Source organism: Bacillus cereus group sp. BfR-BA-01309 (genome assembly GCF_022664315.1).
GTDB lineage: Bacteria > Bacillota > Bacilli > Bacillales > Bacillaceae_G > Bacillus_A > Bacillus_A mobilis.
In genome coordinates, this window is record NZ_JAKUHE010000008.1 from 1 (window position 1) to 57,671 (window position 57,671).

A 57,671-nucleotide genomic window follows, 5' to 3' on the forward strand; every position below is an offset into this window, starting at 1 on the left:
TGTTTATATTTCGTTCTTTCATACCATTAGAAGCTACAAACAGCTCTTTTAAACCAACATCCACACCAATCGACTCATCGGTTAGTTCTTGGGATTCAAAGTCTTCTTGGAATCCTACACTCATCCACCAGTGACGACCGTCAAATGTAACTCTTGGATTGGATGGTTTTTTGTTTCTTGGTAGTTGTTGGCTTGTTTTCACTTCACCAATGGACTGAATATCAACTACTTTCTTTCCTATAATCAGTCTTTCATAATTGGCATAAAATCCTTGGATTACATCTTTTTTGGATTTATAAGAAGTGTGAGAACCATTTTTATACTTTTTGAACGAATATTTTCTCGCCGTATCAAAATCTTTTGAAGCCTGTTTGGGAACTTGTGCATTAATGTCTTTTAACCACTCATATCTCTTTCGCTTCTTGATCTTTGTAAATCGTTTCTGTAAAGCTAACTGTGAAACAGATTTTCCAAATAGCTTATAGTATCGATCACTCATTCTTTTACAATAGTTATAAGCAAATCTTGCAGCACCAGCATGGTTTCTAAGCACTTTTTCTTGTTCAGGCGTTGGAATTAGTCTGACTTTCTTCGCCAATATCATCAGAATGTAACTCCTTTAATGAAAGATTTGTTCTTCTGAATCGTAGCGTGTTCCACCGGCATTCTCCTTAGACTACTCGGATGCAAACCTGTTAATTCTGATACTTGACTAACTCGTGAAAATTTCATTATTATTCTCACCTCATCGAACCAAACGTAGCACGTACGTTCGATATTTTCAATGAAGTTTGATAGATTCAATAAAATTTATCTTGTTCAACTAAGGGCGCAATTCCTTAGCCAGTTCTCTTATGAACTTCTCATGTTTTCACATGAGCGCAGACTATATGTTTATCTACTTAAAGATAGAGGATTTTTCCACCACCATAGGCTTGTGGTGTACTCTCGTCAGTTATACGAGATAGTCGTTGAACGTTCATCTTATCCATTTTGATTTAGATGATTCGAGGCGGAAGACCCATTGTTCTAGTGTTTAGGATTTAACCTTGCACCATCTGATTGATTTTTTCTGCTTTCGCAACATTCACGCTCGCCATTTCTAGCCACGTTGTAGTTCAATCAGCTTTAGGGATTGCCCGCAGTTAACCCTCACTTACTAGCCAATCACTTGACTAGCAGGGCTTACTGATATATTTAATTAACTTTCGTTATAATTGGTTAAATACATCGTAACAGTTAGTTACCCTCCATAACTTTAATTGTACCATCAGTAAGGAAAATTTTGTGAAATGTTAGGTGGATATGATATTTGTATTCTTTAAAAGTGCACCGATATATGATGCAAATAAATCATGTGCAAGCATAAATATTAGGATACAGTAAAAATATTATGTCAACAATGTGAACTATCACAAATTTTTATATGTTATTGTGATTGATGTCACATCCTTTTTTCAAAATGGGTACTATGCTTGATTTGTAAGGAATGATTGGGAGAGGGTGGGATGATCATGTTTTGTTATCAATGTGAACAAACGCCAACAGGCGGATGTAAAGTAATAGGTGTTTGCGGTAAAAATGAAACAATTGCAAGTTTACAAGATACGATTGTGTTTGGATTAAAAGGAATTGCTGCTTATCGTACGCATGCTGCTCAGCTAGGATATACGGATGCATTTGTAGATGCTACGACGCAAGAAGCACTGTATATGACATTAACCAATTCTAACTTTAACGAACAAGAACATATTGATATGGCTATGAAAGTTGGGAAATCGGCTTTACGAGTAATGGAGTTGCTAGATGAGGCACATACGAATCACTTTGGTGTTCCAGAGCCTGTTCAAATTACACAAAACTATGTGGAAGGTAAGGCAATTGTAGTTACTGGTCATAATTTATTTGCATTAGAAGAGTTATTAAAACAAACAGAAGGAAAAGAAATTAATATTTACACGCATTCTGAAATGTTACCAGCACACGGTTATCCACAGCTGAAAAAATATAAGCATTTAAAAGGAAACATTGGTAAGGCATGGTATGATCAACGACGTCTTTTTGAAAAATTTACAGGTGCCATATTAGCGACAACGAATTGTGTTATGCCAATTAAAGGGTCATACTCTGATCGATTCTTTTCATATGATATTGCAGGCTTAGAAGGTGTACAAAAAATTGAAAATGATAATTTTGCACCGTTGATTCAAAAAGCGTTAGAACTTCCAGAAGTACATATGGAGTCGGATGAACAGTTAGTAACAGGGTTCCATCATAATACAGTATTATCATTAGCTCCAGAAATTATTGAGGCAGTAAAAGAAGGAAAGATTAAGCGTTTCTTTGTCATCGCAGGTTGTGACGCCCCGGGAAAAGGCGGAGAATATTATCGTGAATTAGCAACGTCACTTCCACCAGAAACAGTTATTTTAACGACTTCTTGCGGGAAATTCCGCTTTAATGATGTGGATTACGGTGTTGTACCTGGTACAGAGATTCCACGTTACATTGATTTAGGGCAATGCAATAATTCAATTTCTACAGTAAAAATAGCAGTAGCTTTAGCGGATGCTTTTCAATGCGAAGTGAACGAATTGCCAGTTAGTATTGTACTATCATGGTTTGAACAAAAAGCTGTTGCGATTTTACTTGGGCTATTTAGTCTTGGTATTCAAGATATTCGCATCGGTCCAAAGGCACCTGAATTTATTTCGGCTGGTGTGCTTGATGTATTACAAGAAACATTCGGTTTGAAATTGATTACAACTGCAGCAGAAGATATGGAAATGATGTTATCGTAACAGAAAAGATGTTTTTATTTAATTGTGGCTTTATAAATCATTTGTATGTGCGTGAATAAACGTACATACAAATGATTTATTTTATTAATAAAGAGAATCTGCTATATCTATAAATTTCATGATTTTATAAAATTTTTAAAGTATCCACCACATGCTCATCAACCTTTTAGTATGAAGTAGCCCTTGAATATATTGTTTTTTATTTACAGATATAAAAATGATTCATTTGTCTTGTTGATAATGCATAAACATTATTATAAAATGTTTAGGTATTATCAAACTTAACTCATTTTTGTTTGGTTTTTTAAGGTGGATAATGTTAAGGGAATGATGGATATATCATCTGCAAGAAGAATGAAACCAATACGGAGAAGATGATTTCGTTAAAAAGTTCAAAAAATATGTGTTATCAGCTCTTGAAGAAAAATGGTTAGAAAAGTTACAAGCATATGGAAAATAGGGGTATACAAAAAATCCTAAAGGGGGACGGGATTATGGAACAAAGAAAGTATTCAGTAACACCTCAAGATCGAATGAATTATGTATTAGGTCTTTATTCTGCAGATCAACAAATTAATGCAGTTCTTTATTTTCCTGTAGGTATATCAAAGGAAATCCTTGAAGAATCAGTAGGGATAACGTTACAATTGCAGCCAGTTTTGAATAGTCGGTTTGTAGAAAATGATATTCCTTACTGGGAGGAACATTCATCTGACACTAACTCATCTGTTTGCTTTTTTGCAGAAGGAAATAATCAAGAAATTGAAATAATGGCGATAGATTTTATTAAGGGACCTGGTGATCGTATTCATGGGCCTATGGTTCAAACAAAATTATTACGGGGCACTACAACAGAAATGTTAGTTGTGAAATTATCTCATCTATGTTCAGATGGTGCAGGAGTCAAGGAATATATTAAATTACTTGGAACAATATATACTCACCTTTCATTGGGACGATCTAAGAATCAAATTATAAAGGAATTCAGTGAGGGAAATGAGAGGTGTCGAGATCAATCACATGTATTCAAATATGCTGGAGTATCGGACATAAAAAGTGCGTATCGTCCTAACAAAGAACAACAGGCATCGTTATGGTCTTTTCCATCTCAACCTAACAAAAATAAATTCCCCCAGATATCCGTAAGGCGGTTGAGCCATGAGCAAACTTTACGTCTAACCCAATGGACAAAAGAACAACAGGCTACCTTGAATGATGTAATCATGACTGCATACTTCCGAGCTTTATCACATTTCACTGTGTATGCAGAACCTCGCACCGCAGAAAAAATGATTGGTTTGACAATTGATTTACGTAGATATCTGCCTAATTATACAACTGGTGCTATTTGCAACTTATCTGGTATGGAAATGCCAGTGATTAAAATGGAAGACGATGAAACATTTAATCAGACTCTTGTTCGAGTTAAACAATCAATGGATAAAATAAAGTCTCAAAATCCAGGTCTTTCTTCAGCAGCAGGAATGGAGCTACTGGCAGAAATGAAGCTATCTACAGTGAAGGAAATGTATAATCAGCAATACGAACAGGCTGTACAAATGGGGATGGCGTTGCCGTTACTGACAAATTTCGGGGTGATTGCTGATGAACCTATTCAGTTTGATGAAATTCAAGCTAAGGACGGGTATATGACATCACCTATTATGTATGCACCATTCTTTTCAATGGGAGCAAGCTCTTATAATGAAAGACTTACATTTACGATTGGTTATCACGCGCCGGATACATCAAAAGAAAAGGTAGAAGAATTTTTAGATAGTGTTGTGAATCAACTACCATAAATAAAAGAGGATACAGCGTAAAAATGTCTAATGTGGATGGTATTTTAGTGGCTCGTCTCATGTACGGCTAATCTTTGATCGCACCTATTTTTATGTTTTATATTTATAGAAAAGCGTAGTGAGAAACAAAATGTATCGGTATAAAAGCACTAAAAAAGAGCTGATTTAAACTACACTTTGAATCCGCTCTTTTTATTATTTTTTTGAAATGTTGCATACATATTACTCATAATAGGAGTAATATGTATGCTCATCAATCCAAGATTTTAATATATCCTCAAAACCAAAATTTTATATCTCTATAGTTGTGAAATGAGAGGGAATTCCCAAACGGTTATGTAATAGGTGCGGTTGTATTTGGTTAGGGGAAAGCGGATTTTTAATTTTTTCGAAAATCGAGTTGACATTTACAACTACTCAGTCATACAATGTAGTTGTAATAGGTAATACTGAGTAGTGTTGATTCTCAAAATATTTTCAGTAAACGATAGGGAATAGCGGATTTTAGAAAAAATTTGAAAATCAGTTGACATCTATCACTACTTAGTCATACAATGTAGTTGTAATAAGTAATACTGAATAGTGTGATTTCACTCAAAGACTGTTCAGTAAAAATTCGCCTTAGTACTCTGTGATACTGAATATAAGTCAGACAGAATAGGGGGTAAAGGAGGATCAGGACATGGAAAATTTAACTGAAATGCTGAAAGGTTCACTGGAAGGGTGTGTACTGGAAATCATTAGCCGTCGTGAAACGTATGGCTATGAGATTACCCGCCACCTGAATGATCTTGGGTTTACCGAAGTCGTGGAAGGGACAGTTTATACTATCCTCGTACGATTAGAAAAGAAAAAGCTTGTGAATATTGAAAAGAAACCATCAGATATGGGACCGCCACGTAAGTTTTATTCATTAAATGAGGATGGCCGTCAGGAGCTTGAATTGTTTTGGAAAAAATGGGATTTTGTATCTTCAAAAATTAACGTCTTGAAGTCAAACTAGCCTCATAATATAAAATGTTTCGGCACATAATTGGAGAGTTTCTTGTACTGCTTTATAAAAAAGGAGGAAAATAAGATGTTGGAAATGTTTAAAAAATTAATTGGTGATAAAAAAGAGTACAAAATGATGATGGCACGTGTTGGAGCACTGCCAGAGGACTATCAGTTTGTGTTTAAGAAAATTCAAAACTACATGTGGAATTTCTCAGCAGGTAATGGGATGGATATGCTGCATATACAGTATGAATTAATCGATTTGTTTGAAGCCGGTGCAGCGGAAGGCAGACAAGTGCTTGATATTACTGGAGAGGACGTAGCATCCTTTGCGGATGAACTTGTGGCAAACGCGAAAACGTATGTCTCCAAGTATCGTGAAGATTTGAATGAAAGCATTATGAAGAAATTGAGAAAAAAATAAGTGGAATAAGTCATACCGACTGATTAGCTGGTTACCAACGTGAACTGCCGCCATCGCTATTCAGTTCTATTTTTAAACCACTACTAAGTAATACAGATTATCAGTGATACTAAATAGAGGGTATAGGTAATTAATTTTATAAGGGGGAAAAAGTATGAGTAATGCAGCGATTTCTGTAAAAGGGATAAAAAAATCTTTTAAAGACAAAGAAGTCTTAAAGGGAGTGGATTTTGATGTGCAGCGTGGCGAAATTTTCGCGCTGCTAGGGTCAAATGGAGCGGGAAAGACGACAACGGTCAATATCCTTTCGACACTAATGAAACAAGATGATGGTGAAGCAAGTATTTGCGGGTTTGATATTCAGCACCAACCAGATCATGTTCGGAAAAGTATCAGTTTGACAGGGCAGTTCGCAGCTTTAGACGGCATGCTTACTGGGAGGGAAAACTTGATAATGATTGCCAAGTTACGTGGTGTTTCTAGTCCCACCCAAGTTGCTGACAATCTACTTGCAAGATTTAGCCTGACAGATGCGGCCAACCAAAGAGCAGATCAGTATTCAGGCGGGATGAAGCGCCGACTTGATATCGCGATGAGTTTGATTGGGGCGCCAGCAGTTATTTTTCTAGACGAACCAACGACTGGACTTGATCCGGAAGCGCGGATTGAAGTGTGGAATACAGTCAAGGAACTTGCCGGCAGCGGCACAACGATTTTGCTCACGACTCAGTACTTGGAAGAAGCAGAACAGCTAGCTGATCGTATCGCAATTTTGCATAGCGGAAAAATTATTACGACAGGTACTCTTACTGAACTGAAAGAGAGGTTCCCGCCAGCAAAAGTGGAGTATATCGAGAAGCAGCCGACATTGGAAGAAATTTTCCTTGCGATTATCGGTAAAAAGGGGGAGATGTAAATGAAAAACAAAACAGGGGTATTACTAGGGCGCTTAATGCGCAATATTATGCGTAGTCCAGATACAATTATTACTGTAGCGATTACACCGATTATGATGATGCTATTGTTTGTTTACGTATTTGGCGGGGCTATAAAGACAGGAACGGATAACTACGTCAATTATTTATTGCCGGGAATTTTGCTAATGGCCATCGCATCCGGTGTGGCTTACACTTCTGTACGATTATTTACAGATATAAAGAGTGGGCTAATGGCACGATTCATTACGATGCCTATTAAGCGCTCATCGATATTATGGGCTCACGTTTTAACATCTCTTGTTGCTAATATGCTTACTATCGTGGTGGTTATGCTTGTTGCGCTCTTAATGGGCTTTCGTTCTAGTGCTAATATGCTAGATTGGCTTGCAGTAGCTGGAATACTGGGGATGTTTACGTTAGCGCTAACATGGCTAGCTATCATTCCAGGGCTGACAGCGAAGTCTATGGAAGGGGCGACAGCATACTCGTACCCACTCGTTTTTCTTCCATTTATTAGTTCGGCCTTCGTCCCTACCGAAACGATGCCAAAAATTATTCGTGCGTTTGCAGAGAATCAGCCTGTAACTTTAATTGTGAATGCGATTCGTGCCCTTTTATATAACGGTACTGTTGGCAACGATATATGGATTGCACTCATTTGGTGCGTAGGCATCATGATCATCTCTTACTTTTTCGCTAGTAAAGCATTTAAACGTCAGTTAGGGTAAGTGAATGTAGTCATTCGAAATTATATATATTTTTGAAAAAGCACGGAAGATTTTCCGTGCTTTTATTAGTTGTTACGCACTCATGGTAGAAAATATGGACAACTGGTAACGAATTAAACTCAATATTTTTAGTTTAACGGATTATCGCTCAAGGGCAGTATAAGGATAGTCGCTCTTGTAAATCGTTTAATACTTCTTCAGGCATTTCCCTGATTGTAATATCCTTCCCTAGGAAAAGCAGCCAATTTGCTATCTCTGTCAGTTCATCGGAATTATTCACATCGATAAATGTTTTTAAAATGGCTGTAGATTGGTAAGGATTTGTGTAAGATATTGAAACTTTGAAAGGATGGTATTTTTTGTACTGGGCAATCGCCTTCGGTCCTAATTCAAGTACGAGATTGATTATTTCTTCCTTCCTACTTAGTTTTTCTAAAATCTTTTTCTTACTTAACCTTTTTTTCGTTGTGTACGGTTCAATATTGATGAGGTCATCGACAGGAAAAATCAGCTTCTTTTCTTCTTTTAAGTCAAACCCTTCAATAATCCAATGGCTTTTTTCTTGATAAAGGTGTAATAGATAAATTGGATAAGACTTGATTTCTACTTCTTTGACAGTAATCAATAAATGTCTATCGGAAAGAAGGATTTGGATGAGTTTTTCTAACATAGGGTGGGGTAGGTCAGAAAGCTCCAGTAAATCGGGATTATGAGGGTTAGTCCCTTCAAAAAGCAAAAGTTGATTTAAAAGAACGAGGTCATCTTGCTGGGTTTCTGAGATGAGTCCTAGTAGCTTTTCGGCTAAAGATTGACGACTTTTTAAATAGGGAAGTTGTTGGTTTCTCGTGGCCATAAAGGCAATAAAAAGAGCTTTGACTTCGTTATCAGTAAAGCGAACAACGGGCAGGATAGAATTATGCATGACAAAATATCCACCAGTTCTTCCAACTTCAGCGACAAGTGGCATGCCCATAGCTTCAATTTCTCTAATGTCTCGAATAGCTGTCGATCGTGATATGTTAAATTCTCGTATGATTTCAGTAATTGTAAAGTGAGAGCGATTGTTGATATACCGCATAATTGTATTAATCCGTTCAACTTTTTTCATTGGAGTCTCCTAAACAGTATCATTTTTTGACATGATTTAAAGTTATTATAAACTCATCAGATGAAAAGATAAATCGTTTGATTCATTTTAAAAAAAGGAAGGTATTAAATATGAAAAATTATACGATAGAAGAAAAAGATAGCTTTATTGTGTTAGGTATTGGAACTGAAATTAAGAGTGACTATACAGACTTTGCTGGAATCAATAAAGAAAAGGAAGACTTTTGGTCAGCTGTTAAAGAAGATGGAAGGTTGGATACTTTAAAATCTCTAGCTACAAACGAATACATTTTTTCTGTGAGCGAAGCAGTGAATAACAAGATGATGTATTATGCTGGTGTTATGACAGAGGCACAAATAGAAGAAGAATCTAGAGTGATCCAGTTTCCGAAGGGAGAATACTTAGTAGTAAAAGGGGAAGACAAAACGGCTGAAGAGCTAAGTAATAAGCTTACTGGCATGGCCTTCGGTCAAGCTTTACGAGAAGCAACAGATTTTGCTTATGTTGGTGGGCCAAATACAACAGTTGAGATGGGGCAAAGAGACGGCTTAGTATTTGGTGAAATGTGGATTCCGGTTGTTAGGAAGTAAAGTGATAAAAGGTACGAATATGGAAAGTAGTGGCTAACAATCTTGAATTGTTAGCCTTTTTGACATGAATATAATATTCATATACTGCTACACATTATGTTCTGATAAAATGGAATGAAAGGAAATTAATGTAAGGTGGTGGCAGGTTGAATAAAAGACGGATATTTGAGCTATTCATAGTAGTGTTTGTTTTTCTATTCCTTCATGTAAGCACGTATACCAATGAAAAATTCAACGATAAATTGGGGTCTTTTACTTTCGTTGTTCTATTTCTTATCGTTTATATCAACGCTATATTTATAGAACGGTATTTTGATGATATTCAGAAGTGGGTTCGAAATATCATAATTTGTTTTGCTTTGTTAGTAGTTGCGGCAGTATCACTATGGATAGGTTATTTTTAAATCCCTCTCATAAACAGAAAATACTTTTTATGAGAGGGGTTTATTCAATTTAAGGCTATTAAAAATGGAATAAAAGCAATGCAAGTTCTCACTTATCTAGAATAAGTGAGAAGATGATGTTTTATTTGTTCAATAAAATACTGATGGTGTATATTATCGTTCGATACTCGACTTGCCATAATAGCGCCCTCCATTGAAGATGCAAGAAAAGAAGCGAGCGATCTAATGTCTATATCTTCTTTAAGTTCATGTTTTTCTATTCCTTCTTTTATGAGAGAAGCCATTAACATTACTGTATCATCATAACCTTTTGCTGCTGCTGTTTGTAATTCTGGGAATACTCCAGTACTTTCAATTGCGCTATTAAGCAATGGACAGCCTCCAGCAATAGGAGGATTATTAGCTGCATCTTGATATACAAGGAAAATGGCAAGAATTTTATCGATTGCTGTCTTTTTATTTTCCATTGCTTTATGAAAATGACTCCACATAATCTCACCACTTTTGTCGTAGGCAGCAAGGACAATTTCTTCTTTATTTTTGAATCTACGATAAATAGACCCTTTAGGTAGTTCAGTAGCTGTCATTATATCCTGGATGGATGTGCGAGTTATCCCATTAGTATTAAATAAATATAAAGATGTTTCAATAATTTTTTCCTTTACCGTATCAACTTTAGTCATGCTTTGTAGTCCTCCTCATAAAAACGAGCTTAATATTCCAGGGAATGTTTATCCTCTATTTTTTTGTAAGTATAAATAAGTGTGAAGCAAAAATATATTATCAATCCCTATCTTATGGAAACCTCAAACAATACAGTTTGAACAGAGGTTAATCTAATTGTATTATTTATATTTTTTAAATGAATTTTCTGTCAAAAATAACATGATCAATTGTTTAATTTAGTCATGTTAGACAACTAATTTTACCTAAAATCGTAGAAGATGTAAAAATATATAGTTAATTTTAGTGCATAGACATATGAGTATTATATATAATCTTTATCAATATGTTTAGCTAAAGTGTTTGGACTACTCCACTTTCACTTCTTATATAATATTACCTCTCGCAGTTCTTGTGGGTAAAAGCCTGATCACTTCATTCTATAAAAGAAATAATTAATGAGTATTGGAATTTGATTGTAAATAAGAAACTGAGTTATAAATATATTTGCTTTTTTCTATTTTGTTAATCATTTGTAAAAAGGGTTTAAAAAACTAGAAACTTATAGTATCATTAGACTCCGGACCGGACCGTTCGGTCTGTTAACTTATAAGAATATATTTGGAAGGAGAACTTTATGCAGAAAGAAAAATCAAAGATTGTAGGTAGTTTAATTAGGGGGATATTAAAGTGAACTTTATAAACAAGAATAAAAAAGAACTTATTATGCTAGTAATTTTAACACTGTTCTTACCATTTCAAATTGGTTTGTTCATATTATTTGGCATATCACTTTTAACTAACAACAATTTAGTTGAATCAGAATTTGCTCTTGGTGCCATCGGTTTTACTGTACCTGCTATTGTTGGAATAATTTTATTTAAGAACGAAATTATTGAGAGTTTTGCATATTTTAAAGAGAAAACAATTTTGAAAATAGTAAGTATTCCTATGGTGGTTTTACTTATGATAATTATTGAGAATTCTATTATGCATTTTCTAGCAACTGATCAGCCAGAGAACCAAGAACAGCTCCTTGAAGCAGGTGCGGAGGTACCTCTTATATTTACATTGCTTGTATTTGGTATTCTGGGTCCAATACTTGAAGAAATTGTGTTTCGTCATATTTTAATAAATCGCTTTTCACATTATATTGGTACTGCTATTGCATCTATCATTTCGATTCTAATCTTTACATTCCTTCATACGAACCAGCTTTCGGATTATGCCATTTATTTACCAGGCGCGGTGATACTTACTATTGCTTATCTGATTTCTAAAAGATCGCTTGCATATGTCATAGCGATACATATGTTAAACAATTGCCTTGGTTTTATACTGTAAGCAATTAGCCTTGCATCTATTACAGAGTTATAAAACTAGAAACAGATATTGATAAATCATTAGACAGCCAACTAATGATTTATGTAATTCCTTGTACGTCGAAAAACCGTACTTCGTGAAGAAAATTTGATACATATGGGGACTGGGCCTTACTTAAAAATCCCAAAGTAATATTAGCTTATCTAAAAGGAAATGATCAAAAGTATGCAGATAAGACATATTATGATAATCAAGAAAGATAACAATAGAGAAAATTGGCAGGAAATAGTGAGAACAGCAGATATTCTTATATATAATGAGAGTCCAACTTAATTTAATAGATATTATAAGAAAACCATTGATTAGCCTTTTTTCAAATCAATGGTTTTTATTTTTGAAATAAATAAATATTTTTTATAAAAAATATTTTTTGACCCCCATAAAACTTTGTATTCCTACGAATATATATTAGTGAAGAAAATTAATAGAAGAAAAATGATGATGAAAGAATATTGAAGTGTTAATAAAATTACTAGATTAAGTGGGCATCCGAAATAAAAGGATGAAATTACCAATGACATAGAGAAGAGTTATTCAAGTATTGCAGATAAAATAGAAAAAGAGCAAGCAAAACAAGCGGAAGAAAATAAGAAAGTACATTAAAATACAGGCTTAACTATAGTGCCGAGAGAAAAGAGCAATCATTAGGAAAACGGTGAAAAAAGTTAGTCTCGAAAAATATAAGTAACAGCAAGAGGACAAACCTCAAGAAAAGTACTAACAAAATGTGGTTGAATGGTCACTTGTTTAGTGACCTTTTTGCTATTTGAAGGAGGCTGGGAGATTACTAGTGTTGAGTTTAGTAATGAAGATCCTAAGAAAACCGAAAATAGAAGATATCGTATGTGATATACAAAACAACGGAGGAGATAAGGAAGCATTTATCGTACAGTATCAGCCTTTTATTAGAAAATCAATATCGTCTGTCTGTCGCCGATATATTACAGAACAGGATGATGAATATAGTATTGGACTGTTTGCGTTTAACGAAGCAATTGAACAGTATTCATATAAAAAAGGGAAATATTTTTTAGCGTTTGCTGATCTTCTTATAAAAAGAGATGTAATTGACTATATACGTAAGGAGTCTAAACATAACTTTGTCTTTTTAAAAGAAGATGAGCAAGAGGAAATGTTAGAAATGCAAGTATCGCTCACGGAGTATATGAAAGAGATGGAAAACAGTAACCGTAAGGAGGAAATTCTTCATTTTCAAAGTGTGCTAGCTGAGTTTAAAATCACATTTTCAGAGCTTGCTAAAGAATCTCCTAAGCATCGTGATACGCGTGAGCACCTAATAGAAATTGTGAAGATTATTATAAAAGAAGAGGAAATGATGGAAGAGCTCTTCCGAAAGAAAAAATTACCCTTAAAAGATATTGAACCACGTGTTAGGGTAAGTCGTAAAACGTTGGAACGACATAGAAAATACATTATTGCAATGTGCATTATTTTTGCAAACAACTATACATATATTCTTGATTACATAAGAGGGGAAAAGCATGATGAATAAAGGAATTGTGATGGATATAAAAAAGCATAACGTAGTTGTTTTAACTCCAAATGGAGAGTTTATTACATTTAAAAGAAAAGCGCATCCATACATGATAGGAGAGGAAATCTCGTTTAACAAACAAGAACAAAGAGTTGCGCGTTTTTCCATACCACCTTTCTTAAAGCCTACAACAGTCATTGTTGCTGGTTTTCTATGCGTATTGCTGTTTTTCTACAATCAACCAGAAGAAAAAGTGTTTGCTTATGTCTCAGTTGATATAAATCCAAGTTTAGAGGCAAGCGTAACGGAGGATCTTCGTGTTATAGATTTACGAGCTTGTAATGATGACGGAAGGCGTATTTTAAAAGAAATGAAAGGATGGGAAAATGAGCATCTGCAAGATGTAATACGTACGATTATAAAGCAGAGTCAAGAGGATAAGTACTTAACAAATGATAAGAAAGTTATGCTAACAGCTGTTGCAAAGGACAAATCGCTAGAACCACAGTTGGAAAAAGCTTTGCAAGAATTAAAGAAAGAGTATGAGATAAAACATATTACAGTTAAATATCAAAGCAGTACGATGCAAATGCGGGAGGATGCCAAGAAAGCAGGAGTTGGAACGGGCGTTTATATAAAACAAGAGAATGAGAAGAAAAAATCGCTTACTCCACCTGTACTGCCGTCTAATCAAGAACAACAAAAGTCATCTTCTGATGCATCATCGGACGCACCTCCTGTAAAAGAAGAAAGCAACGAGAAGAAAGAGTATATAGAACAAAAGCAATATAAGGAACAACAACCGAAGCAGATAAAAGAAAATAACGAGAATCAGCAAGAGAATAACGGAAGAGGCTCACAAGGAAATAATGGGCACCAGCAAGAGAATAACGGAAGAGGCTCGCAAGGAAATAATGGGCACCAGCAAGAGAATAACGGAAGAGGCTCGCAAGGAAATAATGAGCACCAGCAAGAGAACAATGGAAGAGGATCACAAGGGAATAATGGAAATCAGCAAGGGAACAACGGTAGAGGGTCGCAAGGGAATAATGGAAATGGTCAAGGAAACAACGGAAGAGAATCGCAAGGGAATAATGGAAATGGTCAAGGCAACAACGGAAGAGAATCACAAGGGAATAATGGAAGTGGTCAAGGAAACAACGGAAGAGAATCGCAAGGGAATAATGGAAATGGTCAAGGCAACAATGGAAGAGAATCGCAAGGAAATAATGGAAATGGTCAAGGCAACAATGGAAGAGAATCGCAAGGGAATAATGGAAATGGCCAAGGAAACAACGGAAGAGAATCGCAAGGGAATAATGGGCACCAGCAAGGGAGCAACGGCAGAGGGTCTCAGTAAGGAAGGCCCCTACCAGATAATATCGAGTGAAAGAATAATCTATAGAATAGGGAGGATTCCCTCCATCTGAAGAGAGTATTTAATATTTTTTTAAAATGACGGACATAAAATCGTATATCCTTTCGAATTATATATATGGATATCATTAATAGTTATCCCGCTTTAATGGGCAGTAAGACCCCCGCCTCAAAATTCAGCGAAAGCAAAGAAGTTAGGCGGGGGATCAACTGCCCATAAAAGCCCGATTGGTTCAACTAATAATCAGTGGGGGATGAAGAAAACCCCCACTGATTAAAGTTTCACTTTATATAAAAGGGGAGAAAAAGTATGAAAGAAATGTATGAAGAAATCACTGAAGTATTAAAGGTGTTGGCGCATCCGGTCCGTTTATCATTAGTAAAAATAATGCTTGCAAAAGGTCCTATTAACGTAACGACAATGTATGAAACATTACAAATGCCTCAAAGTACAATTAGTCAACATTTATCTAAACTAAAAGCTACTAAAGTCGTTACAGGTACTCGGAAAGGATTAGAAATTTATTATGAAGTAACGGATAACCGTACAAAAGCGATATTATTAAGTTTAGCTTAAAGGGTGACTGTTTAGACTTCAAAAGAAAGCACTTCAGTAACTGTAATGTTCTTAGTAACGGTAGTCGTATTTGTTGTTGTTTTTCTATTTGTCTAATGTATTTCTTTATTTGGGTCTTGCCGTATCACTATCAAGCTAAATTTTAAATGGACTGTAAAAATGAAAGCTTTCTTATTAAGGTCTTTTTGTTAGCTTGATAGTGATGTGCCGTTCCCGCTAGTCTGTAAAGAAATGGGTACGTTTTTTTAGTCATGTAATCTTTTGATTTGATGATCTTTTCCCCATTCACATAGTTCATCCATAATTTGCATTAAAGATTTCCCGTACTCGCTTATTGTGTATTCAACTTTTGGTGGTACTTCTTGATATACAGTACGATGGATAATCCCGTCAGCTTCAAGTTGCCGAAGTTGTTGTGTAAGAACTTTTTGCGTAATGTTTGGGATTTCTCGCCGGATTTCATTTGTTCGCATTTTTCCATCCATCAAAACACATAAAATATGAACTTTCCATTTTCCGCCGATTACATCAAGTGTCGTTGCAATTGGGCAGTCTTCATTTTGATTCATATAACACCTCCAAAGGTACTTTAAGGTTCCTATAGCACTTTAAAGTACGTACTTTTCAATTATATGTGACTCACTCATACTAATACGTAAAGGATTGAATAATTTGAAAAGGGGATGGGAAATGATGAGAACACTTGTAATTGTAGCACACCCTGATATTGAAAAATCAAAAATTAATAAAAGATGGATAGAAGAACTTGAGAAACATTCGGATGAAATTACGGTGCATGAATTGTATAAAGTGGCACCGAATTGGGAGTTTAATGTGGAAGAAGAGCAAAAGCTGTTAGTAGAACACGACCGATATATATTTCAATTTCCGCTTTACTGGTATAGCTCACCACCATTATTAAAAAAATGGTTTGATGATGTATTAACATATGGATTTGCGTACGGATCAAAAGGAGATAAAGTGAAGGGGAAAGAATTTGGTTTAGCTATTTCTATAGGTGGATTAGAAAAAGACTATGAAAATAGCGGAATTACGATGGATGAGTTGACGAAACCATTTCAAGCTACGTGCTTATATACAGACATGAAATTTATACCTTCATTTTATTTATATGGTGCCGAATATAAATTAAGTGATGAAGAGATTGATAAAAGTGCGCCTGAGTATGTACGATATGTGATGAATAAGCAGTATTCTAATATATAAAAGGGAATAGCCATTTACTTGTTAAGTAGATGGCTATTTTTATTGATTTTATATTCACTAAGTGTAATCTTTAGTAAATTAATAGTTAATCTGGTAAAATAAAAAGCCTAACATATATAAAGGGGAGTTTTACTTGAGAACGATACAAAAATTATTACAAAAAAGAGCAATGCAGTCACCAAATTTGGAAGCGCTTGTAGGCGGAGAGAAAAGGTATTCGTTTCAACAGTATAATGAACGCGTAAATCAGCTTGCACACTATTTGTTACAAAACGGTGTACAAAGAGGAGATCGTATTGGAATACTATGCAAAAATAATCATCCGTTTCCAAGCGTTATGATGGCAAGTTTAAAAATTGGAGCTGTATGTATTCCGCTAAATCATCAGCTTACTGCGTATGAATTAGAAACGATTGTAAAAGAAGCAAAATTAAAAGTATTAGTTATTGATGAAGAATTTCATGAAGTTCTAAAGATTGATGCTGTTAAAGAAATTCCTTATGTAATTAAAACGACAGAAGAAGGCTTTGGTTCATTTGAATTAACATTACAAGAACAGACAATGACAGAACCGAACGTAGAAGTTCATGAAGATGATGATGCGATTTACTTATTTACTTCAGGAACGACTGGACAGGCAAAAGCATGTGTAATTGGACATAAAAACTTACATCATTATTTTACTGAAATTGCGGGCCAAAGAGAATTGCCTGCAGGTGAACGCTTTTTATCCGTGCATCCTTTATTTCATATGAGTGGCGTGCTGTCTATTTTAAATTGTATTTATCATGGTGTTACGATGATCTTTTTAGCTGATTCGAATCCTGCTCTTATTTGGGATAAGATTGAAGAAGAGAAGGTTACGACGATGCTTGCGTTCCCAGCTGTTTATAGCTACATGCTTGATGAGCTAAATAAAAAAGAACGTAACATTTCAACTTTTAAAGTAGCACAAAGCGGTGGAACAAAAGTGCCAGAAACACTTATTCAAAAATATATGGAAAAAGGAATTTATATGGTGCAAGGCTATGGGAGTACAGAAGGTTGGGTTGTAACTTCATGGCATCCAATGATGGGAAAAGAAAAGATGTCTTCTGTAGGGAAAACACTGAAACATGTAGAGTTAAAAATTGTTCATCCAGAAACAGGTGATGAACTAATAGCAAATGAAGTCGGAGAGATTCATGTAAGAAGTCCATACATGTTTAAAGGGTATTGGAATAATGAAAAGGCGACAAAGAAGGTAGTAAAAGATAATTGGTTTAACATGGGCGATGCTGGCATGATAGATGACGACGGGTTCCTGCATATTATGGGAAGATATAAAGACGTTATCATACGTGGTGGTGATAACGTATATCCAGATCAAGTAGAAGATGTCATTCATGAACTACATGGTATTTTAGAAGTTGCAGTAGTTGGAGTTCCGGATGACTTTTGGGGAGAGATTCCGACAGCGTACATTGTAAAAGATATGCAAACGCCTTTAACGGAAGAAGAAATTATACAGCACTGTAAAGAAAAACTAGCAAGTTATAAAATACCCGAAGTGGTATTTATGGAAGAATTACCGAAAAATGCTTTAGGGAAAGTATTGAAGAGGGAATTAAGAGAAGATGCACTTGTAAAATAAAAAGTGATTAGATGATGAGGAATCCAGTTATGTACAAAGCATAGCTGGATTTTTTGTTTATGATTCTGTTAGTGGATATTGTTAATATTTGAAACTTTTTGTTTATTTTTAGTGTAATATTGAAAATAAAGGAAGTTAATTAATTTCAGTACAAGGGGGAGAAAATGTGGCTATAAAATTAGAATCTGAGAATTTATGTATAGAACCTTTTACCAATGATGATGTATGTAGAATTAAAGAATTAGCTAATGACAAGGAATTAGCCAATATTCTTGGGCTTCCACACCCATATAAATTGGAGTTCGCGCAAGATTGGGTCGATATGCAACCAGAACTTATGAGGCAAGGAATCGAATATCCTTTAGGAATCATTTCTAAAGAATCAAGAGAAATTGTAGGTACAATTACACTAAGAATTGACAAAGGTAACAATAGAGGTGAGCTTGGTTATTGGATTGGTAAGAATTATTGGGGGAAAGGTTTTGCAACCGAGGCTGTAAATAGAATGATTCATTTTGGCTTTATTGAATTAGGTCTAAATAAAATTTGGGCATCTGCTATTTCCAGAAACAGATCATCGATTAAGGTGTTAGAAAAGTCGGGTTTGTGTAAAGAAGGCACATTGAGACAGAATAGACTTTTATTAAATACATATGAAGATGTCGATGTTTATGGAATATTAAAGACAGAATATACCTTTTTAAATCATAGATAACATTGGTAGTGTGATGGCAAAAGGAAACCCTTCAGAACGGGGTTTCCTTTTTGTATGTCTTAAAAATCGGCATTGTAGTTTAACAGAGCTCTGTTCATCAAAAACATAATAATTTACTAGATTTTCTATTTCTTGTAAGATAATAAAGAATATTCAAACATTAATTAAAGGAAGAGATATAAATGAAACTGCCGCTATTACAAATAGAGACAGAGAGACTTATGATCCGTCCGTTTCAAAATGATGATTATGAAAGTTGGTTCGATGGATTTCATAAGAGGCTACCATCGCAGTATAAATATGACGATGGCTATCAAGTTATGGCATCATCAACAAAAGAATGGTTCACGGAATGGATTAGAGGTTTTGAAGAAGCAGCACATCGAGATGAGATGTATGTATTAGGTATTTTTCGTAAAGAAGACGGAGCTAATATTGGAAAGCTAGAGCTAATAAAAATTTTACGTATGGACTATCAATGGGCGATGATGGGGTATTCCATACATAATCAATACTGGAAAAATGGATATGGCATGGAAAGCGTGAAAGCTGCGTTATCGTTGTTTTTTAATAGTCTTCATTTTCATAGAATTGAATTACATATACATGTTGATAATGAGCCATCCGTTCGCCTTGCGGAACGAGCAGGTTTTTCTTTTGAATGTAAGAGAGAGGCGTGTTCTTTAGAGAATGGTAAGTGGATGGATTTTCTTATTTATTATAAAAATAAGGAGATGGATATATGAGAGTGTTTATTACAGGTGGAAATCGCGGATTAGGGTTACAGCTAGTCAAAATATTTCATGAAAATGGGCATGTCGTTTATCCGTTAGTTAGAACTGAGGTTGCGGTAACGCAATTGAAGCAAATGTTTAGTTGTAGATGTTTTCCTATATTGGCAGACTTATCGATTGATGAGAGTACGGAGCAAATTAAGAACCAGCTCGAAGAATATACAGAGTATTTGGATCTAGTTATAAATAACGCTGGCATTACTGGAAAGGAGACTGAGGTTTTACGTACGAATTCAGAAGAGTTAATGGACGTATTTAATATTCATTGTTTAGGTGTAATTCGAGCTGTAAAAGGTACATATGTATCTTTAGAGAAATCGGATCATCCGAGAATAATAAATGTGTCCTCTCGCTTAGGGTCATTACATAAAATGGCGAACAAAGAATTTCCACAAGGCCAGTTCTCCTATTCCTATCGAATTGCTAAAGCAGCGCAAAATATGTTAACACTCTGCTTACAACAAGAGTTTGAAAGTAAAGGAATTCGTGTAACGGCAATTCATCCTGGAAAATTAAAGACTGACATTGGTGCCTTTGATGCGAATATGACTCCGGCTGAAGGTGCACAAAATATATATGATTGGGTAATAGATTCAAATGGGGATGCTTCAGGGAAGTTTATTGAGCCTGGTGTGGGGGAATTGAAGTGGTAAAGTGTGATTTTATAAGTATTCAATAACTATTTGGATTTTTATGGATAATATGAAATGGTTTGCTACACATAAGTACAATTGGATAAAAAAAGAAAGCCCAGAATACATCCGGACTTTCATTATCTGTTCAACACTTCAATATAAGAAGCATCTCCAGTTGTTCTTAAAGCAGAGCGGAAATTGTTGTTTTCTAACGTTTTAGCGACTTGTTGTAACTGCTGTGCATCATCATGATGGATAAGTAAGCTGTCAGCACCGCTTTCTTCTATATGAATGTGTTCGACATTTCCAATGGCATCATGTACAGCTTTTAAAAATTCAGGTTTCATATTGACCTCCTATATGTATATAGCGTTGTTTTTATTATTTCCTTATTTTTGAAATATAAAAGTAAATGAATTTTTCTTATATTAAGATTTTGGAAGGGGTTTCCTATTTGTTTGTCAAATAATAGTAAAGTTGTCTTTTTAATTAAGGGAATCTTCGGAATTAAAGGGTGAGGAAATGGACATTTCAATAATTGCTGCACAACTCGTTAAGGAGAAAGTGATTTCACATTATCCAAATAGTGTGAAAGTGTTGAACGGAGGAACGACAAGTACTGTATATTTGTTGGATGAAAAATATGTAGTAAAGCTGAATGAAGCGGAAGTAATACGTGAAGAATCTCATTTTCTTTCGTTTTATGAGGGGAATACTTTATTGTCAAAGCTTTTGTATAAGGAACCTTTCCATACATATTTCGTGTATTCTTTCCTTGAAGGCAGTACGTCGTACGAACAAGGATATAAACGAAGTACGCTTCGTACACTTGTAAAAGAAGTTATTAATAAGTATAAAATTGTTCCAGAGGCAGATGGCTGGGGATGGAAAGAAAATCCGGTTCAATCTTGGAATGAATTTTTAACGGGAAACGTGAAAACAGCTTATGAAAATGTAAAACGTTACATAAGTGAGGAAGAGTATAGAAAAGTTCTTAAACTAGCAAATAGGGATGCTGGAGTAAATCAGCCATTTTTATTACATGGTGATTTCGGATTTCATAATTTTATATTTCGAAAAAATAGGTTACATGGAGTAATTGATCCGTTACCAGTCCTTGGAGAACCTTTATATGACTTAATTTACGCGTTCTGTTCAACTCCGGAAGATATAACGAAAGAAACGATTGATTATGTGATGAAACAATGTGTATTTCATAAACAAGAACGAGATTTGTACGAGGAAATAGTCATAGGATTATATTTGCGTATAGATACATGTTTGAGGCACCACCCGGAAGATTTAGAAGATTACTTAGTAGCTTGGCGTTATTGGATGGACGAAATCAATCCGGCTTTATAGTACAAATAGTTGGAGGGAGATAGTGAAATGAACATAGCAGAAGCAAAAAAAGATTTAGCACAAAAAACGAAGAAAGGAGTTCCTGTTATAATAGCTGGTATTTTGTTTTGGATTGTAGCGAGTGTAACGGGTATTCTTCTTTCAGAAAAGCAAGTTGTGTGGGTGTATTTAATTGGTATGGGTTGTGTGTTTCCTTTAGGTTTAATGATAGCTGCCATATTAAAAATTGATATGTTTGCGAAAGGAAATCCGCTAGGGACTTTAGCTGGATTAATTGGCGGGATAAATGTATTAAATATTCCGTTTGTATTACTTGCCTATTTTCAATTTCCAGAGTGGTTACCTTTTGTAGTAGCGATGTTAATAGGTGTTCATTTTGTACCGTACGTATGGATTTATGAGAGTAAAAGTTATGGTTTATTGTCAATAGGGACTGTATTCGTAACGTCAGTTTGCGGGATTCTTTTTGCAGACAATGGATTTACTGTCATTCCTTTGTCAGTTACAGCTGTCTATTTACTGACTCTAATAGGTTTATTAATCGAAAATAAAAATGTAGATCATTATAAACAAAAAACAGCTTAATAAAAATATAGGGATAGGGGGAATTATTATGAAAAATTTCGTTTGTACAACGTGCGGCGTACAGTATGCAGCGAGTGTGGAAGAACCGGTAAGTTGTGTTATTTGTGATGAGGAGAGACAATATGTGAATCCGAAAGGGCAGTCTTGGACGACTTTAGAAACCTTGCAATCGAGTGGTACATATAAAAATGAAATGATAGAAGAAGAGCATGGACTTTATAGCATTACGACAAAACCGAAATTTGCAATCGGTCAAACGGCATTTGTCGTAAAGATGGAATCCTATCGTTTCTTATGGGATTGTATTACTTATTTAGATGAACCGACAATTGAGAAGATAAAAGAGTGGGGCGGGTTAGATGCGATTGCACTATCTCATCCTCATTATTATTCAACACAAGTAGAATGGGCAGAAAAGTTTGATGTGCCAATTTATATACATGAATATGATAAAGAGTGGGTAGTACGCCCGAGTAGTCGTATTATTTATTGGTCTGGCGAGTCTTTACAATTAGCGGACGGAATTACTATTCATCGTCTCGGAGGACACTTTAGCGGCGGTTCTGTATTACATTGGGAACAAGGAAATGACGGGAAAGGTATTTTATTAACAGGTGATATTATTCAAGTCGTAGCGGATCAGCAGTGGGTGAGCTTCATGTACAGCTATCCGAACTTAATTCCATTACCGGCGAGAAAAGTGGAGGAAATGGCGAATCGAGTGAAGCCTTTACAGTTTAATCGTTTATATAATGCTTTTCACGGAGTAGTGAAAGAGAATGCAAATGAGGCGGTGGAACGTTCTGCTGAAAGATATATTAAGGCGGTAGAAGGGAAGTTATTTCGTACGTAAAAGGAGAATTGGCTCTATGAAAACGTTAGTATGCTTCGGTGATAGTATTACAGCTGATGAAACGTTTTTTGATGGAACGCCGAGGTTAACACCGCGTCTGCAAGAGATGTTTCTAAATTGGAAGGTAGTAAATGCGGGTGTTCCGGGTGATAATACGTTCGATGCGTTACATAGGATTAAAGATGATGTACTATCCTATAAACCAGACTTTGTAACAGTTTTTCTTGGTACGAATGATTCGGTATTATTTGATCCAGTACCATTACAAATATATAAAGACAATTTAGAGAAGATTGTAAGTATGATTTCACCAGAAAAAGTATTACTTATTAGTCCTGCACCAGTTGATGAAGAACGCCAGCATAATAGAACCAATAAAGTACTTGGTCAGTATGCAGGTGTAGTAGACGAAGTGGCGAAGGAAACAGGAAGTTGTTTTCTGAATTTATATGCTGAGATGATTCAAGACCAGAATTATAAAAGATTTGTAGAAGATGATGAAAAAGACGGTTTACATTTTGGGCGACAAGGTTATGAATATGTAGCGGAGTTAATTGGTAAAAAGTTAAAAGGGATTTTGTAAGAAGCAAAGTGCGCGCGCCTTTGCTTTTTTGCTCTTGCTAAATTTTGAGGCGGTGCACTCAAATAGCGGGATAAAATGTACTTTAAAGAAGTGATTAGCTGTAACACTATGGGACATTCGTAAAAAGGAAAATGATTTGTTCCGCTAATGGAATGCATCCAAGACTTAACAGTTGATTAATTGAACTGTAAAGTTTAAAATTACAGTATAGTTTTTAGAAGTGAGTTGCCATCGTTTGTAAAAAAAAGATAAATTAAATATTCACGACTAAATAATATAACGTGTATTTCATTCTAAACTGTAATTTTTTTTAATACATTTCAATAATATATATAATAATTTTAAAAAGTAAAGGAGTGTGTAAAATATGGTGATTTTATATACGACAGCAAGCTGTAGTTCATGCCGAAAAGCAAAAGCATGGCTTGAAGAACATCAAATTGATTATACCGAAAAAAATATCGTATCAAATTCGCTTACAGTTGATGAACTTAAATCCATTCTTCGTTTAACTGAAGATGGTGCTACTGAAATTATTTCAACTAGGTCTAAAACTTTTCAGGAATTAAATATCAATATTGAGGCGATTTCGCTTAATGAGTTTTATAAATTAATAATTGAGTATCCTCAAATGTTACGTCGTCCAATTATACTGGACGAAAAAAGATTACAGGTTGGTTTTAACGAGGATGAAATTCGAAAATTTTTACCGCGTAGCGTTCGAACATTTTTGAATATGGAATTGCAAAAAATGGCTAATTAATAAGTAATATTTTGAAAGGAGGAAATAAAAGTGATTGAAGTATGTGTTACAGTTAATTATAAAGATAGAAACTATCACACAAATGTTATTGTGAGTAAAGATACGATTTGGACACAAATTAAGCAATTGGCAGAAGAACAAGTTAAGAAACAGTGGACTGTTTAAATTTATTTGCAACTTAAAAAGTTAAATGAAGTTAGGAGATATAGGGGAGTTCTGATAGAATATAAAGGGATTTATTTTTTCATGCTAAGCATGTTTCTTATATATTTTAACGTTTGACTAACCTATCTGTAATATTTATGGCTACAGTATGTTACTAAGCGAGAAATCATATTTTTTATCGTAGGAGGACAATAATGAACAGCGACTTTACCTTGGCCATTCACAGTTTAACTTATTTAGCTTTACAGCCAGATCGGATGTCAACAAGTAATGCTATTTCAGAAAGTGCAGGTGTTCATCCAGTACGCATTCGAAAAGTGCTAAGTTTGTTAAAAAAACATAAGTTTATACAATCAAAAGAGGGAACTGGTGGAGGGTTTATTTTTGCCCGTGATTTAAGTGAAATTAATCTTTGGAATATTTATCAAATAACCTCTGAAGGGGCATTGCAGCCGAAGTGTCCAGAATCAAATGATCAGTGTATTGTAGGTTCGAACATGCGGAAAGTTCTTTTTGCTATTTTCTTAGGTGCGGAAGAACATCTAGGTGAATATTTAAAGAATTATACAATGAAAGAAGTTGTTGACCTTATTAATCAAGAACGTTAAGCGGCTTAATTATTATGTAGCCGTGAGTTCTTAAAAATCAACTGTAACGAAAATAATTACAGTTTAAGTTAGTTTTTATATCTTTTTTATCGTTACAAAAAATATGTATAAGAAGGTGAAAAGGTATGGTGTCAAATAATAATCATGTTTTAAAAGTGGGAGATTGGGTTCGTGGAATATCAAATGAGGGTGAATTCATAGTTGGTTACATTGTATCACTTGATGAAGTGGAAGATGTAGTTACAGTTAGCATTGTGAAACGTGACGACAAGTACACAATGAACGAAGCGATTTTACTCTTTAGTAAACACGTTAACAAACTCCCTGAATCAAAGGTAATAAATAAGGAACAAATCCTTTATCTTATAGACCTTGCATTATTAACAGGGGATGAAGAATGGTTTATTGAGCTCTCTGCAAAATTAAACTCGATAAGAGAGCTAGTTAATGAGGGATTTTAAAAATTATATTATTCGTTTTGAATAGGTTGAATCGTGTAATAATCAATAATATCATCTAAAAGGAAATGAAATAAAATCCATTCAATACAAACATAGAAATATCCCTGAAGAAGAGTTGAAAAAACTAAAATTAAGAAGACATTGAAGTGATTCGTTTGTCCAATCCTAATAATGATACAAATAAGCTGTCCATATGGGCAGCTTATTTTACTTTTTTGTTTAGCAAAAATGTTAGCGGTTCTCTCGTTACCGATCAAGTTAAAAATGTATATGAATGCAATATCTGTAATGTATATCCTGAAAATCGGTTTATACATTTGAAGAGATGTTTCTTTTTAACCACATTAATTATTTACTAGAATATCTTTTTTAAATCAAAATAGAATTTTTCGGTAAAGAAATATATAAGTATTTTTAAAATAAGTAACTTAGATAAACAATATTTTACTGTGTTTTTTGCTGATCAATTCCGTTTTAAGTGATAGGGACAAGGGTTTTGTGCTAACTGTAAAATATTATCCATGTAAAATTATATCCAATTAATATTTCTGAAAATATAAAAATATTAATTTTATAAATATACACGTTATAATGAGGGCGTCGAGAGAAATTTTATTATCTCTGGAGAAAATATAAAAAATGCGATTACTAGTAAGAAAGGTGTGTGGTTAGAGGCGAAATGTATGTAAAGTGCTTCAGTGGCTTGTGTAATCAATACCATAAATGCTGCCGAAGCTATTAAAGTGATGTATAGAATTGAGAAAGAAATGCCTCACAAATGATGAGAGGCTGGTTTAGCTAAAATTACTGTTAAAAGTAAAAAAGAGAAACCATTAAAGTAATACACTGTTATTAAAAATGTTGCAACGTATTATATGAAGTCTATTCTATATTGTTCTCTTAAGCGGTCTTTATATAAAGAGCGGATATTACGAGTAAACAATTTTGTGAACGCTAACAATTATATTAGGACGCTAACTAGCGAGTGTTTCAATTTGGATTCATTTTGATGAAGGACATACAATGTAGGGCAACTTGTAAGGAATTCATTTTCTAAAATAGGAAATGTTCGTTAGCGATAAAGAGAGACGCGAGAATAGAATACAAGGGGGAGCTATTATATGAACGGGAATACTGCAAAGAAAATAGAAGTTCAAGCTGAAAATACCGCACTAAAAAATGAGCAATATGCAGATCCGAAAAAGTGGCATAAGCAGGATACTACATGGGCATTGAGCCTATTTGGAACTGCAATTGGAGCAGGGGTGCTCTTTTTACCGATTAATGCAGGTTCAGGTGGATTATTATCATTACTACTAATTACATTGCTTGCATATCCAGTTATGTATTACTCACATAGGGCACTTGCTAAAATGATATACGCTTCTAATTCTGCTGATGAGGGGATCACAGGTACAATTAGAGAGTATTTCGGAAATAAAGCAAGTATCATTTTTAACATCGTATATTTCGGTTCAATTTATACAATCGTACTAATGTATTCGGTTGCGCTTACAAATACTGCAAGTAGTTTTATCGTACATCAATTGCACTTGCCAGAACCTCCAAGAGCTATTTTATCACTTGTATTAGTTCTTGGTCTTATCGCTATACTGAATTTTGGTCAAGATATTACTGTAAAGATCATGAGTATGCTAGTGTATCCTTTCATAGCTTCTCTACTGTTTATCGCAATATCTTTAATTCCACAGTGGAATACGTCAATGCTTAGCTTCTCAGCTGTTTCTACTGCTTCAACAGGAACAGGATATTTTGGAACGATATTGTTGGTTCTACCAATCATCGTATTCTCATTTAATCATTCACCTATGATTTCATCATTTGTTGTGAAGCAGAGAGCTACGTATGGCATAGAAGCTACTGATGCTAAATGTGCGCAAATACAAAAAGTTTGTTATATCATGACATTCGCTGTAGTTATGTTCTTCGTTTGGAGTAGTACATTAAGCTTGACTCCAGAGGATTTAAAAATGGCAAAAGAGCAAAACTTATCAATTCTTTCATATCTTGCGAATGAGCTTAATTCACCTGTAATCACGATTGCAGCTCCAATCATTGCTTTTGTGGCTATTACAAAGTCTTTCCTTGGCCATTATATCGGAGCATTTGAAGTAATGCGTGACATGATTATTAAGTTCGGTAAATCACGTGGAAAAGTAATTGAAGAAAAAACAATTAAGACAATCGTCCTTACTTTTGTTGTATTATCATGCTGGTTTGTTGCTTATACAAATCCAAGTATTCTTGGACTTATTGATTCTCTAAGCGGTCCATTAGTTGCTGCTATCTTATGTCTATTACCGATGTATGCGATTCAAAAAGTGCCAGTACTAGCTAAATACAAAGGGAAAATGAGCAACGTATTTGTTATTATTGTAGGTGTACTTACTGTTTTAGCAAGTATTAAATCATTATTCTAATTCACGATTGTTAGTTCTAATGCAAAATAAAATAGAACGATTTTGGGACAGGCTTCTCCGTTGGGAGAGTCTGTCCCTTTTTTAATGCGTGACAAAAGGTCATCTATTACATAGGCTCCTTTCGTATATAAGGTTGCTTTAATGCGTAACAATTTTACCTTATTGATTTTACGTGATATTTCCGCATAATTGTAACTAAGGGAGATGATTCTAGGTTGAGTGAACTGAATATTAGCACAACAGTTTCGGGAGATATAATTGTTACCAGTCTTATCGGCAAGATTAAAACAGATGATGTTTATGAATGGTTTAATGGCTTCGAGCAAGTTTGTCAGCAATTCATTTCCGAGGGGCGGAAATACAAGGTGTTGGTGGATAGAAAAGGATATACGCCAGATCATTTTTCTGTTCAAAAAGTATGGAAAGATAAGTTTTTCAATGAAACGATTTTGAAACACAGTAAGGCAATTGCTTTTCTTCTTGAAGAAGGGGAGATACTGAATTATTTACAACAGTCCAATACAAAAGAATCTGTAAAATTTTTTGATGATCGTGAACAAGCATTCCTTTGGTTGAATGAATATCCGATATGAAATTGTTAGCGAACCGGTTGCTTAAGTAACTGGTTTTTTTATGCTTGTATGTAGCAGGAAGAAAACTGCTATACGAAATGTTTAGCACTAGAGGACATACATTTTTAATGAGTTAAATATAATTCATAATAGCACCAAGAAGAGAAGAGTACGTTTTACGGTATTAGTTATATGGAAAGGTCGTACGATAGAGTCGCATAAAGTGAGTAAGGGGGATAAATATATGAGTACTTCAAATTTGAATGAAATCAGTAAACAAATTTTAATAGAGGAGGAAACACTTCAATTTTCCTCTTTTACAAATGAAGATGCTTTGCAAATAGGTTTATTTATCGTTGAAACGGCGAGGCAAGAAGGGAAATTGATTGCTGTTGATATAGCGAAAAATGGTGTGCAACTATTTCATTTCAAGATGACAGGGACAACTGCGGAAAATACGCAATGGATTGAGCGTAAAAAACGAGTTGTTTCTTTGCATAATCATAGCTCGTATTATATGCAGATACAAAGTGAAATAACGGGCGTTCCATATAATGAAAAGTATCTTTTAGATAGGTCGGATTATGCTGCGTTTGGTGGATGTTTTCCGGTCCAAATAAAAGATGTAGGGGTTATTGGAATGATAACAGTTTCAGGATTACCACCAGAAGAGGATCATGAATTAGTTATAAGAGCGGTTAAAAATCATTTGAAGCAATAGTAAAAAGGCAAGATTGAACAAGAATATGTTCGGTCTTGCCTTTTTATTATTCAGTTCAACGTATTTCTAATAAGATGTTGCGGGATTAAAATCTTTAATCCGAGACAATTTTCTTGACGATAATAATCTATGTAGTTAATATGTAAGACATAACGTAATCAAATTACTAAAAGTAATTAAGTTATTTTATATAAGTTAAGGCGAGTAAGTAGTATGTGGTAAAAATGCTTTGAATTGCCACTATTAATATTGGGGACAATTAGAAAGCGGCAAATATAAAAAATTAAAAGTTAAGAAGCAAGAGTGGATCAACCATAATGGCAGCTTCTGTACAATGCATTTTTACTATAGTAACAATGACTATACATCACGAGGGGGACTGAAATTGGAATCAATGACCTTTGTTTTATTTGGAGCAACGGGGGATTTAGCTAAAAGAAAAATTTACCCCGCGCTATATAATTTATATAGAGATCAAAAGCTTCCAAAGCAAATATCCGTTATTGGGCTTGGAAGACGTGAAGTATCTCATTTAGATTTTCAAAAAAGAGTAAAAGAATCCATAGAAACTTTTTCGCGTCGCAGGGAAGAAGGTACTCCGGAAGTAGAAGATTTTTTAGAGTATTTTCGTTATTGCCCGTTAGATGTGAATAAGCCGGAAGACTATAAAAGGTTATTACAAGTAGTTCGTGAAAGGGAAGAAGAACAAAATATACAAGGGAATAGAATGTTCTACCTTTCAGTTACTCCTGACTTCTTTGAGACCATTGCTTTAAATATTAAGGGAAGTGGACTCGATGAAACGGATGGCTGGAAGCGCCTAATGATTGAGAAACCGTTTGGTCATGATCTTCCATCTGCTCGAGAGCTGAATGATAAGCTTAGCCGAACGTTTGAAGAAGACGAAATATATCGTATTGATCATTATTTAGGTAAGCCAATGGTTCAAAATATTGAAGCACTTGAATTTGCAAACCCTGTTCTCCAATCGATTTGGAATAAAGAACATATTGCGAATGTACAAATAACAGCGAGTGAAACGGTTGGGGTAGAAGAAAGGGCAGCATATTATGATCATGCAGGAGCAATTCGCGATATGGTTCAAAATCATATGTTGCAAATATTAATGATGACTGCTATGAATTTGCCGGAAAAGATAAATGCATGTGAAATTCGTGAGGAAAAACGAAAGGTAATGGAGACTCTTCGTAAAGTGAAAAAAGAAGACGTTCAGAACCATATCATTCGCGGACAATATGCTTCAGGGGAGATAAAGGGCCAACAAGTTGCAGCGTATAGAGAGGAGCCAGGAGTAAATCCTTCTTCTCAAACAGACACATTTGTTGCGGCTCGCCTATGGATTGATAACCCATTTTGGACTGGCGTTCCATTTTATATACGAACAGGAAAAAGAATGAAAGAAAAATCTACTCGTATTGTAATTGAATTTAAAAATACATTAAAGCAGCAATATCAAGATAGTAATCCAAATGCAGAGCCTAATTTGTTAATCATTGAAATTAGCCCAAATGAAAATGTTTCACTCCAATTAAATAGTAAAAATCCATTGAACAATGGCGAGCTTGAACCGATCCGTATTCATTTTACTTGTGAGCAAACAGGAGTGGGAATACCTGAAGCTTATGAAAGACTTATCTATGATGCTGTATGTGGAGATTCTACATTCTTTGCGCACTGGAGAGAAGTTGAATTGTCATGGGAATGGGTACAGCCAATACTTGAAGCATTCGAGGAAAACTTGTTACCACTTCATGAATATAAGTCGGGTTCGTATGGTCCAGATGCTGCGAATGCTCTGTTACAAGAAAGTGAGTTTAAATGGTGGTTAGATGAGGGATTGAAAAAATAAGTACATCCTTATAAGTAAAGCAATATGACAAAAAGATATTCATCATTGTATTAATGTGTATTTATGATGAAAGGTAATCCAAGGAGGAATTATATTATGAGAGTAGGATTAATTGGTTTAGGTAAAATGGGATTAAATTTAGGGAAGAATTTAATTAATCATAAACATGAAGTAGCAGCATTTGATTTAAATACGAGAGCAGTGGAAGAAATGAAAGAGTACGGTGCTACAGGTACATCTAATTTAAACGAGCTTGTTCAATCATTGGAATCACCAAGAATTCTTTGGGTAATGGTTCCGCACGCTGTTGTTGATTCTGTTATTAATGAGATTACACCGCTTTTATCAAAAGGAGATATTTTAATTGAAGCTGGTAATTCGCATTATAAAGAATCTATTCGCCGATATGAGCAACTAAAGAAAGATGGCATTCACTTTATGGATGCAGGAACTTCGGGCGGAATGGAAGGCGCTCGTAATGGTGCTTGTTACATGATCGGAGGAGATCAAGAAGCTTGGGATATCGTTGAACCTATTTTCCGTGATACAGCTGTAGAAAATGGATTCTTATATGCTGGGAAAGCTGGTAGTGGTCACTTTTTAAAAATGATTCACAACGGAATTGAATACGGAATGATGGCCGCTATTGGTGAAGGATTTGAGGTTTTAGAGAAAAGTGAATTTGACTACGATTATGAAAAAGTATCAAGAGTATGGAACAACGGTTCAGTTATTCGCTCATGGTTAATGGAGTTGACTGAAAATGCATTTTCTAAAGATGCGAAACTGGATGAAATTAAGGGAGTTATGCATTCTTCTGGTGAAGGGAAATGGACAGTAGAAACAGCATTAGATCTTCAAACTGCAACTCCTGTTATCGCAATGTCTTTATTAATGCGCTACCGCTCATTAGACAATGATACATTCACAGGAAAAGTTGTAGCAGCACTGCGCAATGAATTTGGTGGACATGCAGTAGAGAAGAAATAATATAACTCGTTAACGTTTAAAAAATGGAGGGAATAAAACATGAAGTTTTTTATTGATACTGCAAATCTTGAGGACATAAAAAAGGCATATAAACTAGGTGTTTTAGCTGGTGTTACAACGAATCCGTCTTTAGTAGCGAAAGAAGGCATTAAGTTTGAAGACCGTATTGCAGAAATTTGTCAGGCAGTACCTAACGTTGAATCTGTTTCGGCAGAGGTAACGCCAGATGCTGTTACAGCCGAAGAGATGATCGCTCAAGCAGAAGAACTGATTAAAATTAACGGTGGCGATGAAAAAGTTACAATAAAACTTCCGATGACACTAGCAGGATTAGAAGCTTGTCGCTACCTTACTGAAAAAGGTGTGAAAACGAACGTTACACTTATTTTCACTGTGAACCAAGCACTTTTAGCTGCTCGAGCAGGTGCAACGTACGTTTCTCCATTTTTAGGCCGTTTAGATGATATTTCTGAAGATGGCGTATTATTAGTTGCTAAAATTGCGGAATTATTCGATGTTCATCTATTAGATACACAAATTATTGCGGCTTCTGTTAGACACCCAGATCATGTGACGCGTGTAGCGATGGCAGGTGCTCACATTGCAACAATTCCTTATAAAGTAATTGAACAACTTGCTATGCATCCATTAACAGATCAAGGTATTGAAAAGTTTGCTGCGGATTGGGCGAAAGCGCCTAAGTTATAAGGAAGTAAAGTTTTCACAAATTTCTATTTCATGAGAGGACCAATCTCTATGTAACTTCATCCTGTAAAATAAATCCCGAGTTTGGTACCTTATTACATGAAAGCAGCAATATGAAAAGACACCATGCAGTTTCAAAACAGCACAATGGTTATAAAAAGGCCCCATTATGAGAGTGAAGTTTATGAAAACGTAGCTCTCATAATGGAGTGTCTTTTTTGTTATCGAAATAATTTGAAAGGGGTTACATAGTGGGTTCGAAATATATGATTGGTGTAGATATTGGAACAACTAGTACAAAAGCAGTTTTGTTTTCGGTTGATGGATCTGTTATTGCAAGTCATGGAATTGAATATCCTTTATATTCTCCTACGCCAGAAACAGCAGAACAAGATCCAGAAGAGATTTTTCAAGCGGTCATACATACGATTAAAGAAACTATACAATCAAGTAATGTGCAGCCAGGTGATATTCTTTGTGTTTCTTTTAGTTCGGCCATGCATAGTGTCATTGCTGTAGACGAAGCAGGGAAGCCGTTAACGAGATGTATCACTTGGGCAGATAATAGAAGCGCGAGCTGGGCAGAAAAAATAAAGAATGATATGAATGGGCATGAAATTTACCTTCGTACTGGAACACCAATCCATCCTATGTCACCACTTTCGAAATTAGTTTGGCTTAAGAATGAACATGTAGAGTTATTTGCAAAGAGCTATAAATTCATCTCTATTAAAGAGTATGTTTTCTATAAGTTATTTAAGGAATATGTAATTGATTATTCTATTGCATCAGCGACAGGAATGTTCAATTTGAAATCTTTAAAATGGGATGAAGAGGCCTTGCGTGTTGCAGGAATTACAGATGAAAAGCTATCTACAGTTGTTCCAACGACGCACAGTTTAATAGGGATACATGAAGAACTTGCAAGAGAGATGAATGTACTTGTTACTACTCCTTTTATAGTCGGTGCGAGTGATGGGGTACTATCGAATTTAGGTGTAAATGCAATAGAACCTGGAGTAGTTGCTATTACAATTGGTACGAGCGGTGCGGTGCGAGTTGTCACAAATCAGCCTGTAACGGATCCGAAGGGTAGGACTTTTTGTTACGCGTTAACTGAGGACCTTTGGGTAATTGGTGGACCGGTGAATAATGGCGGTATGATTTTTAGGTGGGTTCGTGACCAGTTATGTGCGTTAGAAGTTGAGCAAGGGGAGCGCTTAGGAAAAGATCCTTATGAATTGCTTACGGAAATAGCAGCAAAAGTGAATCCTGGATCTGACGGTTTATTATTTCATCCGTATTTAGCAGGAGAAAGAGCTCCCTTATGGAATGCGAATGCGCGGGGGTCTTTCTTTGGGCTTGGACTACATCATAAGAAAGAACATCTTATCCGTGCTGTTTTAGAGGGAATCATTTATAACTTGTATACAGTGCTTCTTGCTTTAAAAGAGCTAATTGGTGAACCGAAAAAAATTCAAGCGACAGGTGGCTTTGCAAGATCGAAACTTTGGAGACAGATGATGGCAGATATTTTTCATCAAGACGTATACGTTCCAGAAAGTTTCGAAAGCTCTTGCTTAGGAGCGGCAATCCTTGGGTTATATAGTTTAGGTGAAGTAGACTCATTACACGTAGTTTCTGAAATGGTAGGTGCCAACTTTTATCATGAGCCAAACATGGAAAGTGTGGAGAAATATAAAGAGTTAACACCGATCTATATTCGTTTGGCACGTCATCTGGAAGAAGAATATGAAAGTATAGCAGCTTTTCAGAAAAAGTGGATTTAGAGGCTATTTGGCAGGAAAATATGGTAACTTATAAAGAGGTACTCAAGTTTTTTTAGATGTTCTTTCAAAAAATAGTTTAAGGTTTTTCTGTAAAAAATATGATGAACAAAAACTATAGGGAGAGGGTTATGAAAATGGCGGATAACAAAGAGTTTATTGGATATGTTGGAACGTACACGAAAGAAAATAGTGAAGGGATATATAAGTTTACGTTAGACACGGCAGCGCAAAAAATTAGTAATGTAACACTTGCGGCTAAGCTGGATAACCCTACATATGTAACAATCAGCAAAAATAATGAATATCTCTATTCTGTTGTAAAAGAAGGAGAAGCTGGTGGTGTAGCTGCTTATTCGATTCATAGTCATACTGGAGAGCTAACAGAACAAAACAGACAAGTAGTAGAAGGGGCTTCTCCTTGTCATATTAGTGTCGATAGTGGAAATCGTACGGTAGTTACAGCGAATTACCATAAAGGGACGATTGAGTCTTTTGTAGTAAATGAGGAAAATGGAACTGTAAATGCTGCTTTATCTATTATGACGCATAAAGGTTCAGGTCCGAATAAAGAAAGACAAGAAAAACCACATGCACATTACGCGGGATATACTCCTGATGAAAAATATGTGGTAGGTGTTGATTTAGGGATTGATAAAATACTTACGTATGAAATAAAAGATAGTAAGTTAAAAGAAGTGAATAGCTTGTCTGTGAACCCAGGAAGTGGTCCGAGACATATTACTTTTCATCCGAACGGAAAGCACGCTTATGTGATGACTGAACTTAGCTCGGAAGTTATTGCATTATCATATAATCCGGAAGAGGGATCCTTTACAGAGTTGCAGTATATTTCTACTGTTCCGAAAGAATTTGATGACAATAGTCAAGGAAGTGCGATTCATATTTCTTCTGACGGCCGTTTTGTATATGCAGCGAACCGTGGCCATAATAGTATTGTTGTTTTCAGTGTGGATCAAAATTCAGGTGAGCTTACATTTGTTGCACATACATCTACAGAGGGAAATTGGCCGAGGGACTTTGTATTAGATCCGACTGAAAAGTTTCTTATTGCTACAAATGAAAAGTCACATAATCTTGTGCTATTTTCAAGAAATGAAACGACAGGGGAGTTAACACTGTTACAATCTGATGTTGTTGTACCAGAGCCTGTTTGTGTGAAGTTTTTGAACGTTTAATTTGAGTTGAAATTCTGTTCGATATATTTGAAAAATCGTTGATATAATTTCAAATCCCCCAAAACAGTAAAAAAGCAAAGCGATATCGCTTTGCTTTTTATTGTTTCTTTTTAGGTCTACGTACTAATTCGCCGCCGCAGTTTGGGCAAACGTTTTGTCTTTCTTCTGTACAGGGTGCACAAAATGTACATTCATACACGCAAATGTAAGCTTCGGAATTTGATTCGAGAGATTGATCGCAAATTTGACAGTTTGTTTTCATTTCGAGTGCCATAGTAAGTCTCCTTTTAATTTGAATATTTGTAATTTAATTATAATTCATTTAATAGAAACTGTCTTTTTCAATTGAAAGGAAATTGCAGGATAAAGTTATGAATTGAAATGAAAGATGCTCTTTTATATTAAAATTGATTATTTTATGCAGTTAGAATATTATGAAATAGTTAAAAGACAACAGGGGGTATATATTTTGACTAATCATAATGATCATTTAAAAGCAGACTGCGAAAAATGCTTCGGTCTATGTTGCGTGGCGTTACCATTCGCAGCATCGATAGATTTTGCGGTGAATAAAGATGGCGGGAAACCATGTTCTAACTTACAATCAGATTATAAATGTAGCATACATAAAAATCTTAGAGAAGAAGGTTATAAAGGTTGTACAGTATTTGAATGTTTCGGTGCTGGGCAGAAGATTTCGCAAGTTACGTTTAACGGGATTGATTGGCGGAAAGATGCTAAGCATGCGAGAAAAATGTACGATGCTTTTCCAGTTATGCATCAGCTTCATGAAATACTGTGGTATTTGAATGAGGCTATTCTGTTAAAGGCGACACAACCGATTCATAAAGAACTAAGTAAAGCGATTGAAGAAACGGAGCGCCTTTCAAATTTAACTGCGGACGAGTTAATGAAAGTAAATATTCCATTACATCGTGCAGAAGTAAATGTGTTACTTTTAGAAACGAGTGAGCTCGTTTGGAAGGAAATGAATGCAACGCATAAGAAACGAATGAGTCATCGCGGAGCAGACCTTATGGGAGCGAATTTGAAAAAGAAAGATTTGCAAGGAGCGAATTTAAGAGGAGCTTACTTAATTGCGGCAAACTTAAATAGAGCAAACTTAAGAGGAGCAGATCTTATCGGAGCAGATTTGCGAGATGCAGATATTCGCGGAGCTGATTTTACAAATAGTATTTTTCTGACGCAAGTTCAAATTAACGCGGCGAAAGGGGATACACATACGAAATTACCGAAAATGTTGTCCCGTCCATCGCATTGGAGTGCGTAAAGAATGTGGAACAGGCAGAGATTAAAAATCTCTGCCTGTTTTTTCATTTCTCTTCAAAAGTAGTAATAAAAACACTACATATAATAAGAATACCACCGATAAAAAAGTTACTATTTAATGTTTCATTTAATAAGAGCCAACCAAGTAACGACCCGACGATAGGTTGGAAGAAGAAAAATAATGATCCGATGCTTGCGTCCATTAATTCTAATCCTTTATTCCAAAGGAAAAAGGCACCTGCTGTTGAGACGACTCCTAAGTAAACCACGCCTAATATTACGTACGTATTTACTGTTTCGAAAGAGGTTGATTGTAGTTCCCATATCATAAAAGGTGTAATAAAAAAGAGTGAAAAGAAAATGGCGTACGTTGTAATAACTAAAGATGAAAATTGAGCGGAAGCGATTTTCACATAAATGGATAATAAAGCCCACGTAATAGCTGCTCCAACTAATATGATTGTACCGATAAAATAGGAGCCAATTTCAATATCCCATCCAATGACGATAATGACACCGATTGTCGCTATTATAGTAGATAGCAGTCTACGGGCGGTTAGCTTTTCTTTTAAAATGATCGCTGCAAATATAACCATAAATGCTGGAGTGGCTGATGTTACTAACGAGCCTGTATGAGCGTCGGATAATTTTGTACCGATAAATTGACATGTAATTGAAATGAAATACCCGATAAATCCAATCCAAGCGAATAATAGCCAATCTTTTTTGCGAATGGTTACTTTCTTCTTTTGCTTTGTCTCAGCTATTTTCAAAATGAAATATAAAACAACGAAAGCAATGATAAAGCGTAGCCAAACGAGTGTCAATGGTGGGATAAAGTCGAGTACGTATTTACTAACAACATACATACCGCCCCATATACTAGCTGCTAGTGATAAACATATAGCTCCTAAAATTGTTTGTTTCATGTAAAGTACCTCCGTCTATTTTTAGGGTATTATGAGTTCCCTAAGACGAGGCATAGTGTTATGTGTTATATGAATGCCCGCCTTAGTTTATAGGCGGCCTACAGGTTGATCGTTTTCGAATGAAGTGTTGTAGTACATGAGTGCATTCCTCCTTCATAATTTTATAATGATATTATAACTTAATTTTCAGTTTATTGAGATGTTTCTTTAGAAAATGGAAATGGTGGTTGTCTAAGAAAGCATAGTATATGGTAGAAAAACATATTTTTAAAATAAAAGAAACCAATTACATAACTGATAAGTATAGTAAGAGTAGGATGAAAAAGTAGATTAATAGAGAACGAGGAGGAGATTGTTATAACTACAACCGTTATTTCTCATTTTTATAACGAAGAGTATTTATTACCGTGGTGGCTTGCTCATCATACGAAACTGTTTGATCATGGCATTTTAATTAATAAAGGTTCAACAGATCGTTCGGTTGAAATTTGTAAAAAATTCGCACCACACTGGGAAGTGCGAGATTCTGCAAATCCGGAATTTGATGCACTAGCGACAGATCATGAAGTGATGATGGTAGAACAAGAAGTAAAGGGATGGAAAATGATTTTAAATACGACTGAGTTTCTTTGTGTGCAAGATAAAAATCAGTTTTGGAAATCACTGAATGAATTGGGAGGGAGAATGTATTGGCTGGAAGGGCTTATTATGGTCGATGATCTTAACTATAATTATCCGGATCTTAACTTTGGAATACCTTTAATGAAACAGCGATTTCACGGCTATTTACCAGAAGATTGGGCGTTATGGAGAAGAGGTAGATTTATTCATAATCATGGACATGGAAGTTATACGGTTGGAAGACATTTATCTGCACATGAATCTATGATTTATCCGCCACTTGCTTGTATATTATGGTTTGGATTTAGTCCGTGGAATGATGCGATGAGAAAGAGAAAGTTACAAATTGGTCCGACTCTTTCTGAAGCTAGTAAGCATGGGGGAATGGGAACGCATCATATTATAACATCTGAAAAATTAGAAGAATGGTATAAGGATTTAGCGAGAGGAGCGAAGGATTTACGTTTTAGTGGTGCGTATCGTTATGTTTTTTTATAAATGATTCCCACCATAAAATTGTTTCTTCGATTCCTGTATTTAGATCGTATGTTGGTTTCCAGTTTACTTCATTTTTTAAACGTTCTACATTAACGCCGACGAATAAAGGTTCATCTTTAGAGAAAGGGATCGCACCTAGTTTAATTAAATGTTCTTTTCCTATCTTTTTAGCAATGATAGAAGCTAATTTTTTAATTTGTACAGATTGACCAGAAGCGATATTGATTGTGCCTGTAACGTCGTGTTCTAATACTGTTACGAGAGCATCAGCGACGTCACCCACATGGAGGAAATCTCTTGATTGTTTTCCGTGTGTACATAGTGCTTCCTCATTTTTTAATAAGGAAGTGATAATGTTAGAAACGAGCCGATTCCCTTGTTCGTGAGGGCCATACATATGGAAAATGCGGCCCCAACACATGCTGAGGCCTGTTTGCTCAGCGTATGATTGTAGCCAGGAGTGTAGTGCGTTTTTACATAATGAATACGGGGTTTTATAGGAAAGAAGCGGTGAATCTTCAAATAGTACGCCGTTAAACCATTCATACTCTGCGCCAGTACCTGCAACAACGATTCGCTCTCCGCCGCATGTTGTGAAGTGTTGAATTAATGAGATGCTAGATGTAAGCCAATAGTAATTATGAATAGATACATAACACGCTGGCGGCACTGCTTCCCAAGCTAAATGAATGAGATGACTAGGCTTCATGTCGTAAATGAGTTTTTTTACTTCTTCATCGCAAAGTAAGTTTACTTTATGCCAATGGCAAGAAAGGTGAGAAGGTTTATTTGTATTGTAAGTGGCGTGCACTTCATAGCCCTTTTGTATAAGAGAATTTACAACATATTTACCAATCCATCCACTACCGCCTGTTATAAGGATTTTTTTCATGGCTCAATTACCTCAACTTCTGGTATCGTTACTAAAAATTTTCCGCCCCATTCGCGAATGAAAGAGCATTCTTTCATAATTTCATCTTTTAAATTCCAAGGGAGAATGAGGATGTAATCAGGTTTTGTACGCTTAATTTCTTCTGGAGATTGTATTGGAATACGGGTTCCTGGTAGAAGGAGATTTTGTTTGTGAGGGTTTTTATCTACTGTATAAGCTAGAAATTCTTTTCCTATCCCGCAATAATTTAAAAGGGTGTTTCCTTTAGCAGGAGCACCGTAACCGATAATTTGCTTGTGTAAAGCTTTCGCTTCGATAAAAAATTTTAAAATGTTTATTTTCAATTGTTCGATATGTTTTGAGAAAAGGAGATAGCAATCTAATGTATCTAGCCCGTGATCTACTTCTTTTTGGATTAAGTTTGTAACATTGGAATGGATAGTGGATGAGTCATTATGATGGTTTATAAAAATACGCAATGAACCACCGTGCGTTGCAAGTTCTTCTACATCGACAATTTGTAAATGGTGATGAGCTAAAACTTTTTGAAGACTTATAAGTGAGAAATAGGAGAAGTGCTCATGATAGATCGTATCAAACTGTTTACATGATATGAGGTTTAATAAGTGCGGGAATTCAATTGTTATCGTGCCATCTTGTTTTAATAACGTTTTTAAACCGGCGACAAAATCATGTAAGTTCGGAACGTGTGCTAATACGTTATTTGCGACGATTAAATCTGCTTGCGGTAACTCTTTTGCTAAATCATTGCTGAAAAAATTTACTTCAGTAGGAATACCTTTTTGGATAGCGATTTCTGCTACATTTTTTGCTGGTTCAATTCCTAGTGTTTCGATATTTTCTTTTTGAAAGTATTGTAATAAGTATCCGTCGTTACTCGCGATTTCAATTACTTTCGAATGGTTTGTTAAGTTAAAACGCTTAATTGCCATTTCTACATATTGCTTTGCGTGTAGTAGCCAGCTTGATGAGTAAGAACTGAAGTATAAATAGTCATGAAAAATATTGTGCGGAGATTCAAATTCATCTAATTGTACAAGTAAACAAGAGTTACAAACAAATGTGTGCAGCGGATAAAATGGTTCCATTTTATATGAGTTTTCAGGAGCTACAAATGAGTTAGCGAGAGGGGAAACTCCTAAATCTAAAAAAGTATTTGTTAGTAATGAGTGGCAAAAACGGCATTTTTTCTGTTCCATTTTATAGCCCCCTTATAAATTTTTGAATGCATCGATTTGTTGTCGCGTGAAAGGTTCCATATTTTCACCAGATGCATATTTTTTGTACCAATCAACAGTCCAAGCGATAGAATGGTCTGTTGATAACTTAGGTGTCCAACCGAGTTTATTTATTGCTTTTGTACTATCGAGTGTTAAAATAGGTGATTCATAAGGAGTGTCTGTATGAGGGGAAAGGATTGTTAGTGGTTGATTCCATAATTTCATTATAGATTGAATGACATCATGAACGGTTCTGTTAGGTTCATTCATCGGACCGAAATTCCACGCTTCTGCATATTCGGCGTCTTGCCAAAGTTTTTCGGCTAGAAGGGTATAGCCATGCAAAGGGTCTAATACATGTTGCCACGGGCGAATAGCGTGTTTGTTTCTAATATTTAATGTAGCATCTTGTAAATATGCACGAATGACATCTGGGAATAATCGGTCTTCTGCCCAATCACCACCGCCGATGACGTTACCCGCTCTTACTGAGGCAAGTTTTTGCGTATGGGTGCGGAAAAATGATTTTTGATAGGAAGTTGCAACTAGTTCAGCACACGCTTTACTAGCACTATAAGGGTCAAAACCACCTAACCGGTCACTTTCCACGAATGCCTGGTTACCGCTCCCGTCATTTTCATAGCATTTATCACTTGTAACATTAATGATACTACGTATACTTTCTATCTGTTTTGCGGCTTCTAATACGTGAACAGTACCTAAAACATTCGTTTTAAATGTTTCGATAGGATTTTTGTATGAAATGGTGACGATTGGCTGGGCTGCTAAATGAAATAGTATGTCCGGGTTATGTTGCTGTAGGGCACGGAATAAAGAATCGTAATCTGTAATGTCGCCATTAATTGTTATACATTCTTTTGCTACGTTACCTTGTTCAAAAAGGTTAGGGATGGATGGAGGATGAGAAGAGTAGCCGATTACTTCTGCACCTAATGAAGTTAAAAAAAGGGTGAGCCATGAACCTTTAAAGCCGGTATGTCCTGTAATAAATACTTTTTTCTTATTCCAAAAAGATGATGAAGCCATATTACCAAACCTTCCACGGAGCGTTATTATTTTCCCATAGCTCGACTAATTTATTTTTATCGCGCAATGTATCCATCGGATGCCAAAAACCAGTATGCTGAAATGCGGCTAATTCGTTTTTGTTTACTAGCTGAACTAAAGTGTCTGTTTCAAAAACTGACTTCTCTCCACTGATGTAATTGAAAACATCAGGATTTAAAATGAAAAATCCACCGTTAACCCATCCACCATCACCTAAAGGTTTCTCTTGAAAAGATGTGACAGACTGTTTATCTAAGACGAGAGAACCGAATCTCCCAGGAGGTTGTACGGCTGTAACAGTAGCTATTTTTCCGTGTTTTTTATGAAATGCAATAAGATCTTGTATATTTACATTGCTTAATCCATCACCATAAGTAAGGCAAAAAGGTTCATCCCCGACGTAATTTTGTATTTTTTTAACCCGTCCACCCGTTTCAGTATTTAGACCGGTATCAATCAGTGTAACTTTCCACGGTTCAATACGATGAGAATGGCTAGTAATTGTATTGTCGCTTAAATGGATTGTGAAATCTGACATGTGTAAGTTGTAATTTAGAAAGAATTCTTTAATTGCATATCCTTTATAGCCTAAGCAAATAATAAACTCAGTAATGCCGTAATGACTATACAAACTCATAATGTGCCATAGAATAGGCTTTGTTCCAATTTCAATCATAGGTTTTGGTTTTAAATGTGTTTCTTCCCCAATCCGAGTCCCGTATCCACCAGCAAGAATAACAGCTTTCATTTTTTTCCTCCTAAAATAAAAAATATAGCATATACAGTATTCATATTGTATGCAAACGCTTTTGTTTTTGACTAAGTGTATACAAATGAGTGAAGAGTATTAAGGTTTGAATTTGGGGAATAACTGTTGAAATTCAGGGTGGTTACGTAGGTCTTGTATTGAGCTATTAAGGGTTAAAAATCGAGTTTCAAGTTCGTCAGAGGACTGGCCATAATGTGTTTGGAGTCCCATTTGAATACCCATTTTTGAAAGGGTAGGTGTAATTTGTAGTTTTCTTGCCTTTGCCCGATCATTCCAAGGACTAAAATAAAATTTTAAAATGAAAGAAGGGTAGTTATAAACGATATGTTGGTGTCGCGAATAATGTCTACCAGGGAAATACGCGCCATCAAGATGGTTGTGTATAAATCTCCAGGCACATCCCAATGCTGGATTATAAGGGAAAAGTCCATGATATCGTTGTTCTACTAATGGGATAGAATATCTTAATTTTGAATAATTGTAATCATGCTTATCAATCATGACAATCATTCTAATCGCATACATATTTTGGTTTAGCGTATGAAGTGATGAGAAAAATTTATCTACATTATTACAACAAAGAAATTCCGTAGTATTTAATACCATCTTCCAACCTGAAACTTCTCTTTCAATTTCCATCACTTCAATATCAGTATTAGTGGGATCGAAATCAAGAAATCTCGAATTTCGTACTTCCCAGTTGGGAGCAAATAATTTACAAATCTCAACGGAACGATCTGTAGAACCTCTATTAATTAATATGCCGTGATCAAATATTTTTGTATGATGCATAAGCCACCATGGTAATAAATATTCCTCATTATAAAAGTGAGAGATAATTGTCCTAGTGATTTTAATCTCCTCCAATTACATAAATAATGATTTTATTTCAATATTATTATCATATGTTTTATCTTAAGTAAGGTTGAAAGAAACGTGTGATTCCATTTTTATATTTTGGTATCGATATATCAAAAAAACAGTAATCAAACTATATAGATAGAATTATAGAGTGTGAATATACTAGATACTTAGATGGCATGTGAAATTTTGTATAAATTATGAATAAGAAACCGTCACGTTTGACTGTACAGTTTATGTATTGTATGATGGTAGTAATATAAACAAGGGGGGAAGATCGTTGGGAAGGTGTATCGAATCGGACAGTTGGCTCTCATGGCTCACGTGTCGAAACGAACGATTGATTATTATACGAATCTAGGAATCTTAAAAGCGGAGCGATCTCAATCTAATTATCGCTATTACGACGAAACAGCATTTGAGACATTACAATTTATTGAGAAGTGCAAAGAAATGCATATGCCGCTTTGTGAGATTAAAGAGAAAATCGAGGAGAAGAAGAAGCTGCTCGGTATCAATGAACACGTTTCGAAACAAGTGAATGAAGTGACAGACCATATTCATCGATTAGAAGCAGAGTTAACGGAGTTAAAGCCGCTTTTAGATGGATTGACTGATTCACAACGTGAAAAAATATCGAAATCTTTATCTGGTCAAACGACAGCTTTAATACAGACACTTGCTCTATTATTATAGAAAAAAGTGAAATCCGACCTCTTTAATTTTTGTATCGGGCTATGTTTTCTAGTGAACAAATAAGAAAACATTATAGTATACAGGAGGTGGACACCTTAGTTTTTTAAACTAAGGGGATTCATTGGAAATATTTAATTTAGTCATGGTTGCGATTTTAATCGCATTTACTGGATTTTTCGTAGCAGCAGAGTTTGCGATTGTAAAGGTACGTTCAAGTCGTATTGATCAGCTTGTTGCGGAAGGGAAACGCGGTGCTTTAGCAGCGAAAAAAGTAACAACAAATTTAGATGAATATTTATCTGCTTGTCAATTAGGTATTACAGTTACAGCTATGGGATTAGGTTGGTTAGGTGAACCGACAATTGAAAAGTTATTACACCCGTTATTTGAGAAATGGAACATAAATCCTTCTATCTCATCAGTATTAACATTTGGTCTTGCTTTTATGTTAATGACGTATTTACACGTTGTAGTAGGGGAATTAGCTCCGAAAACGATGGCAATTCAAAAGGCTGAACAAGTAACGTTGTTATTGGCAGGTCCGTTAATGATGTTTTATAAAGTCATGTATCCATTTATTTGGGTATTAAACGGTTCAGCTCGTGTTGTAACTGGCTTATTCGGTTTAAAACCAGCTTCAGAACATGAAGTAGCTCATACAGAGGAAGAATTACGCCTTATCCTTTCAGAGAGTTATGAAAGTGGCGAAATTAATCAGGCTGAATACAAGTATGTAAATAACATTTTTGAATTTGATAATCGTATTGCAAAAGAGATTATGGTACCGCGAACAGAAATCATTGGTTTCTACCTGGAAGATTCAGTAGAAGAACACATGAAAGTAATCCAAAATGAACGATACACACGTTATCCGATTTTTGGAGAAGATAAAGATGATATTATCGGTATGGTCAATGTAAAAGATTTCTTTATTCGATATATGAACAACGATAAAGAAGATTTATCATCGATTCGCACGTATATGCGTCCGATTATTGAAGTGATGGAAACGACTCCAATTCACGATTTATTACTTCAAATGCAGAAGAAGCGAATTCCGATGGCTGTTTTATATGATGAGTACGGAGGAACAGCAGGGATTGTAACGCTTGAAGACATCTTGGAGGAAATCGTCGGCGAAATTCGTGACGAATATGATGAAGATGAAGCACCACCAATTCAGCATGTGAATGAGCACCATAAAATCGTTGATGGAAAAGTGCTTATTTCAGAAGTAAAAGATTTGTTTGGATTACACATTGAAGAAGACGATGTGGATACAATCGGTGGCTGGATTATGATGCAAAATCATGAAATTGAAGAAGGACAACATGTTGAGGCAGAAGGCTATGAATTTAAAGTGTTAGAAAAAGACGCTTACCAAATTAAACGTGTTGAAATTCGTAAGATGGAACAAGAGCAAGAAGAAGAGAAAGCAGCAACTGTGTAAGTTGCTGCTTTTCTTCTAAAGTATAAAAAATGCGAAATTAGGAGCGGATATTTTGATTCAAGTAGCCTTACGTGTATATCGATTACAATTGTATGCGATCTTTAGTGGTTTACTACTTATGTGGACGATTACTCCGTTTGGAAAACAAGTAACAGGGTTTGGTATCGGATTAGCTGTAAGTGCATATTGTCTTTGGTTATTAGCTCGCAGAGTGGAGAAACTGGGGAAAAGTATCGTAATGAAAGAAAAGGCTCCTGGATTAGGAGTTTTAAACCGATTTGCAGCAGCCATTTTAGGAGCCATTATCATGTATGAAATTGAGCATGAAATGGAAATGTGGGCATTTGGTACAGGCATTTTAGGTGGTCACTTTTTAATGATTGCAAATTTAGCCTATGCGAATATGCAGTTAGTGAAAGAGGAAGAGAAGCAAAGAGAACATGCTTCGAAAAACATAGAGCTATGATGAAAGGGGCCTAATGGGGTTCCTTTTTGTGTTTAAAGCGAGCTAATGAAAGGAATCAAATTTACGACAAATATAATACGCTTCTTTTTTACGTTTTTCAATAGTATGAAAAATATTGTAAAAAAATTTAAAAAGCCATCGATTTCTAAAGGTTATGTATGTTATTATGACAAAAGACTTTTTGAAAGAGGTGGATACCAATGTTACAAGCGTTACTTATTTTTGTGCTTCAAATTATTTACGTTCCAATTTTGACAATCCGTACGATTTTGCTTGTAAAGAATCAAACAAGATCCGCTGCTGGTGTTGGATTGTTAGAAGGGGCTATTTACATTGTCAGTTTAGGTATTGTGTTTCAAGATTTATCAAATTGGATGAACATCGTTGCCTATGTCATTGGCTTTAGTACAGGACTATTATTAGGCGGTTATATAGAGAATAAATTAGCAATTGGTTATATTACGTATCAAGTTAGTTTACTAGACCGTTGTAATGAATTAGTAGATGAATTACGTCACTCTGGATTTGGCGTTACAGTATTTGAAGGTGAAGGTATTAATTCAATCCGTTATCGCTTAGATATCGTTGCAAAGCGTTCTAGAGAAAAAGAACTGTTAGAAATTATTAATGAAATTGCACCGAAAGCGTTTATGTCTTCTTATGAAATCCGTTCATTTAAAGGTGGATATTTAACGAAGGCAATGAAGAAGAGAGCGTTAATGAAAAAGAAAGATCATCATGCATCGTAAAGACAAGGGAGTAGTGCAGCTTTAAAAGCATGGCATAATCCCCAAAATAAAAAAGAGAGGAATCTAGTTTGAAAAAGATTCCTCTCTTTTTTATGTGTTATTTTTTTCTGCCTTTACATCGTTAGGGGATAAGGAGTCTTGTATATAAATCATGCACATCATGTACTAGATGTGCATAAAATACGTGGAATAGTTATGTCTTTATTAGAAAGGCATCGATGAAAATTAGGACATCTTTATATCATGCATTTGTCCTAACTTAGTATTTTTTGATTGATATATATAAGATGACAAGTGAGACAGGAGTGATAATGTTTGGCAGCAACAATATCGGGAATTGTATTTAATGATTTAAATCACAATGGTCAATTTGATCCTGGAGAGCCAGGAATACCTAATGTTTTTGTTGTTTTATTTAGCAGTACGGCAGCAACATGTATAACTACCCAAACAGATATAAATGGAAATTATAGTTTTACTGTCACTGCGGCAGGAACTTATACTGTATATGAACCTGTCGCTAATCCAGGTGATACTTGCCCACCTACAAATTTCACTCAACCTGATGGATTTACTATGTCAAATGGACCGAGAAAATTAACAATTACTGTTACCGCAGTTCAAATTAATAATGGTGCAACAATTGCGAATCAAAATTTTAGCCACGATACTGTTAATAACCCTTTAGGGTGTACGACAACTATGATTCAATTTGCAGGTACCCCATCCATTTGGTATAACATCAATGTTGTAACTGGTGCAACAGTGATTCAAGGAACGGTAACGCCCCCTGTAAATATAAATGCTATTGCATATAATACTTTGGATAATTATATTTATGGATATGATCAATTAAATAATAACATTGTACGTGTAGATAACAGTGGAAACGTAACAGCTCTATTTCCTCTACCAACAGGATTGCCAGTGGATAATTATAACGTTGGAGCTTTTGATCTTAATGGATTTCTATATATTTCTGTTAATGATATTGCAAGATTCTATGTAATTGATTTGCGGCCAAATTCTGCAACATTTATGAAACTAGTAAATCCAGCAACTGGATATACAGAACAAACAAGTAATTTTGGCGTTGGTTTGAGTACAACATTAAACGTAAGTGATTGGGTATATAAGCCGTCCGATAATTTTTTATATGGCATAACGCCAACCGGTATCGCTATAAGGATAAGCCCCACGACAGGCCAAATTACAAATTTAACGACAACACCTCAAAATACAGGACCTTTCGGAGCAATTGCGTTGGACTCAAATGGTGTAATCTATGCAATTTCTAACCCAACTGGTAATATATATCGATACATTATCGCTGGTAATACCGCAACCGCCGCATTATTTTCTAGCACCGTTACAACCTCATTTAATGATGCAACTATGTGTCTACTAGCTGAAATTAACGTAGATTTTGGTGACGCCCCAAATACTGCTCCAGGTAACGGACCAGATAATTATTCTACGTTACTAGCTAATAATGGACCGCGTCACGGAATTGTAAATGAACTAGTATTAGGGACAAAAGTTACAGCGGAAACAGATGCTTATCAAAACCCCACGGCAACAGGTGACGATATTTCAAAAGGTATTCAAGATGACGGCTTAACAGTTCCTCTTGCTACACTTTCTGTTAGTGCTACTAGTTATTCGTTAAGTGTAACTGTAACGAATGAAACAGGAAGCGATGCTAATTTATATGGATGGGTTGACTTTAATGAGGATGGAATATTTCAAGGTAATGAAGGAGCGGTTGTTCAAGTTGTGCCTTCAGCTGCAGGGACTCAAAACGTTATCCTCAACTTCACGGTACCACCGGGTGTAATATTAACTCCAGGTCACACTTTTGTAAGACTTAGGTTAACGACAGATAATCTTATTAATCAAAATGCCGGAACTCCAACATCAGTGGATACAAGGAGTGTAGGTCCTGCCTCTGACGGAGAAGTAGAAGATTATATTTTACAAGTGAATAATGTTGCTGATTTAATGGTTGTGAAAACGAATAGTTTAACTCCAGTGCTACCGGGACAACAAGTGGTTTACACAATACAGGTAACGAATAATGGACCTGATACAGCTCAAGATGTAACGCTTACTGATGATATTCCAGCTGAGATTTTAAATCCTGAGTACAGCTTAGATGGGGGTATTACTTTTCAACCTTGGACTGGAAGTTTAAGTCTAGGGACACTTCTAGCTGGTGGTACGGTACAAGTTTTAATTCGAGGAACGGTTAGTGGGACTGCTTCGGGGACGATTGCAAATACAGCAGTTGTTAGTAGTACAACATTCGATCCAAATCTGGAAAATAACTCAGATACCTCTTTTGTTCCTGTTGGGTCAGCAGCAGATATTTCTGTTGTTAAAACAGCGAGTCCATCACCTGTTGTAGCTGGTGAACTACTCACTTATACGTTGGTAGTGTCGAATGCGGGACCGAATGATGCACAGAATGTAACGTTAACAGACGTCATACCGAGTGAAGTTTTAAGTCCGCAATTTTCAATTGACGGTGGCGTTACCTTTAATCCGTGGCCTGGTACTCTTCCTCTAGGAACTTTGGTAAATGGTGTGATAGTAACGGTGCTGATACGAGGAACGGTAAGTACTTCTGCTACTGGGACAATTACAAACACAGCTACTGTGGATTCTACTACTCCAGACCCCGATCCAGAAAACAACTCCTCAACAGTTAGTACCCCTGTTAATGCTTCAGCGGACGTTGCTATTATTAAAACGGCAAGTCCAAATCCAGTGAGTGGTGGAAACTTGCTCACTTACACACTTCTTGTATCTAATTTAGGTCCATCAGATGCAGAGAATGTAACTGTAACGGACGCTATACCAAGTGATATTATAAATCCGGAGTATTCAACAGACGGAGGCATAACATTTAATCCATGGCCGGGAACTCTCTCATTAGGGACCTTGGTAAATGGTGCAACAGAAACGATATTGATTCAAGGAACGGTAAGTACTTCTGCTACTGGAACTATTACAAATACGGCTACTGTAGAATCAACAACTCCTGATCCTGATCCAACGAACAACACTTCAACAGTTGATACAACGGTAAGTGAATCGGCGGATATTTCTGTGGTGAAATTAGGAATTCCTACTCCAGTAATAGCTGGTCAGGTAATCACATATACAATCATAGTATCGAATGCAGGTCCATCAGATGCAGAGAATGTAACGTTAACAGATGCTATACCAAGTGTGGTATTAAATCCGGAATATTCAACAGACGGAGGGGTAACGTTTAATCCGTGGCCTGGCTCAATCAGTTTAGGTACGGTGTTAAACGGAACATCGGATACAGTGTTGATTCGGGGGACGGTAAGTGCTTCTGCTAATGGGACTATAACAAATATAGCAACCGTAGATTCTACTACCCCAGACCCTGATCTAACTAATAACACCTCAACTTTCGAAACACCGGTTGAAACTTTAGCGGATATTTCAGTGGTGAAAACGGGAATCCCGAATCCAGTGCTTTCGGGAAGTGTGTTAACTTATACAATCGTAGTATCGAATGCAGGTCCATCAGATGCTCAAAATGTTGTACTCTCAGATGCGGTACCAGGTGAGATTTTGAGTCCGGAGTATTCAACGGATGGAGGCATAACATTTAATCCATGGCCGGGGTTTGTTAATCTAGGTACACTAGCAAATGGTGCCTCCCAAACAGTTATCATAAGGGGAACTGTGAACGGGTCTGCAACGGGATTAATTACGAACACTGCCGTAGTAAGTAGTACCACACCGGACCCTGATCCAACAAACAATATATCCACGGAGTTTACCGCGGTAAATACTTCAGCTGATATTTCTGTGGTGAAAACAGATAGCCCAAGTCCAGTAATTGCAGGAAGTTTACTAACTTATACTGTGGTAGTATCAAATGCAGGTCCAAACGATGCATTGAATGTAACGTTGACAGATGCCGTACCAAGTGAAATTTTAAGTCCGGTATATTCAACAGACGGAGGAATCACTTTTAATCCATGGCCGGGTTCACTCAATCTAGGTACCCTAGCCAACGGTACTTCTCAAACAATTATAATAAGAGGCAATGTGAATCCATTGGCTACGGGATTGATAACGAACACAGCAACCGTAAATTCGACCACTCCAGACCCCGATCCAGAAAATAACACCTCAACAGTCGTTACACCGATAAATACTGAAGCTAATATTTCTGTGGTGAAAACAGCAACCCCAGATCCTGCTATTGCTGGTGAAGTACTCACTTATAGTGTCGTAGTATCAAATGCAGGTCCAAACGATGCATTGAATGTAACGTTGACAGATGCTATACCAAGTGAGATTTTAAACCCAGAGTTTTCGATAGATGGAGGAGTAACGTTTAATCCATGGCTAGGTTCTGTCGATTTAGGCACAGTCGCAAATGGGGCTTCAGTAACTGTCTTAATCCGCGGAATGGTAAGTGCTTCTGCTATGGGAACAATCACAAACACAGCAACTGTAGAATCTACTACTCCAGATTCAGATCCATCAGACAACACAACAACAATTGATACACCTATTATTGCTTCAGCTGATATTTCTGTGGTGAAAACAGGTAGTCCAACTCCAGTAAACGCAGGAGAGCTACTCACTTATACACTGGTAGTATCAAATGCCGGACCGTCAGATGCAGATGCTGTTACATTGGTAGATGCTGTATCAAAGAGAATCCTAAATCCGGAGTTTTCATTGGATGGAGGAGTAACGTTTAATCCATGGCTAGGTTCTATCGATTTAGGTACAATACCAAACGGTTCTTCAGTAACTGTTTTAATCCGAGGAACAGTGAAATCATCTGTTACTGGTTTTGTTAGAAATACAGCAGTAGTTAGCTCTCCTACACCAGATCCAGATTTAGGGAATAACAGTTCGACTGAAGTTACACCAGTAACAGAGTCAGCTGATATTTCAGTAGTGAAAATGAGTCGCCCGAACCCAGTAAATGCGGGAGAGCTAATCTCTTACAGATTGGTTGTATCAAATGCAGGTCCATCAGATGCTCAAAATGTTACACTCACGGATGTGATACCGAGTGAGATTTTGGATCCCGTATTTTCAGTAGATGGGGGAAATACTTTCAATCCATGGCTTGGTTCTATTTCGCTAGGAACATTAGCTAGTGGGACATCAGTAACGGTCTTTATTCAAGGGCTGGTAAGTTCTTCAGCTCTAGGAGTAATCACAAATACAGCAACCGTAAATTCGACTACTCCAGACCCTGATCCGACCAATAATACTTCAACTACCGATACAACGGTAAATACGTCAGCTGATATTTCTGTTGTGAAAGTAGGAAGTACAGTACCAGTGGCGGTAGGACAGTTAATGACTTATGTTATCGTAGTGTCGAATTTAGGTCCATCAGATGCGGGTGCTGTCACAGTAACTGATACGATACCAAGTGAACTTACGAACGTGGAATTTTCAATAGATGGAGGAGTAACGTTTAATCCATGGCTTGGTTCTACCAATATTGGTGATTTACCAAAAGGAGAGTCATCCATCATTTTAATAAGAGGGGTAGTGAGTTCTGCGGCTAATGGATTTATTATCAATACTGTAACTGCAAACTCAATCACGCCTGATCCGAATCCTGATAACAACACATCTACCGCTGTGACGCCTGTAAGTGAATCAGCTGACGTTTCAATAATAAAAACAGTGAATGCAAACACAATACCTCCAGGTGGATTCCTAACTTACACATTGTTTGTATCGAATGCCGGTCCATCAAGTGCGCAGAATGTCGTTGTAACAGATACAATACCGAGTCAACTTAACAATGTGGAGTTTTCAGTAGATGGAGGAGTAACATTTAGTCCGTGGATGGGGACACTAAATTTAGGAACATTGGCTAGTGGTGCCTTTGTTACTATCATTATTAGAGGATTTGTAAGTCCGAATGCAATCGGGTTTATAATAAATACGGCTACTGTTAGTAGTGACACACCTGATCCAAATCCTACAAATAATTCTTCAACGGTTATAACACCAATTGTTGCTGAGCCTGTGCAAATCATTCCGTGTTTCCCACGACATGATTGTATTAAGCACAAGAGTAGAACATGTAAATAATAATTTAGATTCGTTTTACAGGATGGCGTAGTTGAAAAAGCGGAGTCTCTTTTGAGGCTTCGTTTTTTTGTTCCGGAAAACAATTTGTACTTTGATGACAATATGATTCTGCTAAAGTTGAAAGTTTTTAAAGAGATTTCGTATCTTTACATAGGTATATATTTTCTTTAGAAAGCGGGGGTGCTAAAATCATTATGAATTGAATATTCAAATATACGGTGAAATACGGAGCGAATTTATTTTTTTATGGAAATTACAATTTTTACATTTTAAAATAATGATAGGGAATAGATGAATTCATTCACTTCGGAGGTAGTTACTTGAACATTAACGAGAAGGCAATTGAAATGTTTGAACAAAATAAATACGAGGAAGCAATGGAACTGTTTCAACGAGCAGTACATGAATCTAGAGGTGTACAATCTCTCAATAATCTTGCTTGGATGTACTTTTACGAGGAAGAGGATGATGATAAAGCTCTTGAATTAATAAGAGAAGTTGTTAAGTTGAATCCTTCCTCATACTTTCCTTATAACATCTTAGGGGACATTTACATAAAACAAGAAAGATGGGAAGAAGCGAAAGAAGTATTACAAAAGTCTATTTCGATTCAACCATCGGATGAAGCATTTCACAATGTAGCTGTAGCACATTATAACCTTGGAGAGTTTGAAAAAGCTTCGGAATTTTTCTTGCGAGTTGCAGAGGATTCGGACTATATCATGTATATCTATGTAAAATGTTTAATTGATTTAGGACGAACGACAGAAGCGAAAGAGAAGTTAGATGCTTTTAATAGGAAATCTGATGATTTTGTAGGAGAAATTAATGTAGCAGATTTATACGTTGAGTTGAAGTGCTATAAAGAAGCCATTCAATGCTTCGAAAAGGGATACAAAGAAGTTTGGAAAAGCCCCGATTGGATTGGTAGATTTGTTTATGCTCTATATAAAGCTAATAATTTCACGCGTATAAATGAAGTGATACGGGAATCTATCGAAGCGAAAACAGCAGAAATAGAAGATGTTAAAAATGAAGAAGTAGAAGAAAACTGGACAGAAAAAGATAAGAAAGAGTTAATTGAGGAATATACAGAAGAGAATAATTATTATAAAGCAATGATAGCACGTATCAAATCTGGATATGTTCCAGAGTTAGAATTTGAAACTTATCATTTAGGGGGTTGCTATTTATTTGGTTGTAAAAGACATAATCATCTTGAATATGGAGAGTGAAAAGATTCGACTGTCAAATATGATGGTCGAATCTTTTTATTATAGGTCGCTTGTCTAAAGGTACCATCTCGACTGAAATTTGTTAAAGATGTTTCGTATCATTACATAGGGTATATATCCTCTTTAGGTAATCCTTTTTTAATATTTAAAATACGCAGTGAAATAAAACCAATAAGTCCTATTCCGCCGAAAATAAGCCATGGTGTATACATTCCGTTTAAGTTGGATGTAAAAGATGTACCGGTATAATTACCGATGATAAAACCAAATGCGAGTGATAGTTGATAGAATCCGAAGTAAGTAGCTGTATATGATTCGTTACTGTAATTTGCAATAGCGATATCAGCGTTAGGTAATACGAGTGTTTCACCGATTGTAAATAAAATTACACAAATAAATAGCCAGTATGGGTGTTGAAATAGAGGAATGAGTAAAAAGGAAATGCTCATTAATAAAACACCGTATTTAATAATCGAAAGTGTGCTGTATTTGTGAAATAGCTTCCGAAATAACACCATAAATATGACGCCTGTTATTGCATTTATCGTAATAACGAGTGTAGCAAGCTGATTGCTATTACTAATATTTTTCATATGAAGTGGAAGTGCGACAGTAAGCTGAGTAAACATAATATAGAAGAAAATCATGATAAATGAAAACAGAAGAAAAGGCTTGTTTTGTAAGATAGCCTGTATTCCTAATGTAATAGATGTGTTTTCAGTAGTGACTTGGAAATGATTTTTAAGTAAGTAAAAGATAAAAGCGAATAACAGCATAAGTGATCCTGTTAGAGAGAAGGCATAGATTGGATCAAGTAAGAGTAAAAACCCTCCTGCAATTGGTCCAATTATTGCACCACAATTAAAACTAAGGTTTAAATATGTAAATAAATTTTTTCTCATATGAGCTGGTTGTGAGCCGAATATGGCGCGAGCAGCAGGTTCGTAGAATGCAGTTCCGAAGCCAATCAGTGCAGAAGAAATAGAAATTGTATAGAAATCAGAGCATATTCCTAAAGCAATAAATCCGATTCCTCTTAAAAATAATCCAGCTATCATCATAATGATATAGCCTATTTTGTCAGCAATTAATCCTGAGAATAAAGGGATAACTCGTGATGTGATTGTCATAACCGTCAATACTGTTCCTACTTGAACAGCTGAAAAATGAAGAAAGGTTAATAGATAAATAGCTAAAAATGCGTATACAGCAAAATATCCAAAAGACATAAAAAATGACGAAATAAGCATGAAACGTATCGGCATTGAGAAATTTTTCATATAACTCCTCCTAATTATGTAACCAGTAAAAAATCTTGATGGTTAACTATTTTATATTATAATTATACATAAAGTCAGAAAAAAGTAAATTTTAAGAAGAAGGTGGATGGAATTGAATCAAAATGCACCAAATGAACTAGAATATATTCGGGGGTTTTTAAATACATGGAAAATACCAAATGATACGAGAGAGCCAATTGATATGCTGCAAACAGAAGAGGATATAAAGCTTTTTATGAAAGAACATTTTCATGAAGAGCTTCCATTTCATACGATAGAGGAATTAAAAAGTTTTCGAGAAGGTATTCGGCTGGCAATTGAAGGTGGAAAATCATTGCAAAAGTGGTTAGAGAAATACCCATTTCATGTACAGGTAAAGGAAGACATGAAAGGTATTAAATATGGGCCTGTGCACGAAGAAAATGTATATACAAAAGTATTAAGTATTGTTTTAATGGCTGTTCAAGAAAAATTGTGGGGTAGGTTAAAAGCATGTCCAGATTGCCGCTGGGTATTTTATGATCATTCGCGAAATGGAAGTAAAAGATGGTGCGGTATGTATGCTGGAGAAGAAGGAGGAAGAGCGTGCGGGACAATCGCCAAAGTGAAAAATTACCGAGCGAAGAGAAAAGGGAGATCGGGTTATGATGTGTAATTTATAGTAGGGGAAGAAAATGGGATGGGGGAATGTAGAATATGAAAGATACACAAATGTTAGCTTTAAATAAAAAGTGCTGGGATACAGTGGCACCATATTTCTTTCAAGTAGATTGTTTACCGAAATATGGCCCGTATACAGCGTCTGAAGATGAGATTCATTTGTTTGATTCAATTAGAAATAAAAAGGTTCTTGATATTGGATGTGGAAGTGGGCATTCGTTGCAATATATGGCAGAACATGGGGCAGAGGAAGTATGGGGTCTTGACCTTTCAAGTGAACAAATTAAAACAGCGAATGAAACGTTAAAGTGTTGGAATCCAAAGTTAATATGCGGAGCAATGGAAGAGGAAGTGGATATTCCGAAAGGGTATTTTGATATTGTATACTCCATTTACGCATTAGGATGGACTTCGAATTTAAGAAAAACGTTGGAACTGATTTATTCGTATGTAAAGCCAGGAGGAAGTTTTATTTTTAGTTGGGAGCACCCAGTATATTCAAATTTAAAGTATGGGACTGAAGAAATTGCTTTTAAGTCTTCTTATCATGAGGAAAACCCTATTACGTTTGAAACATTTAAAGGGGAAAATGTACAAGCGACATTATATAAGAGAAAAATAAGTACATACATAAATGAGTTAAATAGAGCGGGATTTACAATTGAGAGAATAGAAGAGCCTGAACCATCGAGCTCGTTTGATGAAGAACGAGCTGAACCTTCTACGAAATATTATTCTTTATATAAAGCTAGAATGGTGCCGACTACCTTTATTATTAAGGCGAGAAAGTAAAGTGTTTTATAAAAAGAAGCCTATCATTTCAAATAATTGAAATGATAGGCTTCTTTATTTTTAAAAAATGAGGTCAGGTGTGTACTTTTCATATACAAA

General features: G+C 35.7%; 55 protein-coding genes and 3 pseudogenes. 44 read left to right on the top strand and 14 right to left on the bottom strand.

Annotation, left to right across the window (positions count from 1 at the left end; all coding sequences use genetic code 11):
• Both MR115_RS16010 and MR115_RS29845 read right to left on the bottom strand, forming a co-directional pair.
• A partial coding sequence (locus tag MR115_RS16010) for an RNA-guided endonuclease InsQ/TnpB family protein (protein WP_242241954.1) occupies positions 1 to 604 on the bottom strand: 604 nt, incomplete at its 3' end.
• Positions 604 to 732, bottom strand: a complete 129-nt coding sequence (locus MR115_RS29845; RefSeq protein ID WP_255864000.1) for a hypothetical protein — start codon at positions 730 to 732, stop codon at positions 604 to 606. The genes MR115_RS16010 and MR115_RS29845, both read right to left, overlap by 1 nt.
• Positions 733 to 1,514: 782 nt before the next feature.
• Between MR115_RS29845 and hcp the strand changes: the two genes are divergently transcribed.
• From hcp to MR115_RS16040, 6 genes are all read left to right on the top strand, one after another.
• Positions 1,515 to 2,801 carry a hydroxylamine reductase gene (hcp, locus tag MR115_RS16015; RefSeq protein ID WP_242241955.1) on the top strand — a complete coding sequence of 429 codons (1,287 nt, stop codon included), beginning with the start codon at positions 1,515 to 1,517 and terminating at the stop codon, positions 2,799 to 2,801.
• A 494-nt stretch (positions 2,802 to 3,295) separates the two neighbouring features.
• Positions 3,296 to 4,603, top strand: a complete 1,308-nt coding sequence (locus MR115_RS16020; protein WP_242242145.1) for a condensation domain-containing protein — start codon at positions 3,296 to 3,298, stop codon at positions 4,601 to 4,603.
• A 682-nt stretch (positions 4,604 to 5,285) separates the two neighbouring features.
• Positions 5,286 to 5,606: a PadR family transcriptional regulator gene (locus MR115_RS16025; RefSeq protein ID WP_000429486.1), complete on the top strand. Its 321-nt coding sequence runs from the start codon at positions 5,286 to 5,288 to the stop codon at positions 5,604 to 5,606.
• A gap of 75 nt (positions 5,607 to 5,681) precedes the next feature.
• Positions 5,682 to 6,023 (top strand): DUF1048 domain-containing protein, encoded by a 342-nt coding sequence (locus MR115_RS16030; RefSeq protein ID WP_000891990.1) that lies wholly within the window; start codon positions 5,682 to 5,684, stop codon positions 6,021 to 6,023.
• A gap of 154 nt (positions 6,024 to 6,177) precedes the next feature.
• Entirely contained in the window at positions 6,178 to 6,939 is a 762-nt protein-coding gene (locus MR115_RS16035; protein WP_242241956.1) for an ABC transporter ATP-binding protein, read from the top strand.
• Complete coding sequence (locus MR115_RS16040; RefSeq protein WP_242241957.1) at positions 6,940 to 7,689, top strand: ABC transporter permease; 750 nt, start codon at positions 6,940 to 6,942, stop codon at positions 7,687 to 7,689.
• A gap of 148 nt (positions 7,690 to 7,837) precedes the next feature.
• Here the strand turns inward: MR115_RS16040 and MR115_RS16045 are convergent, their stop codons facing one another.
• A complete protein-coding gene (locus MR115_RS16045) occupies positions 7,838 to 8,797 on the bottom strand; it encodes a helix-turn-helix transcriptional regulator (protein WP_242241958.1) in 960 nt (319 codons plus the stop codon).
• A gap of 110 nt (positions 8,798 to 8,907) precedes the next feature.
• Here MR115_RS16045 and MR115_RS16050 point away from each other — a divergent pair, with 110 nt between their 5' ends.
• Together MR115_RS16050 and MR115_RS16055 are read left to right on the top strand one after the other, a co-directional pair.
• On the top strand, positions 8,908 to 9,387 hold the full coding sequence (locus tag MR115_RS16050) for a GyrI-like domain-containing protein (protein WP_242241959.1): 480 nt from the start codon (positions 8,908 to 8,910) through the stop codon (positions 9,385 to 9,387).
• 146 nt (positions 9,388 to 9,533) lie between these two features.
• A complete protein-coding gene (locus MR115_RS16055; RefSeq protein ID WP_061680277.1) occupies positions 9,534 to 9,791 on the top strand; it encodes a DUF3963 domain-containing protein in 258 nt (85 codons plus the stop codon).
• Between the two features lie 92 nt (positions 9,792 to 9,883).
• On the opposite strand, the gene MR115_RS16060 is transcribed toward MR115_RS16055, so the two are convergent.
• Positions 9,884 to 10,474, bottom strand: coding sequence for a TetR/AcrR family transcriptional regulator (locus MR115_RS16060; RefSeq protein WP_242241960.1), 591 nt, complete (start codon positions 10,472 to 10,474; stop codon positions 9,884 to 9,886).
• Between the two features lie 670 nt (positions 10,475 to 11,144).
• On the opposite strand from MR115_RS16060, the gene MR115_RS16065 reads away from it, so the two are divergent.
• From MR115_RS16065 to MR115_RS16085, 5 genes and pseudogenes are all read left to right on the top strand, one after another.
• Positions 11,145 to 11,798, top strand: a complete 654-nt coding sequence (locus MR115_RS16065; RefSeq protein WP_097819461.1) for a CPBP family intramembrane glutamic endopeptidase — start codon at positions 11,145 to 11,147, stop codon at positions 11,796 to 11,798.
• Positions 11,799 to 11,917: 119 nt separating this feature from the next.
• Positions 11,918 to 12,040, top strand: a pseudogene (locus MR115_RS16070) (glycosyl transferase family 2); the annotation flags it as partial.
• Positions 12,041 to 12,627: 587 nt separating this feature from the next.
• Positions 12,628 to 13,350, top strand: coding sequence for an RNA polymerase sigma factor SigI (sigI, locus tag MR115_RS16075; protein ID WP_242241961.1), 723 nt, complete (start codon positions 12,628 to 12,630; stop codon positions 13,348 to 13,350).
• On the top strand, positions 13,343 to 14,692 hold the full coding sequence (locus MR115_RS16080; protein WP_304657933.1) for an anti-sigma factor domain-containing protein: 1,350 nt from the start codon (positions 13,343 to 13,345) through the stop codon (positions 14,690 to 14,692). Before sigI ends, MR115_RS16080 begins: the two co-directional genes overlap by 8 nt.
• A gap of 327 nt (positions 14,693 to 15,019) precedes the next feature.
• Positions 15,020 to 15,286, top strand: a complete 267-nt coding sequence (locus MR115_RS16085) for an ArsR/SmtB family transcription factor (RefSeq protein ID WP_000661861.1) — start codon at positions 15,020 to 15,022, stop codon at positions 15,284 to 15,286.
• 245 nt (positions 15,287 to 15,531) lie between these two features.
• On the opposite strand, the gene MR115_RS16090 is transcribed toward MR115_RS16085, so the two are convergent.
• Positions 15,532 to 15,855, bottom strand: coding sequence for a winged helix-turn-helix transcriptional regulator (locus MR115_RS16090; protein ID WP_001072996.1), 324 nt, complete (start codon positions 15,853 to 15,855; stop codon positions 15,532 to 15,534).
• A 124-nt stretch (positions 15,856 to 15,979) separates the two neighbouring features.
• Between MR115_RS16090 and MR115_RS16095 the strand changes: the two genes are divergently transcribed.
• From MR115_RS16095 to MR115_RS16115, 5 genes are all read left to right on the top strand, one after another.
• A complete protein-coding gene (locus tag MR115_RS16095) occupies positions 15,980 to 16,513 on the top strand; it encodes an NAD(P)H-dependent oxidoreductase (RefSeq protein WP_063260309.1) in 534 nt (177 codons plus the stop codon).
• A gap of 133 nt (positions 16,514 to 16,646) precedes the next feature.
• Positions 16,647 to 18,146, top strand: coding sequence for a class I adenylate-forming enzyme family protein (locus MR115_RS16100; protein ID WP_242241963.1), 1,500 nt, complete (start codon positions 16,647 to 16,649; stop codon positions 18,144 to 18,146).
• A gap of 166 nt (positions 18,147 to 18,312) precedes the next feature.
• Complete coding sequence (locus tag MR115_RS16105; protein ID WP_063260307.1) at positions 18,313 to 18,861, top strand: GNAT family N-acetyltransferase; 549 nt, start codon at positions 18,313 to 18,315, stop codon at positions 18,859 to 18,861.
• Between the two features lie 182 nt (positions 18,862 to 19,043).
• On the top strand, positions 19,044 to 19,607 hold the full coding sequence (locus tag MR115_RS16110; protein ID WP_242241964.1) for a GNAT family N-acetyltransferase: 564 nt from the start codon (positions 19,044 to 19,046) through the stop codon (positions 19,605 to 19,607).
• Positions 19,604 to 20,308, top strand: coding sequence for an SDR family NAD(P)-dependent oxidoreductase (locus tag MR115_RS16115; protein ID WP_242241965.1), 705 nt, complete (start codon positions 19,604 to 19,606; stop codon positions 20,306 to 20,308). Before MR115_RS16110 ends, MR115_RS16115 begins: the two co-directional genes overlap by 4 nt.
• 119 nt (positions 20,309 to 20,427) lie before the next feature.
• Here MR115_RS16115 and MR115_RS16120 read toward each other — a convergent pair whose 3' ends face one another.
• Positions 20,428 to 20,637 (bottom strand): hypothetical protein, encoded by a 210-nt coding sequence (locus tag MR115_RS16120; protein ID WP_000801653.1) that lies wholly within the window; start codon positions 20,635 to 20,637, stop codon positions 20,428 to 20,430.
• Positions 20,638 to 20,812: 175 nt separating this feature from the next.
• Here MR115_RS16120 and MR115_RS16125 point away from each other — a divergent pair, with 175 nt between their 5' ends.
• The 16 genes and pseudogenes from MR115_RS16125 (at position 20,813) to MR115_RS16200 (ending at position 35,955) form a co-directional block, all read left to right on the top strand.
• On the top strand, positions 20,813 to 21,652 hold the full coding sequence (locus tag MR115_RS16125; protein ID WP_242241966.1) for a phosphotransferase family protein: 840 nt from the start codon (positions 20,813 to 20,815) through the stop codon (positions 21,650 to 21,652).
• Positions 21,653 to 21,679: 27 nt separating this feature from the next.
• Complete coding sequence (locus tag MR115_RS16130) at positions 21,680 to 22,237, top strand: DUF7010 family protein (RefSeq protein ID WP_242241967.1); 558 nt, start codon at positions 21,680 to 21,682, stop codon at positions 22,235 to 22,237.
• Positions 22,238 to 22,265: 28 nt separating this feature from the next.
• The gene (locus tag MR115_RS16135) at positions 22,266 to 23,090 is read left to right on the top strand and encodes an MBL fold metallo-hydrolase (protein ID WP_242241968.1); all 825 of its coding nucleotides are present in this window, start codon (positions 22,266 to 22,268) and stop codon (positions 23,088 to 23,090) included.
• A gap of 16 nt (positions 23,091 to 23,106) precedes the next feature.
• Complete coding sequence (locus tag MR115_RS16140) at positions 23,107 to 23,673, top strand: SGNH/GDSL hydrolase family protein (RefSeq protein ID WP_242241969.1); 567 nt, start codon at positions 23,107 to 23,109, stop codon at positions 23,671 to 23,673.
• A 367-nt stretch (positions 23,674 to 24,040) separates the two neighbouring features.
• A complete protein-coding gene (gene spxA, locus MR115_RS16145; protein ID WP_242241970.1) occupies positions 24,041 to 24,436 on the top strand; it encodes a transcriptional regulator SpxA in 396 nt (131 codons plus the stop codon).
• A 30-nt stretch (positions 24,437 to 24,466) separates the two neighbouring features.
• On the top strand, positions 24,467 to 24,601 hold the full coding sequence (locus tag MR115_RS16150; protein WP_098671072.1) for a BA3454 family stress response protein: 135 nt from the start codon (positions 24,467 to 24,469) through the stop codon (positions 24,599 to 24,601).
• A gap of 194 nt (positions 24,602 to 24,795) precedes the next feature.
• On the top strand, positions 24,796 to 25,209 hold the full coding sequence (saiR, locus tag MR115_RS16155) for an Rrf2-family transcriptional regulator SaiR (RefSeq protein WP_001083470.1): 414 nt from the start codon (positions 24,796 to 24,798) through the stop codon (positions 25,207 to 25,209).
• Between the two features lie 125 nt (positions 25,210 to 25,334).
• The gene (locus MR115_RS16160) at positions 25,335 to 25,670 is read left to right on the top strand and encodes an IDEAL domain-containing protein (RefSeq protein ID WP_242241971.1); all 336 of its coding nucleotides are present in this window, start codon (positions 25,335 to 25,337) and stop codon (positions 25,668 to 25,670) included.
• Between the two features lie 1,121 nt (positions 25,671 to 26,791).
• On the top strand, positions 26,792 to 28,111 hold the full coding sequence (locus MR115_RS16165; RefSeq protein ID WP_242241972.1) for an aromatic amino acid transport family protein: 1,320 nt from the start codon (positions 26,792 to 26,794) through the stop codon (positions 28,109 to 28,111).
• Positions 28,112 to 28,252: 141 nt separating this feature from the next.
• Positions 28,253 to 28,704, top strand: a pseudogene (locus MR115_RS16170) (STAS/SEC14 domain-containing protein).
• Positions 28,705 to 28,927: 223 nt separating this feature from the next.
• On the top strand, positions 28,928 to 29,404 hold the full coding sequence (locus tag MR115_RS16175; protein WP_061678964.1) for a heme-degrading domain-containing protein: 477 nt from the start codon (positions 28,928 to 28,930) through the stop codon (positions 29,402 to 29,404).
• A 385-nt stretch (positions 29,405 to 29,789) separates the two neighbouring features.
• Positions 29,790 to 31,274 carry a glucose-6-phosphate dehydrogenase gene (zwf, locus tag MR115_RS16180; protein ID WP_242241973.1) on the top strand — a complete coding sequence of 495 codons (1,485 nt, stop codon included), beginning with the start codon at positions 29,790 to 29,792 and terminating at the stop codon, positions 31,272 to 31,274.
• 96 nt (positions 31,275 to 31,370) lie between these two features.
• Positions 31,371 to 32,264: a phosphogluconate dehydrogenase (NAD(+)-dependent, decarboxylating) gene (gene gnd / locus MR115_RS16185; RefSeq protein ID WP_242241974.1), complete on the top strand. Its 894-nt coding sequence runs from the start codon at positions 31,371 to 31,373 to the stop codon at positions 32,262 to 32,264.
• Between the two features lie 39 nt (positions 32,265 to 32,303).
• Positions 32,304 to 32,972, top strand: a complete 669-nt coding sequence (fsa, locus tag MR115_RS16190) for a fructose-6-phosphate aldolase (RefSeq protein WP_000667684.1) — start codon at positions 32,304 to 32,306, stop codon at positions 32,970 to 32,972.
• A 245-nt stretch (positions 32,973 to 33,217) separates the two neighbouring features.
• Complete coding sequence (gene gntK / locus MR115_RS16195; protein WP_242242147.1) at positions 33,218 to 34,759, top strand: gluconokinase; 1,542 nt, start codon at positions 33,218 to 33,220, stop codon at positions 34,757 to 34,759.
• Positions 34,760 to 34,893: 134 nt separating this feature from the next.
• Positions 34,894 to 35,955 carry a lactonase family protein gene (locus tag MR115_RS16200; protein ID WP_242242148.1) on the top strand — a complete coding sequence of 354 codons (1,062 nt, stop codon included), beginning with the start codon at positions 34,894 to 34,896 and terminating at the stop codon, positions 35,953 to 35,955.
• A gap of 97 nt (positions 35,956 to 36,052) precedes the next feature.
• Here MR115_RS16200 and MR115_RS16205 read toward each other — a convergent pair whose 3' ends face one another.
• Positions 36,053 to 36,229, bottom strand: coding sequence for a DUF1272 domain-containing protein (locus tag MR115_RS16205; protein ID WP_002146550.1), 177 nt, complete (start codon positions 36,227 to 36,229; stop codon positions 36,053 to 36,055).
• Between the two features lie 195 nt (positions 36,230 to 36,424).
• On the opposite strand from MR115_RS16205, the gene MR115_RS16210 reads away from it, so the two are divergent.
• Entirely contained in the window at positions 36,425 to 37,246 is an 822-nt protein-coding gene (locus MR115_RS16210) for a pentapeptide repeat-containing protein (RefSeq protein WP_242241975.1), read from the top strand.
• Positions 37,247 to 37,289: 43 nt separating this feature from the next.
• Here the strand turns inward: MR115_RS16210 and MR115_RS16215 are convergent, their stop codons facing one another.
• Positions 37,290 to 38,174 (bottom strand): DMT family transporter, encoded by an 885-nt coding sequence (locus tag MR115_RS16215; protein WP_242241976.1) that lies wholly within the window; start codon positions 38,172 to 38,174, stop codon positions 37,290 to 37,292.
• A 333-nt stretch (positions 38,175 to 38,507) separates the two neighbouring features.
• Between MR115_RS16215 and MR115_RS16220 the strand changes: the two genes are divergently transcribed.
• Positions 38,508 to 39,293 carry a glycosyltransferase family 2 protein gene (locus MR115_RS16220; protein ID WP_242242149.1) on the top strand — a complete coding sequence of 262 codons (786 nt, stop codon included), beginning with the start codon at positions 38,508 to 38,510 and terminating at the stop codon, positions 39,291 to 39,293.
• Here the strand turns inward: MR115_RS16220 and MR115_RS16225 are convergent.
• From MR115_RS16225 to MR115_RS16245, 5 genes are all read right to left on the bottom strand, one after another.
• The gene (locus MR115_RS16225) at positions 39,262 to 40,185 is read right to left on the bottom strand and encodes an NAD-dependent epimerase/dehydratase family protein (protein ID WP_242241977.1); all 924 of its coding nucleotides are present in this window, start codon (positions 40,183 to 40,185) and stop codon (positions 39,262 to 39,264) included. The genes MR115_RS16220 and MR115_RS16225 overlap by 32 nt on opposite strands.
• A complete protein-coding gene (locus MR115_RS16230) occupies positions 40,182 to 41,405 on the bottom strand; it encodes a class I SAM-dependent methyltransferase (RefSeq protein ID WP_242241978.1) in 1,224 nt (407 codons plus the stop codon). The genes MR115_RS16225 and MR115_RS16230 overlap by 4 nt, the downstream gene beginning before the upstream one ends.
• Positions 41,406 to 41,417: 12 nt before the next feature.
• Positions 41,418 to 42,473, bottom strand: coding sequence for a CDP-glucose 4,6-dehydratase (gene rfbG / locus MR115_RS16235; protein WP_242241979.1), 1,056 nt, complete (start codon positions 42,471 to 42,473; stop codon positions 41,418 to 41,420).
• Between the two features lies 1 nt (position 42,474).
• On the bottom strand, positions 42,475 to 43,242 hold the full coding sequence (gene rfbF / locus MR115_RS16240) for a glucose-1-phosphate cytidylyltransferase (RefSeq protein ID WP_061678953.1): 768 nt from the start codon (positions 43,240 to 43,242) through the stop codon (positions 42,475 to 42,477).
• A 99-nt stretch (positions 43,243 to 43,341) separates the two neighbouring features.
• Positions 43,342 to 44,055, bottom strand: a complete 714-nt coding sequence (locus tag MR115_RS16245) for a glycosyltransferase family 2 protein (protein ID WP_242241980.1) — start codon at positions 44,053 to 44,055, stop codon at positions 43,342 to 43,344.
• Between the two features lie 357 nt (positions 44,056 to 44,412).
• On the opposite strand from MR115_RS16245, the gene MR115_RS16250 reads away from it, so the two are divergent.
• The 6 genes from MR115_RS16250 (at position 44,413) to MR115_RS16275 (ending at position 54,840) form a co-directional block, all read left to right on the top strand.
• Positions 44,413 to 44,820: a MerR family transcriptional regulator gene (locus MR115_RS16250; RefSeq protein WP_000285637.1), complete on the top strand. Its 408-nt coding sequence runs from the start codon at positions 44,413 to 44,415 to the stop codon at positions 44,818 to 44,820.
• A 121-nt stretch (positions 44,821 to 44,941) separates the two neighbouring features.
• Entirely contained in the window at positions 44,942 to 46,270 is a 1,329-nt protein-coding gene (locus MR115_RS16255; protein ID WP_242241981.1) for a hemolysin family protein, read from the top strand.
• A 52-nt stretch (positions 46,271 to 46,322) separates the two neighbouring features.
• Complete coding sequence (locus MR115_RS16260) at positions 46,323 to 46,736, top strand: ATP synthase subunit I (RefSeq protein WP_212955390.1); 414 nt, start codon at positions 46,323 to 46,325, stop codon at positions 46,734 to 46,736.
• A gap of 200 nt (positions 46,737 to 46,936) precedes the next feature.
• Positions 46,937 to 47,485 (top strand): DUF2179 domain-containing protein, encoded by a 549-nt coding sequence (locus MR115_RS16265; protein WP_002172712.1) that lies wholly within the window; start codon positions 46,937 to 46,939, stop codon positions 47,483 to 47,485.
• Positions 47,486 to 47,800: 315 nt separating this feature from the next.
• Entirely contained in the window at positions 47,801 to 53,605 is a 5,805-nt protein-coding gene (locus MR115_RS16270; protein ID WP_242241982.1) for a DUF7507 domain-containing protein, read from the top strand.
• Positions 53,606 to 53,925: 320 nt separating this feature from the next.
• The gene (locus MR115_RS16275) at positions 53,926 to 54,840 is read left to right on the top strand and encodes a tetratricopeptide repeat protein (RefSeq protein WP_242241983.1); all 915 of its coding nucleotides are present in this window, start codon (positions 53,926 to 53,928) and stop codon (positions 54,838 to 54,840) included.
• Between the two features lie 82 nt (positions 54,841 to 54,922).
• Here the strand turns inward: MR115_RS16275 and MR115_RS16280 are convergent.
• Positions 54,923 to 56,120: pseudogene (locus tag MR115_RS16280) on the bottom strand (MDR family MFS transporter).
• A 112-nt stretch (positions 56,121 to 56,232) separates the two neighbouring features.
• Here MR115_RS16280 and MR115_RS16285 point away from each other — a divergent pair.
• Both MR115_RS16285 and MR115_RS16290 read left to right on the top strand, forming a co-directional pair.
• Positions 56,233 to 56,775, top strand: coding sequence for a CGNR zinc finger domain-containing protein (locus MR115_RS16285; RefSeq protein WP_242241984.1), 543 nt, complete (start codon positions 56,233 to 56,235; stop codon positions 56,773 to 56,775).
• 41 nt (positions 56,776 to 56,816) lie between these two features.
• On the top strand, positions 56,817 to 57,572 hold the full coding sequence (locus MR115_RS16290; RefSeq protein WP_242241985.1) for a class I SAM-dependent methyltransferase: 756 nt from the start codon (positions 56,817 to 56,819) through the stop codon (positions 57,570 to 57,572).
• The last annotated feature ends 99 nt before the right edge of the window (positions 57,573 to 57,671 follow it).

What these genes read in the sequence shown, in the direction of transcription:
- MR115_RS16135 (WP_242241968.1), top strand. Translation starts at nt 22,266, where the DNA reads ATGAAAAATTTCGTTTGTACAACGTGCGGCGTACAGTATGCAGCGAGT.
- MR115_RS16115 (WP_242241965.1), top strand. Translation starts at nt 19,604, where the DNA reads ATGAGAGTGTTTATTACAGGTGGAAATCGCGGATTAGGGTTACAGCTA.
- MR115_RS16080 (WP_304657933.1), top strand. Translation starts at nt 13,343, where the DNA reads ATGAATAAAGGAATTGTGATGGATATAAAAAAGCATAACGTAGTTGTT.
- MR115_RS16120 (WP_000801653.1), bottom strand. Translation starts at nt 20,637, where the DNA reads ATGAAACCTGAATTTTTAAAAGCTGTACATGATGCCATTGGAAATGTC.
- spxA (WP_242241970.1), top strand. Translation starts at nt 24,041, where the DNA reads ATGGTGATTTTATATACGACAGCAAGCTGTAGTTCATGCCGAAAAGCA.
- MR115_RS16090 (WP_001072996.1), bottom strand. Translation starts at nt 15,855, where the DNA reads ATGAATCAAAATGAAGACTGCCCAATTGCAACGACACTTGATGTAATC.
- MR115_RS16205 (WP_002146550.1), bottom strand. Translation starts at nt 36,229, where the DNA reads ATGGCACTCGAAATGAAAACAAACTGTCAAATTTGCGATCAATCTCTC.
- MR115_RS29845 (WP_255864000.1), bottom strand. Translation starts at nt 732, where the DNA reads ATGAAATTTTCACGAGTTAGTCAAGTATCAGAATTAACAGGTTTGCAT.
- gnd (WP_242241974.1), top strand. Translation starts at nt 31,371, where the DNA reads ATGAGAGTAGGATTAATTGGTTTAGGTAAAATGGGATTAAATTTAGGG.
- MR115_RS16160 (WP_242241971.1), top strand. Translation starts at nt 25,335, where the DNA reads ATGGTGTCAAATAATAATCATGTTTTAAAAGTGGGAGATTGGGTTCGT.
- MR115_RS16140 (WP_242241969.1), top strand. Translation starts at nt 23,107, where the DNA reads ATGAAAACGTTAGTATGCTTCGGTGATAGTATTACAGCTGATGAAACG.
- fsa (WP_000667684.1), top strand. Translation starts at nt 32,304, where the DNA reads ATGAAGTTTTTTATTGATACTGCAAATCTTGAGGACATAAAAAAGGCA.
- MR115_RS16175 (WP_061678964.1), top strand. Translation starts at nt 28,928, where the DNA reads ATGAGTACTTCAAATTTGAATGAAATCAGTAAACAAATTTTAATAGAG.
- MR115_RS16040 (WP_242241957.1), top strand. Translation starts at nt 6,940, where the DNA reads ATGAAAAACAAAACAGGGGTATTACTAGGGCGCTTAATGCGCAATATT.
- rfbF (WP_061678953.1), bottom strand. Translation starts at nt 43,242, where the DNA reads ATGAAAGCTGTTATTCTTGCTGGTGGATACGGGACTCGGATTGGGGAA.
- MR115_RS16165 (WP_242241972.1), top strand. Translation starts at nt 26,792, where the DNA reads ATGAACGGGAATACTGCAAAGAAAATAGAAGTTCAAGCTGAAAATACC.
- rfbG (WP_242241979.1), bottom strand. Translation starts at nt 42,473, where the DNA reads ATGGCTTCATCATCTTTTTGGAATAAGAAAAAAGTATTTATTACAGGA.
- MR115_RS16200 (WP_242242148.1), top strand. Translation starts at nt 34,894, where the DNA reads ATGGCGGATAACAAAGAGTTTATTGGATATGTTGGAACGTACACGAAA.
- saiR (WP_001083470.1), top strand. Translation starts at nt 24,796, where the DNA reads ATGAACAGCGACTTTACCTTGGCCATTCACAGTTTAACTTATTTAGCT.
- MR115_RS16290 (WP_242241985.1), top strand. Translation starts at nt 56,817, where the DNA reads ATGAAAGATACACAAATGTTAGCTTTAAATAAAAAGTGCTGGGATACA.
- MR115_RS16085 (WP_000661861.1), top strand. Translation starts at nt 15,020, where the DNA reads ATGAAAGAAATGTATGAAGAAATCACTGAAGTATTAAAGGTGTTGGCG.
- MR115_RS16050 (WP_242241959.1), top strand. Translation starts at nt 8,908, where the DNA reads ATGAAAAATTATACGATAGAAGAAAAAGATAGCTTTATTGTGTTAGGT.
- MR115_RS16225 (WP_242241977.1), bottom strand. Translation starts at nt 40,185, where the DNA reads ATGAAAAAAATCCTTATAACAGGCGGTAGTGGATGGATTGGTAAATAT.
- MR115_RS16245 (WP_242241980.1), bottom strand. Translation starts at nt 44,055, where the DNA reads ATGCATCATACAAAAATATTTGATCACGGCATATTAATTAATAGAGGT.
- MR115_RS16060 (WP_242241960.1), bottom strand. Translation starts at nt 10,474, where the DNA reads ATGACTAAAGTTGATACGGTAAAGGAAAAAATTATTGAAACATCTTTA.
- MR115_RS16035 (WP_242241956.1), top strand. Translation starts at nt 6,178, where the DNA reads ATGAGTAATGCAGCGATTTCTGTAAAAGGGATAAAAAAATCTTTTAAA.
- MR115_RS16265 (WP_002172712.1), top strand. Translation starts at nt 46,937, where the DNA reads ATGTTACAAGCGTTACTTATTTTTGTGCTTCAAATTATTTACGTTCCA.
- MR115_RS16125 (WP_242241966.1), top strand. Translation starts at nt 20,813, where the DNA reads ATGGACATTTCAATAATTGCTGCACAACTCGTTAAGGAGAAAGTGATT.
- MR115_RS16020 (WP_242242145.1), top strand. Translation starts at nt 3,296, where the DNA reads ATGGAACAAAGAAAGTATTCAGTAACACCTCAAGATCGAATGAATTAT.
- MR115_RS16095 (WP_063260309.1), top strand. Translation starts at nt 15,980, where the DNA reads ATGAGAACACTTGTAATTGTAGCACACCCTGATATTGAAAAATCAAAA.
- MR115_RS16230 (WP_242241978.1), bottom strand. Translation starts at nt 41,405, where the DNA reads ATGGAACAGAAAAAATGCCGTTTTTGCCACTCATTACTAACAAATACT.
- MR115_RS16045 (WP_242241958.1), bottom strand. Translation starts at nt 8,797, where the DNA reads ATGAAAAAAGTTGAACGGATTAATACAATTATGCGGTATATCAACAAT.
- MR115_RS16215 (WP_242241976.1), bottom strand. Translation starts at nt 38,174, where the DNA reads ATGAAACAAACAATTTTAGGAGCTATATGTTTATCACTAGCAGCTAGT.
- MR115_RS16025 (WP_000429486.1), top strand. Translation starts at nt 5,286, where the DNA reads ATGGAAAATTTAACTGAAATGCTGAAAGGTTCACTGGAAGGGTGTGTA.
- MR115_RS16110 (WP_242241964.1), top strand. Translation starts at nt 19,044, where the DNA reads ATGAAACTGCCGCTATTACAAATAGAGACAGAGAGACTTATGATCCGT.
- hcp (WP_242241955.1), top strand. Translation starts at nt 1,515, where the DNA reads ATGTTTTGTTATCAATGTGAACAAACGCCAACAGGCGGATGTAAAGTA.
- MR115_RS16130 (WP_242241967.1), top strand. Translation starts at nt 21,680, where the DNA reads ATGAACATAGCAGAAGCAAAAAAAGATTTAGCACAAAAAACGAAGAAA.
- MR115_RS16030 (WP_000891990.1), top strand. Translation starts at nt 5,682, where the DNA reads ATGTTGGAAATGTTTAAAAAATTAATTGGTGATAAAAAAGAGTACAAA.